Consider the following 55504-nt stretch of genomic DNA (forward strand, 5'->3'; position numbering starts at 1 on the left):
GGGGCGCAAGGTGCTGATCGTCGATGACGACCTGCGCAATATCTTCGCGCTGTCGTCGCTGCTCGAACGCGAGCAGATGCAGGTGTCGTTCGCCGAAAATGGCCGCGACGGCATCGAAGTGCTGGAGCGCGATCCGACGATCGAGATCGTGCTGATGGACATCATGATGCCCGAGATGGATGGCTACGACACGATGCGGGCGATCCGGCGCATCCCGAAGTTCAAGTCGCTGCCGATCATCACGCTGACGGCGAAGGCGATGAAGGGCGACCGCGACAAGTGCATCGCCGCCGGCGCCTCCGACTACATCACCAAGCCGGTCGACGTGGCCCAGCTGCTGTCGCTGATGCGCGTGTGGTTGCACTGATGGTCACCTCGATGGACCGCGCGACGGGTGCCGCGCCCGGCGCACCCGGCGGGCCGGGCGTGGAGCGCCGCCGCGTACCGGATCCGGAAGTGGAAGCACTGGAACTGTCGCTGCTGCTGGAAGCGGTGGCGCAGCGCTTCGGCTTCGAGTTCCGCAACCACGACCGCGCCGCGATCAAGCGCAAGCTGCACGGCCTGATGGCGCGGCGCGGCTGGCGCACCATCTCGCAGCTGCAGGACCGCGTGCTGCACGACCCGGCCGCCTCAAGCGCACTGCTGCGCGCGCTGGGCGTGGCGCCGGCGTCGATGTTCGACGATCCGGACGAAGCGATGCAGCTGCTGGCCATGGCCGAGCACTGCCTGCCCGGTGCGCCGCTGCCGAAGGTATGGCTGGCCGATTGCGCCGGCGCCGAACAGGCGTGGACGGCGGCCGTGCTGCTGGCCGAGCGCCAGTTGCTGTGGCGTACCGAAATCTATGCCACGGTACCCAGCGACGACTTGCTGGAAGAAGCGCTGGGCGCGTCGCTCCCGCTGGACCGGATGAGCGAATACCAGCGCCGCTACGAACGGGCCGGCGGCAGCGGCCGGCTGTCCGAATATTTCCAGCTCGAGGGCGGGCGGCTGGTCCCGGTGCCGCAGCTGAAGAGCCGCATCGTCTGGGCCCAATACAACCTCGTGACTGATGCGTCGTTCAACGAGTTCCAGCTGATCGTATGCCGCCGCGCCCTGCCCGACTTCGGCCCGCTGCTGCGGCGGCGCGTGCTGCACCTGTTCCACGACAGCCTTGCGGTGCTCGGCGTGCTGGGCATCGACCGCGAACTCGATGGCGACGACCGCCAGGCCGGGCATTACAGCCAGCTGATGGCCGGGCAATCCTGGTACAAGCGCATTGCCTAGCCGGCATGCGCGCCGCGGCATCGGCTCGGCCTGCATCGGCATCGCATCGGCTTATTACCGGTAAATACTTCGGCTGAATGCGCCATTCACCTGCGCGGGCAAAAAAAAACCGGCCGCAATCTGAGGAGGGGACCGGTTAAAACGCTTTCTATCGAGAGCGCGGGGATTGAAGCGTGCTTGCCGGGCAAATATCCGGGAAATCCATTTCGGCGAATCAATTCGGATGTATTAACTCCAAAGCGCCGAATCCGATGAATCCCGGCTATTACCACAGCCGCGAAATCGTGCCGGATTGAGGAATCCGGCAACCTGCCGCGCAACAGCGATCGCGCGGTATGGGTACACTTTGCCATCGTTGACAAAAATCAGGCTTAGGACTTCATTAAGGAAACTTCGTCAACCTTTTCATTGCATCCGCACTACGGGTTTTTACGTAGATGTCGGCGCGATACAACGAATGGACGACGACGCAACGGGTTTATTTAAGTTTCCCTGTAGCATGCCGATAGTGACGGAGTTATGGCGTTCCAGTCCGTTGTCTGATTTACATTCGATTGCATTTATTTAAATGAAAAACACTACATTCAATCTTCGCAACTGGAGCGTCGGCTCGCGCATCACGGCGATGACGTTCGGCCTGCTGTCCGTCACGCTCGCGGCCCTGATCACGATCATCAGCGTCAGCACCAGCCGGCTGCTCGAGGAACGCTCCGTTGCCAGCGTGCGGCAGGACCTGACCGGCGTGAAGAATATGGTGGAACTGTTCAATACCGCGGTGACCAGCGAGGTCAATGCATTCGCGAAGGTCCTGGCTGCCGAGTTCGAAGGCGAGTTCTCGCTCGACCCCGCCACCACCATCGATGTCGCCGGCCGCGGCACGCCCGCGCTGAAGATCGGCGAGACCGTGCTGAACAACGACTTCACGATTCCCGACCGCTTCACCGCCGCGAGCGGGGGCGGTGCGACGATTTTCGTGGCCACGGGCGAGGACTTCGTGCGGGTCTCCACCACCACCAAGAAGGAAGACGGCAGCCGCGCGGTCGGCACCATCCTTGACCACAAGCATCCCGGCTATGCGGTACTGCGCTCCGGCCAGCCCTACGTCGGCCTGGCGACGCTGTTCGGCAAGCAGTTCATCACCCGTTATGACCCGATGCGCGATGCCGGCGGCAAGGTCGTCGGCGTGCTGTACGTGGGTGTCGACGTGTCGAAGGAAATGGCGACGCTGAAAGAGCGCATCGCGTCGATCAAGGTCGGCACCACCGGCTATTTCTACGTGCTCGATTCGACGCCGGGCGCCAGCTACGGCAAGCTGGTGGTCCATCCGAAGCGCGAAGGCGACGTGATCGCCGATTCGAAGGATTCCGATGGCCGCCTGTTCATCCGCGAAATCCTGGAAAAGAAGGAAGGCGTGATCACCTATCCGTGGCTGAATCCGGACGAAACCTCGCCGCGCGAAAAGATCGTGGCCTATGCGCCGTTCAAGGCCTGGAACTGGGTCATCGCCGGCGGCGCCTATCGCGAGGAGATCACCGCCGAGGCGACGCGCCTGCGCAACTGGTACATCGTGGCCGGCTTCATCGCGCTGGTCGGTTTCTCGGCGGTGATGTTCTTCGGCGTACGCCGCTATATCACGCGGCCGCTGCGCCAGGTCGAACAGGGTGCCACGCAGATCGCGGCCGGCGACCTGACCGTGCAGCTCGACGTCGACGGCGACGACGAGATCGCACGCCTGACGCGGGCGATGAACGGCATCAGCGCCAGCCTGTCGGCCGTGGTGGGCCAGGTGCGCAGCGGCGCCGACCAGATCGCCATGGCATCGGGCGAGATTGCCAGCGGCAACCAGGACCTGTCGAACCGCACCGAGCAGCAGGCCGGCAACCTGGAAGAAACGGCCAGCTCGATGGAAGAGCTGACGGCCACGGTGCGGCAGAACGCGGAAAACGCGCGCCAGGCCAACCAGCTGGCGCAAAGCGCATCCGACGTGGCGGCACGCGGCGGCGCCGTGGTCTCGCGGGTGGTCGACACGATGGGCTCGATTGACGCGTCGGCGCGCAAGATCGTCGACATCATCGGCGTCATCGACGGCATCGCGTTCCAGACCAATATCCTGGCGCTGAATGCCGCGGTGGAAGCGGCACGCGCCGGCGAACAGGGCCGAGGCTTTGCCGTGGTCGCCGGCGAGGTACGCACGCTGGCCCAGCGCAGCGCAGCGGCCGCGCATGAAATCAAGGGACTGATCGGCAACTCGGTCGGCCAGGTCGAGGCTGGCAGCAAGCTGGTCGAGCAGGCCGGCGCCACGATGCAGGAAGTGGTCGCCAGCGTGCGCCGCGTGACCGACATCATGGCCGAGATCCGCACGGCCAGCGACGAGCAGTCGGCCGGCATCGAGCAGGTGAATACCGCGATCACGCACATGGACCAGGTGACGCAGCAGAATGCTGCGCTGGTCGAACAGGCCGCCGCGGCTGCCTCGGCGATGCAGGAAGAAGCGGCTGGCCTCGCCCGCGTGGTGCGCCAGTTCCAGCTCGATGACCAAATGGCTGGTTCGCAGGCAAAAAAAACCCGCGTCCAGGACGCGGGTGAAGGGATTCAAATCGGGAGAGATTTGAAAGAGCGACGTCATCTTCTCACGTCGAAATGACACAGCAATGACATCGCTTCGCCCAGGAGGCCCGCAAATAAATACGCTGCCCCACTCCTGGCGCGCCGCGGGCGCCACCGCGGCGGCGGCCTGCCTGCTGCTGGCCGCGTGCGCCGCCCCGGAGACGCCGCCGGCCGCGCCTTCGTCGTCGGTTGCCCCGCCGGCCACCGCCCTGCGGGGCGATCCCTTTGCCGCGCTGCTGGCCGGCCGGGCCGCCGGCCCGCTGCTGCGCATCGCCGACGACGCGCTGATCGCCATCACCGTGCGCCGCGGCGGCGCCCTGGCCCGGCTGGGTCACGACCACGTGGTGGCGGCACGCCGTATCGACGGCCGCGTCGACCCGGCGGCCGGCCTGGCCATGCTGCGCTTCCGCCTCGACGAGATGACGGTGGACGAGGCGGCACTGCGCCGCGAAGCGGGGCTGACGACACAGCCTTCGGCCGACGCGGTCGCCGGCACCCGCGTCAACATGCTGACCAGGGTGCTCGATGCGGAACGCCATCCGTTCGTCGAAGTGCGCGCGCAACGCGGCGGCACTCCCGGCATGCTGCAGGCGGACATTACGCTGCATGGCGTGACGCGCCGCTACGCGGTACCGGCGGATATCGAGCGGGACCCGCAAGGCGTGACGGCCCGCGGCACGCTGACGCTCAGGCAGACCGATTTCGGCATCACGCCGTTTTCCGTCATGGGCGGCGCGATGGCCGTGCAGGACACGCTCGAGATCCGTTTCGCATTGCCCGCTCGCCCCTTGGCGCCGGACGCGGTACGATAGCGTCATGAAATGCAACGACAACGGCGTCGACGGCGGTTGCCGGCACGATGTCATGAGGCAAGGCAACTTCGTCAGCGCTACACCTGCCGCAGCCGCCGCGGCCTGCCTGCCGGCCGCGAAACCGGGCACGCGCGCCTGGGTACGCATGCCGTCCGGCAAGCGCCTCGACCTGCTGGACCCCACGCCGTTCGACTGGGAAGACGCCGACCTGGCGCTGGGCCTGGCGCGTACCTACCGCTGGGGCGGGCATTCGGCCTGGCCGCTGCCGCTGTCGGTCGCCCAGCATTCGCTGACGGTGCTGCAATTGCGGCGCAATGCGGCAAACGCCCCGCTCGATGCCGTGACCGAACTGCGCGAACTGCTGCACGATGCCGAAGAAGGCCTGCTGGGCTTCGACTGCATTTCCGTCCTGAAACCGTTTCTTGGCGAAGCCTTCCGCGAACTGACGCGGCGGCTCGAGCACGCCGTCTTCCTGCGCTACGGCTTGCCGGCCTGGACACCGGCGCGCTACCTGGCGCACAAGCGCGCCGACCGGCTCGCCGCCGCCAGCGAAGCCGTCCATGCCGTCGGCTGGTCGCCGGACGAAGTGCGCCGCACGCTGAAGATCCGCGTGCAGCCGCTGGCCGACGATCCGCTGCAACCGTTGTACGGCGGCACGCCCTGGGAACCCTGGCCACCCGGCCTGGCAGCCGAACGTTTCCTGCAAGAATTGCAGAGGTTGAAAGAATGCATCAGTTGAGAAAAGTTTGCTAACGAGCCGTTTTTAAAGCTAATTTTTTACTTATCCACTTCAGTTGTGGATAACGATGTGGACAAGCGGGGCTTGACAAGCCGGAGAGCCAGTAATGGTGCGGGTTTCAACAAAATGCCCGTTCTTCAGGCAAATTTTTCGCCTTGTGAAATCAAGCACTTACAGCTGGGCTCGGCAACGGCGCGCAAGCTTTTTTGGCACACGAAAAAAAATCGCACGCATGGCGCCGGTTCCCATGGCGTTACCGGGAGCGCACGCTTTGACAAAAATACCGCCGAGGAATAGTGTCACCGGGCGTATCCTTATGAATGCCGCAGCGAGTACATCATGCAACTGAATACGGATGAAACCAGCGAAGGCTGGATGATCGAAGACGACATGCCCGAGCCGGAGCCTCAGGTTCCCGCCGCGCCGCCGCCGTGGAAAGTGCTGATCGTCGACGACGATGTCGACGTGCACGTGGTGACCAAGTTTTCTCTCAGTAACGCGCATTTCATGGGGCGGCGCCTGTCCTTCCTGCATGCCTACAGCGGCGAAGAGGCGCTGGCCGTGCTGCGCACCCACGACGACGTCGCGCTGGTGCTGCTTGATGTGATCATGGAAACGGCAGATGCGGGACTGAAGGTCGCCCGGCGCATCCGCGATGAGCTGGGCAATGCGCTGGTTCGCGTGGTGCTGCGCACCGGCCAGCCGGGCCAGGCGCTGGAACACAGCATCATCCTCGATTACGACATCAACGATTTCTGGTGCAAGACCGATCTCACCACGCGCAAGCTGTTCACGACGGTGATCGCCTCGCTGCGCGGCTACCACAGCCTGCAGGAGGCGCAGCAGCGCATTGCCCGGGCCGAGGCAGCATTGCGGGCGGTACACGAACCCGCCCAGGAAGCGCTCGCCGCATTGCGTGCCGGGTTAGGCTGGCAGGGCGAAGTGCGGCTGGGCGAACCGGCCGTGCCGGTGTCGCTCCAGGTGGCGCCCGGCGCCGCGCCGGGGCAGTTCACCGTCGTCGGCCGCCTGCCGGACGACGCCTGAAGGCATGTAGGCCTGACGCCCGACTCCCGCCGCAAGCGGGCTGGACTGTACAGGCATACAGTTCCAGTCTCGCCGGCTTCGTCGTGGCAGGCACCCGCGTCGCGCCGGGTCCACGCTGGGAAAGCGATGCTAAGTACCGGATTCTGAAGCGCTTTTTCAACTATCCACACAGGTTGGGGATAACTTTGTTGATAAGCCGCCCTTGACAACGCAAACAGCCCGTAATGACGCCATTTTCCTTAAACTGCCCGTTCAAAAGGCAGACCGGGCACTCAATGAAATCAAGGACTTGCAAACCCATCGGTGAAACGGCTTCAGACTCTGTAAAAAAGTTCTCACTTGTTCTTTTTGCCAATTTTTGTGCATAACCCTGCAAGTGACCCGCGATTGCCCCGCTGGTCGCGCCAGTGCCGGCTGGATCTCCCTCCTGCCAGTGTTAGCTGCCTAGCAGTCCGCGCGGCCGGGCCGCGTTATGCTGCGGCTTCTTCCAAGGAGACCATCATGAGCGAACCCCTGAATCCCGGCGACGAAGCGGCACCCGGCACTCCCGGCAGCGGCGAGGACGTGTGCCCCGCCTGCCACGGCACCGGCAGGCTGGAGGATGGCAAGTCCTGCCAGAACTGCGGCGGCAGTGGCGTGATCCAGGAAGGCATCGGCGGCGGCTGACGCGCGGCGGACGCGGGCGCCACTGCGCGTGGACACCCGGCAACGGGGCGCGGATAATAGCGCCCCATGACCGATGCCGCTGCCCTTCCCCGCCCCCGCTCCCTGGCCGAACTGTTCATTGCCTTCACCGTGCTGGCCCTGCAGGGCTTCGGCGGCGTGCTGCCGGTGGTGCAGCGCGAGATCGTCGAGCGGCGCCGCTGGATGACGCAGGAGGAGTTCATCGAAGAATGGGCCGTCGCGCAGACGATGCCCGGCCCCAACGTGTGCAACCTGTCGCTCGTCATCGGCAGCCGGTTCTTCGGCCTGCGCGGCGCCGTCACCGCATTGCTCGGCCTGCTGCTGGTGCCGGCCCTGGTGGTGCTGGCCCTGGGCTCGGTCTACTCGCAGTATGCCGACCAGCCGCGCGTGGCCGGCGCGCTGCGCGGCATGGCCGCGGTGGCGGCCGGCATGGTCGTTGCAATGGGCATCAGGCTGGCGGCAACGCTGCGCAAGCATCCGCTGCCGCTGGCCGTCACGCTGCCGCTGGCCGCGCTGGGGATCGTCGGCCTCGCGGTACTGCGCCTGCCGATGCTGGCCGCCCTCCTCGTGCTGGGCGGCACGGGCTGCGTGCTCACCTGGCGAAAACTGAAGCCATGAGCGGGGACATCCATATTGCGCTGGCGTGGCACGACTGGCTCGACCTGTTCGCGCACTACCTGGTGATTTCGCTGATGTCGGTCGGCGGCACGATCGCCACCACCGCGGAAATGCACCGCTACCTGGTGGAACAGCACGGCTGGCTGACGCAGACCCAGTTCAACGATTCGATCGCGATCGCCCAGGCGGCACCCGGGCCGAACGTGCTGTTCGTCGCGCTGATGGGGTGGAAGGTGGGCATGAATGCGGGCAGCTACGCCGCCGCGGTGCTGGGCGTGATCGTGACCATGGTCGGCGCCCTGCTCCCCTCCAGCGTGCTGATGCTGCTGGCGGCAGGCTGGGGCCACCGCCACCGCGAACGACGGCTGGTGCGCGCCTTCAAGCAGGGCATGGCGCCGCTGGTGATCGCCATGCTGGTATCGACCGGCATCATCCTCGGCAGCGCCAACGGGAACTTCGCCACCGACTGGCCGCTGTACGCGGTGTCGGCGGTGGCGGCACTGCTGATCTGGCGCACCCGCATCCATTTGCTGTGGCTGCTGGCCGCGGGCGCGCTGCTCGGTGCGCTCGGCTACCTGTAGGACGCAGGCGACCGGCGTCAGGCGGCCGCCAGCCGGCGGTCGAGCGACCAGCGCCCCGCGCCGGCCAGCGCGATGGTGCCGAACACGATCAGCAGCAGCCAGCCGAACTGGCCCTGCTCGATGCTCCAGTCGGGGTGCACGAGCACCATCGACACGCCGAGCAGGAACAGCACCGGCAGGCAGGCCAGCCGCGTAAACAGCCCGGCGGCGATCAGGAACGGGCACAGCACCTCGGCAAACAGTGCGCACGCCAGCGTGACGCCGCGCCCCAGGTGCAAAGGGTCGTCGATATGCGCCAGTTCGCCCTGCCAATGCAGCAGTTTCGGCAAGCCGTGCACCCACAGCAGCAGCGCGGCGCCCGCCAGGCGGGCGAACAGCAGGCCCGCGTCCGGCGTGGAGGAACCGATGAAGCGTTTCAGCATCTTCGCCTCCATTGCCCTCATTTGTTCTGGTAGCCGCCGAAATGCTTCACCGGGCTCCACTCGGGCAGCACGGCCGGCGCGGACGGCGCGTACTGGCCGAACGCATCGGCGGCATACACCACCTTGCCGTTGACGATGGTCAGCGCCGCCTCCAGGTTGCGGATACCGTCGACCGGCATGGTGAAGTAGTCCTGCGGCAGGATCACGAGATCGGCATACTGCCCGACCGCCAGCGTGCCCTTGACCTTTTCCTCGCCGCTCATCCATGCGCTGCCGCGCGTCATCAGCTGCAAGGCCTCGTGGCGCGACAGGCGGTCCTTGTCCTGCCAGACCTGCAGTCCGCCGGCGGTCTTGCCGGACACGGCCCAGTAGATCGACGGCCACGGCCCGTAGCTGGACACGCGGGTGCCATCCGTGCCCAGGCCGACCGGGATGCCCATCTTCAGCATGGTGCGGATCGGCGGCATCTGGCGGGTCTGCGCGCCGTAGCGCTTCCAGTACGCTTCTCCCTGGAAGTACATGCGGTTCTGCACGGCGACGCCGCCGCCCAGTTTCTTCACGCGCGCCAGCTGCGCATCCGAGATCGTTTCGGCATGGTCGAAGAACCAGCGCAGGCCGTCCAGCGGCAGTTCCTTGTTGACCTTTTCGATGACGGCCAGATCGCGCTCGATCGATTCGCCATAGGTGGCATGGATGCGGAACGGCCAGCGGTTCTTCACCAGCAGCTTGAGGACGGCTTCCAGCTCGCCTTCCATGTGCTCGGGCATGTCCGGCCGCGGCTCCAGGAAGTTCTCGAAGTCGGCCGCGCTCCACACCAGGTTCTCGCCGCCGCCCTCGGTGTTGTAGCCGTTGGCGTAGAACAGGTGGTCGTTCTTGTCCGGCCTGGTCTGGGTCAGCCAGCGCTGGTAGTCCTCCAGCTCCTTGCCGGGCTTCTGCGCGAACAGATAGTAGGAGGTGCGCACCGTCAGCTTGCCATCCTTCGCCAGCTCCAGGCTGACGGCATAGTCGTCCGGATAGGCCTGGCCACCGCCGCCGGCATCGATGGCGCTCGTGATGCCCAGGCGATTCAGCTCGCGGTAGTACTGCAGCGTGGAATTGACCTGCTGGTCGCGCGGCAGCATGCCGGTCTTGGCCAGCGTGGAATACAGGATCAGCGCATTCGGCTTGGCAATCAGCAGCCCGGTAGGCTTGCCATCGGCGCCCAGCTCGACGACGCCTTCCTTGTACTGCGTTTTTTCATCGTAGCCGAGGACCTGGATGGCCTTCTGGTTCAGGAAGCCCAGGCCATACAGGTACAGCAGGAACACCGGCTTGTCCGGCACGGCTTCGTTGATTTCCGCCAGCGTGGGCAGGCGCTTTTCCTCGAACTGGTATTCGTTCCAGCCGCCGACCACCTTGATCCACTGGCCGTCCGGCGTACGCGCCGCCTGCTCCCTGAGCATGTCCAGCGCGCGCTTCAGCGACGTGACGCCGTCCCAGCGCAGCTCGGCGTTGTAGTTCAGCCCTTCGCGGATGATGTGCAGGTGCGAATCGTTCAGGCCCGGAATCACGGTGCGTCCGCCGGCATCGATCACCCGGGTATCGGCGGTCTTTTTCTTCAGCACCTGGGCATTGGTGCCCACGGCCGAGATCTTGCCCTTGTCGATTGCCACCGCCTGGACGAACTGGCCTTCCTTCACCATCGTCGCCACCTTGGCATTGGTGACGATCAGGTCGGTTGCCATGGATGTGTTGGTCCCTGCCGCCGCGATGGCGGCAGCGAGCATCAGTCGCTTCATGCTGTTTCCTTTTATAACACTGCAAAAAATCTGCCGGGCGACCGCTGCCCGCTGGCGCTGCCGCTTATTCCTTGATGGCTTCCACGGCCAGGGTCAGCGTGACTTCATCGCTGACATTGGGTGCGTACTTGCCGGCATTGAACTCGGAGCGCTTGATCGTGGCGGTGGCGTTCGCGCCGCAGGCATCCTTCTTCGCCATCGGGTGCGGCTGGCACTTGAACGACGTGACCTTCAGGTTCACCGGCTTGGTGATGCCCTTGATGGTCAGGTTGCCGTCCACCGACGCCAGGCTGTCGCCGCTGAAGTTGAACTTGGTCGACTTGAACGTGATGGTGGGGAATTTCTCGACGTCGAAGAAATCTGCGCCCTTGATGTGGCCGTTGAAGGTGTCGTTACCCGTGTTGACCGACTTCGTATCGATGGTGATTTCCGTCGAACCGGTCCTGGCGGCGCGGTCGATCGTGATCTTGCCCTTGGTCTTGTCGAAGCGGCTTTCCTGCGTCGAGAAGCCCAGGTGGGAGTACGAGAAGCGCGCGAAGGTGTGCGAATCGTCGATCACATAGGTTTCCGGGGCGGCCAGCGCGGCGGTCGAGAAGCCGGCGGCAAGCGCGAGGGCGATCAGTTTTTTCATGGTTGTACTCTCCGGTGGTTATCAATACAGGTTGTCGATGCGGCATTATGTCCGCGACCGGGGAATAGTGTAAAACGGAAAATTTACCGCTGTGCTATCGAAATTATCGATAGTGCGGTGCCCGCCGGGATACAGGCATCATAGGCGGCGCACGGCCGGCTGCACATCTGCCAAAGGGGAAAGGCCGGCACACCCGGCTTGGGTGATACGCGGCCGGCGCCATGCCGGCGGCGTGCGGCAGGGAAAGCGGTCGCGCCCGCTGTGCGGGCGCGCCATGAAAGCAGGCGGCGTCAACGCGCCAGCAGGCGGTCCAGCAGCTTTTCCTCGAGCGCGGCAAAGGCCGGGTTGCCGCGGCTGCGGGGGCGCGGCAGCCCGACGGCCAGGTCGACGGCGATGCGGCCGTCCTCGATCAGCAGCACGCGGTCGGCCAGCGCCACCGCTTCCTGCACGTCGTGCGTCACCAGCACGGCGGTGAAGCCGCGCTGGCGCCACAGCGATTCGATCAGCCGCTGCATCTCGATCCGCGTCAGCGCATCGAGGGCGCCGAGCGGTTCGTCGAGCAGCAGCAGCGACGGTTCATGCACCAGGGCCCTGGCCAGCGCCACGCGCTGTCGCTGGCCGCCGGACAGTTGCGCCGGCCAGGCATCGGCGCGGTCCGCCAGGCCCACGGCGGCCAGCGCACCGGCCGCCGCGTGCACGCCCGGCTGCCGGCTGCCGTGCAGGCCGAGGGCGACGTTCTCCAGCACCGTCTTCCACGGCAGCAGCCGCGCTTCCTGGAACATCATCCGCAGCGGCACTTCATCCGGATAGATGCCATGGCCGATGGCGACGCGGCCGCTGTCGGCCGCGTCCAGTCCGGCGATGGTGCGCAACAGCGTGCTCTTGCCGCAACCGCTGCGCCCGACGATGGCGACGAATTCGCCGGCCTGCAGTTCCAGGCCGATGCCGTCGAGCACGCGGCGCGCGCCGAACGATTTCGTCAATCCTTCCAGGTGGACGCCGACGCCCTGCCGCTGCAGCGTACGCCGGGCGGGGCGGACGTCCACCGGTTCGGGACGGAAGGCAAACGGTTCGCTATCGAGGGGCAACGTGGCATGCAGCATGGATGTCCTTGAAACGCGTTAGTAGATCAACGTCAGTAGGTTAGCTTTGCACGACGCTCGCATCAGGTTTGGCGAGGCCCTAGCCATAGGCAGGATTCCAGCGGAGCAGGCGGCGTTCCAGCGCGCGGGCGACGAAGTCGGCCAGCTTGCCGAGGATCGCGTACAGCAGGATCCCCACCAGCACCACGTCGGTCTGCAGGAATTCCCGGGCGTTCATCGTCATGTAGCCGATGCCGGCCTGCGCCGAGATGGTTTCCGCCACGATCAGCAGTACCCAGACCAGGCCCAGCGAGAAGCGCACGCCGACCAGGATCGACGGCAGCGCCCCCGGCAGGATCACGTCGCGGTACAGCGGCCAGCCTTTCAGGCCATAGCTTTTCGCCATCTCGACCAGCGCGGCATCGGTGGCGCGGATGCCGTGGAAGGTGTTCAGGTAGACCGGAAAGAACACGCCGACTGCCAGCAGGAACAGCTTGGCCGTTTCATCGATGCCGAACCACAGGATCACCAGCGGGATCAGCGCCAGGGCCGGGATGTTGCGCACCATCTGCAGCGTGGTGTCGAGCAGCGTTTCGGCACGGCGGAAGCTGCCTGTCAGCAGGCCCAGGGCCAGCCCCAGGCCGGCGCCGACGGCAAAGCCGGACAGCGCCCGCCACAGGCTGGTGCGCAGGTGTTCCCACAGCTCGCCGGAAGCGGCCAGCGTCCAGAACGCGGTGGCCACGGCCAGCGGCTCGGGCAGGATGCGGCTCGACAGCCAGCCGGTGCGGGCGGATATCTCCCACGCCAGCAGCAGGCCGATCGGCAGCAGCCACGGCGCCAGCGCCGCGCTCAGGCGCGCCCGTCCGCCGGGCCGCGCCGCCACCGCCGCGGGTACCTGGGCGGCACGCATCTCAGGCGGCCTTCTTCGGCACGATATCGGTGGCCATCACTTCGCCGAACGGCCCGGTGATCGACACCTCGCCCTGCGCCTTCCCCCGCAGTTTGCCATCCTTGAGCAGCGGGAATACCAGTTCGGCGAAACGGTACGATTCTTCCAGGTGCGGATAGCCGGAGAAGATGAACGTCTCGATGCCCAGTTCCTCGTATTCGCGGATGCGCGCGGCCACCGTTTCGGCATCGCCGACCAGCGCCGTGCCGGCGCCGCCGCGCACCAGGCCCACGCCGGCCCACAGGTTCGGCGACACTTCCAGCCTGTCGCGCCGGCCGCCGTGCAGCGCGGCCATGCGGCGCTGCCCTTCCGAATCCATGCGGGCGAACGACGCCTGCGCTTTCGCGATTACGTCGTCGTCCAGGTGCGAGATCAGCCTGTCGGCCGCCTGCCATGCTTCCTCGTTCGTTTCGCGCACGATCACGTGCAGGCGGATGCCGAACTTCACGGTGCGGCCATGTTCCGCGGCGCGGCGGCGGATGTCGGCGATCTTTTCGGCCACCGCGGCCGGCGGCTCGCCCCACGTCAGGTACACATCCATCTGTTCGGCCGCCAGCTCGTGCGCCGCTTCCGACGAACCGCCGAAGTACAGCGGCGGATAGGGTTTCTGCAGCGCCGGGTACAGCGTCTTCGCGCCTTTTACCTGCAGGTGTTTTCCGTCGAAATCGAAGCCCGCATCGCCGCCCTCGCCGGACAGCGCACCGCGCCAGATGCGGATGAATTCGTCCGAGATCTCGTAGCGCGTAGCGTGGTCCGCGGTCAGGCCGTCGGCCGCCAGCTCGGCGGGATCGCCGCCGGTAACCACGTTGATCAGCAGGCGTCCGTTCGACAGCCGGTCGAAGGTTGCTGCCATGCGCACCGCCAGGCCCGGCGTGGACAGCCCCGGCCGGACTGCGACGAGGAACTTCAGGTTCTTCGTCGCGTGGATGAGCGACGACGCGACTACCCAGGCATCCTCGCAAGAGCGCCCGGTGGGCAGCAGCACGCCGTCGTAGCCCAGCGTGTCGGCCGCTACGGCCACCTGCCGGAGGTAGTCGGCATCGACGGCGCGCGCGCCTTTCGACGTGCCCAGGTAACGGCTGTCGCCGTGGGTAGGAATGAACCAGAACAGATTCAACGACATGTCAACACTCCGGAAATGGGATTATTTCGCCGATGCCAGCACGGCATCCCTGATGGCGATGGGTTTCGGGATCAGCTTCAGGCTGGCGAAGGCATCGGCGATCTTCTGCTGTTCGCGCAGCACCTCGTCCGACACCGGCGTGACGCCGTAGCTGTAGCGGGAAGCGGCCAGCGCCACCACGGCCGGATCGAGGCCGGTCTGGGCCGCCAGGATGGCGGTGACTTCGCCGGGATTGGCACGGCCCCAGTCGTCGACCCTGGCGATTTCCTCGAGCAGCACCTGGCGCAGCGCCGGATTGGCGCGCGCCCAGTCGCGCGATGCCAGGTAGAACTGGTGGTTGGCGACCAGGCCCTTGCCGTCGGCGAGCACGCGGGCCCCGAGCTGCTTCTGCGCGGCGGCAAGGAAGGGGTCCCAGATCACCCAGGCGTCCACCGATCCCCGCTCGAACGCGGCCCGTGCATCGGCCGGCGGCAGGTACACCGGCTGGATGTCCTTCCAGGCCACCCCGGCCTGTTCCAGCGCGCGCAGCAGCAGGTAGTGCACGTTGGAGCCCTTGTTCAGCGCCACGCGCCTGCCTTTCAGCTGGGCCACGCTTCTCAGCGTCGAGTCCTTCCGCACCACGATCGCCTCGCTGTGCGGCGATGGCGGTTCGTTGCCAACGTAGACCAGCGCCGCGCCCGCGGCCTGGGCGAAGATCGGCGGTGCTTCGCCGACGGTACCGAAATCGATGCTGCCCACGTTCAGGCCTTCGAGCAGCTGCGGGCCGGCGGGAAACTCGGTCCACTGCACCGTGACGCCCTGCGGCGCCAGGCGTTTTTCCAGCGTGCCGCGCCCTTTCAGCAAGGTGAGCGTGCCGTACTTCTGGTAGCCGATGCGCAGCACCTTGCCGTTCTGCGCGCCCGCCGGCGCCGCGGCGGCCGCGAATGCGGCGGCGACCAGCAATCCCAGGGTGCGGCGGCGCGCCGCGCGTTTCTGCAGTGGCGTCATCATGCGGCCTGCGACACGTAGGGGTGGTCCTGCAGGGAGCGTACCGGGGCCCGGGCCGCCCTGTCGGCCGCCTTGTCGACCGCAGTACGGTAGCCGAGCGCCCGGTCCAGCGTGGCCACGCCGGCGGCCACGCGCACGGCGATCTCCGGCGCCAACAGCACGCCTTCGTGCTCGCTCCACTGCACCTGGTGCGAGGTGGCGTAGATGCTGGCCAGTACCTGGTCCGCTTCCAGCGCATGCAGCACGGGGCGCAGCGCGTAGTCGAGCGCCAGCAGGTGCGACTGGCTGCCGCCGGTCGCCACCGGCAGCACGATCTTGCCGGCCAGGCCGTTTTGCGGCAGCAGGTCGAGGAAGGCCTTCAGCACGCCGGAATATGCCGCCTTGTAGACGGGCGTGGCGACGATCACCGCATGGGCATCGGCCACTTCCGCCAGCGCGGCGCGCACCACGGCGTCGGTGCTGTCCGCGGCCAGCAGTGCCTGGGCAGGCAGGTCGCGCACGTTCAGCCGCGCGGTGCGGTAGCCGAGGGAACCAAGCCTGTCGCCGAGGTGATGCAGCAGCCGGCTGGAGGTGGACGGTACCGCGGGGCTGCCGGAAATCAGGAGGATGCTCATGGAGGTTCGCCTTCGTTGACAGTTGATATGACAATGCAATGCCAGCAAGGCTACGGCAGCGCCACGCGTTGCAGAACGAATGCTTTCGCACTTCGATATGTGATTTTTTCAGCATGATTTCCGCGCATATCGAAGCGTGCTTTTCTTCGTGGACCGCGCCCGGGGGCACCGCGATACTGGCCGGGTCGTCAATTCATTGCCCGCCATGAACGCACCCGAACCAGTCTTGCAGCCTGCCCTCCCGCAAGGGAACACGCCTGCCGATCCGCTTGCCGTCGCGGCATCTCTCGCCGCCGAACTGGCCGTCACGGCCATCGAACGCGATGCAGCCGGCGGCCATGCGCGCCACGAGCGCCAGCTGATCCGCGCCTCCGGGCTGCTGACGCTGTCGATCCCCGCCGACTTCGGCGGCCAGGGCGCCGGCTGGGACACGACCTTGCAGACGGTGCGCATCCTGGCGCGGGCCGACAGCGCGCTGGCCCACGTGTTCGCCTTCCACCACCTGCAACTGGCCGGCGTCCAGCTCTACGGCACCCAGCAGCAGCAGCGGCACCTGCTGCATGCCACCGTCGACGATGGCCTGTTCTGGGGCAACGCGCTGAATCCTCTCGACCGCCGCCTGGTCGCCAGCGAGGCGAAAGGCGGCTTCCTGCTCGACGGTACCAAGAGCTTCGCTTCCGGTTCGGTGGGTTCCGACTGGCTGACGGTGTCCGCCTGGCACGAGGCCACGCAGACGTCGCTGATCGGCGTGCTGCCGACCGGCGCCGATGGCATCGACGTGCGGGCCGACTGGGACGCCTTCGGCCAGAAGCAGACCGACAGCGGCACCGTGCGCTTCCACGGCGCGCTGCTGCCGGTCGGTCTCGTGCTGCAGCAGCCGGGGCAGGCGCCGACGCCGCTGTCCACGGTGCGCTCGCAGGTCGCCCAGCTGATCATGACCAACCTGTACCTGGGCATTGCGGAGGGCGCATTCGCCGCCGCGCGCGACTACACCGCCAATGAAGCGCGGCCTTGGTTCGCCTCCGGCGTGGCCCATGCCGCCGACGACCCGTTCATCCAGCACCGCTATGGCGAGCTGTGGACGCTGCTGCGGCCGGCCGTGGTGCTGGCCGACCATGCCGGCCGCGAACTGGAACGCGTGTTCCGCCTTGGCGGCGGCGTGACAGCCCGCGAGCGGGGCGAACTGGCCATCGCCGGCGCCGAGGCCAAGGTGCTGGCGCACCGCGCCGCCATCGAGATCGGCAGCGCGCTGTTCGAGCTGACCGGAGCGCGCTCCACGTCCGCCCGCTTCGGCCTGGACCGCTACTGGCGCAATGCCCGCGTGCACACGCTGCACGATCCGGTCGACTACAAGTACCGCGACCTGGGGCGTTATGCACTGTCCGGCACGCTGCCGGAACCGGGGCCGTATTCCTGAACCGGCGGGGCGCTGCCCTGGCGGCGCCACCGTTGCGCCACTCTGCGCGACCGTCGTTCATAATCGATGGAAACAGGAGACGCCGATGGCCAATGCAATCAGGGACGACTACACCATCGCGGCGCGCTGCCTCGATCCCACCGAGGCGCACGTGCTGCGCGGCTGCCTGCAGGCGGCCGGCATTGCCGCCGCCGTGGCGGACGACCACCATTCGCAGGTCGACCAGCTGGTCTCGCCCGCGCTGGGCGGTGCCCGCGTGCTCGTGCATGAGCGCGACCTGGCGGCCGCGAAGGAAGTGCTGGCCGCCTACGAACGGGGCGACCTGGCACTGAAGGACGGGGAAGGCCCCGAATAGCGTCAGTCGCTGCGCGTGTGCGCCTGCGACACGTTGCTGTTCGGCGGGACGCTCTGCGTCAGCCACACATTGCCGCCGATCGTCGAGCCGGCGCCGATGGTGATCCGCCCCAGCACGGTGGCACCGGCGTAGATCACCACGTCGTCCTCGACGATCGGGTGGCGCGGCGTGCCCTTGATCAGCATGCCTGAAGCATCCGTCGGGAAGCGCTTTGCACCCAGCGTGACGTGCTGGTACAGCCGCACGCGCTCGCCCAGGATCGCCGTTTCGCCGATGACCACGCCGGTGCCGTGGTCGATGAAGAAGCTGGCGCCGATCCGCGCGCCGGGGTGGATGTCCACGCCGGTCAGCGAATGGCTGATGTCGCAGATCATGCGCGCCAGGAACGGCGAGCCGAGCCGGTGCAACTGGTGCGCCAGCCGGTAGTACAGGATCGCGATGGTGCCCGGATAGCACAGCATGATCTCGGCGATCGACGTGGCCGCCGGGTCGCCCGCATAGGCGGCCTGCACGTCCGACACCAGCAGGCCGCGGATCTGCGGCAGGCTGGCCGCGAAGGCGCGCGTGATGTCGTGCGCCTTCTGCGTCAGCGTGTCCTCGGCCAGGTCGGCATCGTCGGCGAACTGCAGGCCGCGCCGCACCTGCTCGGTGAGGCGGTTCAACGTGGTATTGAGCGTGTCGCCGACGAAATAATCGATGCTCTCGTCCGTCAGGTTGGGCCGCCCGTAGTGGGTCGGGAACAGCGCCGCCGACAGGCCGTTGACGATGGTGGTCAGCGCCTCGCGCGACGGCAGCTCGCGGACGCGGCGCTGGTGGCGGATATTGTGCGTGGCCTCGCGCGATACGCGCAGTGCCGCGACCACGGCATCCAGGTCCCAGTGGGCTGGCTTGACGCCGGTGCCGTCGAAGGTATCGATAGTCATGTTCTTTACTTGCTCATGTGTTGCGCAGGGTCCGCGCACGCGCATTCTACGAAAATTCGCGGCGCCCCGGTTATGCGATAAGTGCATATCGATATGCCCGCACGCTTTGCCGCGATCGCCGCCCGATCCGGCCGCCCGATCCGGCCGTACGATCCGGCCGTGCGGCAAGCCCGGCAGGCGCGATCCGGCTGGCGTACAATACGCGCCCGAAAAACAATAACGATACTCTCTCCATGAATATCCTGCTGACGGTGCTGCTGGCCGGCCTGACGATGGTGGGGCCGCTGGCCATCGATACCTACCTGCCGTCGTTCCCCGCGATCGGCGCCGAGTTCGGCGCCACGCCGATCGCCATCCAGCAGACGCTGTCGCTGTTCCTGTTCTGCTTCGCGTTCATGATGCTGTTCTACGGCACCCTGTCGGACACGCTCGGCCGCCGTCCCGTGATCCTGTGGTCGCTGGTGCTGTACATCATCGCCTCGGCAGGCGGCGCGCTGGCCGGTTCGCTGGGTTTCCTGCTGGCCTGCCGCGTGCTGCAGGGCCTGTCTTCCGGCGCCGGCTCGGTGGTCGGCCGCGCCATCGTGCAGGACCGCTTCGAGGGCGCCGATGCGCAAAAGATCCTCGGCCATATCATGATGGTGTTCGGACTGGCACCGGCGCTGGCACCGATCCTCGGCGGCTGGCTGCAGGTGTCGCTGGGCTGGCGCGCCATCTTCTGGTTCCTGGCCCTGTTCGGCGTGGTGATGTTCGTGGCCGTCTGGCGCTGGCTGCCGGAGAGCCTGCCGGAGGCGAAGCGCCATCCGTTCGAGTTGAAGCTGATCGCGGCGAACTACCTGAAGGTGCTGCGCCACCGCCGCTTCCTGCTGCTGTCGGCGGCGCTGGGGGTGGCGTTCGGCGGCTTCGCGCTGTATATCGGCTCGGCCGCCTACTTCATCATGAATATCCTGCACCTGCCGGAAACCGCGTTCGGCTGGCTGTTCATTCCGCTGGTGGCGGGCATGGTGGTGGGATCGGGGCTGTCCGGCAAGCTGGCGCGCAGCCGCACGCAGGCGCAGCTCGTCTGGATCAGCTATGCCGGCATGGCGGCCGCGGCGCTGGCCAATGTGGCGTACACGTATTTCTTCCCCGCCGAGGTGCCGTGGGCCGTGCTGCCGCTGTTCTTCTACTCGCTGGCACTGGCCCTGGCGATGCCGCCGCTGTCGCTGCTGGCGATGAACCTGTTCCCCGACAACAGCGGACTGGCGGCCTCGCTGCAGTCGTTCATCCAGATGACGCTGTTCGCACTGGTGTCCGGCCTCGTCGCGCCGCTGCTGTTCGACAGCGCGTTCAAGCTGGCATGCGGTGTGCTGGGCTGCCTGGTAGTCAGTCTGCTGTGCTGGATCCCCGCACGGCGAGGCTGATCCGCCCAGCCCGCCGCGGGCGGAGTAAGGGGATAACTGCGGGGCTGCCTGGTAGTCAGTCTGCTGTGCTGGATCCCCGCACGGCGAGGCTGATCCGCCCAGCCCGCCGCGGGCGGAGTAAGGGGAGAACTGCGGGGCTGCCTGTTAGTCAGTCTGCTGTGCTGGATCCCCGCACGGCGAGGCTGATCCGCCCAGCCCGCCGCGGGCGGTGTAAGGGAAAACTGCGGGGCTGCCTTTTGGTCAGCCTGCTGTGCTGGATCCCGGCGCGGCGAGGCTGATTCTGCCCGACGCGCCGGCTGACAGTCATGGCCAGGGAGCCGGTGTCACGTCCAGGTATTGCGGCCCGCCCTGCTCCGGTTCCGGCGCCGCCTGCGGCTCCTGCTTGAGCTTTTGCTCGGGCGGCAGGCCGAGGCCAAGGATTTCCTTGCGGCCCTCGACGAAATCGCTGGTGGTCAGCCGGTGCTCGGTATCGGGCCAGTTGGCAATCGCCCAGTTCTGCACTTCCTCGTAGCGTTTCCAGACTTCCGCCACGAACTTGCGGCGTTCCTCTTCTTCCAGTGGCATGATGATCCTCCGTTGTGTTTTTGCTACTTTACACGACGGGGATGAAATCGGGCGCAGCGTAACGCCGCCCCCCGGAGGTCACACCGGCACGATGCGGTAGGCGCAGCGCCGGTCGCCCGCCAGCTGGTGCTCGGTGCGCTCGACGGCGCAGGCGGGGCCCAGCACGCGCTGGAACACGTCGAGCTCGGAGCGGCAGAAGTTCTGGCAGGTGCGCGCGGCGGCGCAGATGGGACAATGGTTCTCCACCAGCAGCAGGCTGCCGTCCGGCTGCGTTTCCACCTCGGCCATGTAGCCTTCCACGTCGCGTGCGCGCGCCAGTGCCTCCACCCGGTCCGGCAGCGCGGCGGCGGCGCCAATCGTGTCGCGGTAGAACGCTTCGCTGGCGGCTTCGCGCGAGACGATCAGCTTGTCGAGGCCGTCGGCGCCGAACAAGGCCCTGACCTGGTCGATCAGCGCCACGGTGAGGTCGGCATGGCGGTCGGGGAAGCGCGCGTGGCCGGCATCGGTCAGCAGCCATCGGCGCGACGGCCGCCCCACTTTCTCGGCCACGTCCGCGAACGTCACCAGGCCCTTTTCCTCGGCCGCCTCGAGATGGCGCCGCGTACCCATCGATGTCAGCTCCAGCATGTCGGCCAGCTGCTGCGCCGTCTTCGGGCCGCGCGTCTTCAGCAGGAACAGGATGCGGTCGGCGGTATTCATCAGTGGATTCCTTTCAGTACGGGCGACAGTTCGCGGCGCCAGCCATGCAGCCTCCAGCCGGCCCACAGGCTCGCCGCGGCGCCCACCGCCAGCACGAGCCGGGTATCGATCAGCACCAGTACGGAGCCGGCCAGCGCCATCAGGATCGTGGCCAGGCAGAATGTCGTCGACATCAACCCCATCACGGCGCCCTGGCCATGCGCGGCGAACCGATCCGCCGCCCAGGGCTGCACCGTCGCGTTGAAGAACGCGTTGGGGATGCCGAACAGCGCGATGGCGACCAGCCCGGTCCAGAGATTGCCGAAGGCCACGCAGGCGACCGACAGCGCGATGCCCCAGGCGAACCAGCCGGCCTTGCGCAGCGACTCGCCGCCCGAACACTGGCCCATCATGCGCCCGGCCACGACGGAGGCCGCCGTCATGATGCCGCACATCGCCATATTGATCAGCGCGATCCGCGCGGCATCATATTGCCCCTCTTCCACCAGCCACAGGGGATAGAACTCGTAGAAGGCCGCCACGCCGCAGAAACCGGCCAGCTGGATGAAGAACAGCGTGCGCGGCTCGGCATGGCGCAGCAGGTTCAGCGCGTGGCGGTGGCGGGCCACCTGCCATAGCGACGTGGTTTCCTTCGATGCCGGCTCGCGTGGCAGCGCGATCGCCGCCAGCAGGCCGGCCAGCAACAGCGCGGCAATCGCGGCGGCGAACGGCACCACGATGCCGAAGCCCAGCGTCAGCCCGGCCAGCATCGGGCCCACCAGCCAGCCCAGGTGGAATGCGCCGTTCACCAGCGACAGGCCGCGCGTCCGCTCGGCGCCGGTGAATTTCTCGGCGATCAGCGCCCGGCAGATCGAGCCGTTCCCTTCCAGCAAACCGGTGGCGAACCGGGCCAGCACGAACAAGGGGTAGGATTCCTGCACCAGGGCCATGGCCGTCAGTGCGTGGCCGGCCGCCGCGCCAAAGGCGGTGCCCAGCAACAGGGGCCGGCGGCCATAGCGGTCGGACAGCGGCCCCAGCAGCGTGGCGCCGATGAGCAAGCCGAGGGGATTCACGGTCAGGGCGATGCCGAACAGCAGCTTTGGCGGCAAGCCCAGGAATGCATTCAGGCCATTGGTGGCGCCCGAGGCGAACAATGGCGGCAGGATCGGGTATGGCAGCGATGCGCCGACGGTCGACAGCAGCGCCAGCAGGCAAGCCGCGGCGAGCAGCAGCGAATGGTTTAAACGGTTCATGCGCCGACTATACGGCGAGCCCGACAATAAGTAAACAATTTCATTTATTTAACTGCGCGCAATGGCCGGCGCGGCCCGGCGCCGGGGCACTAGAGGTTGCGCTGTACCCAGGCGACGATACTGCCGGTATCCATCGCGCCAGGCTGGCGCGCCACTTCCCGGCCGTTGCGGAACAGCGCCAGCGTGGGAATGCTGCGGATGCCATGGCGCGCGCCGAGCTCCTGGTTGGCCTCGGTATCGACTTTCACCAGGCGCAGGCGCGGCTCCAGCTGCCGGGCCGCCTGGGCATAGAACGGCGCCATCGTGCGGCAGGGTCCGCACCACGGCGCCCAGAAATCGACCAGTACCGGGATGTCGCTGCGTTCGATGTGCTTGCCGAAGCGCGCGGCCGGCAGGTCGACCGGCTGGCCGGTAAACAGGGAGCCCTGGCACTTGCCGCACGTTGGCCCTTCGCCGAGCCGTTCCTGCGGCACGCGGTTGACGGCATCGCAGTGGGGGCAAACGATGTGCAGCGGTGTGGTCATGAATGGTCCCGGGCGTTGCGGTTCTTGACGATGCCACGGACATTCGTGGCGGCAAGGCAGCAGTTTAACGCGATCAGTGCCCAGGCGTCGTCATGCACGCCCCAGGCGATCCACATCGCGTTACTGACCAGGAAAACGATGAAGCCGGACAGGCGCCGGCCGGGCCGCTGCGAGGCGACCAGCCAGGCCGCCAGCAGCGATGCGGCCATTGCCGGCCATTGCAACAAATCGATCCAGTCTCCCATGCAGCCGCTCCTTGCTCATCCGTCGAACGGCAAGTGTAGCGCCCGGCCTCGAAGCGTGTCGCATGGGTGCGGGTGCATCTACAAGGGCTGCTCTTCCTTGCGCTGCGGACCCGCCGCAGCGCGGGTGGCCGCCTGCGCGGCGTGGGCGGCCTGGCTAGCCAGGTCGAGGCCGTTACCCATCGCGGCGCGCGCCTGGCGGGTGGCGCTGTCGACCATGCTGTCCAGCGGGTTGGCCAGCTGGCGCATCGTGTCGTGCTGCTGGCGCAGCGTGCGTTCGGTTTCCTCGGACGTCACGCGGGTGACTTCATCGGTGAATTCGCGCGCCGCGCGGGCCGTTTCGTCGGCGTGCTCGCCGGCCACGCGCACCAGCCTGGTCTGCCCTTCGGCGGCGATCCTCGACAGCTGCTGCTGGTAAGCGCGGAACCGGTCGGCGGCCGGCTGCGCCCGCGCGGCCGTGACGGTAAACACTTCGGTGGGCTTGTCCGCCGTGACCATGGCCTGGCTGGTCGCCGCCATGTCTTCCAGCCAGGTCTGGGCTACCTGGAGGTGTACCTCGTTGAACTGCTGGGCCATCTGGAACAGCGAACGGGAAAAGTCGTTGAAGAACGAAACCTGGGCCTGCACGTGATTCTTCGCGGCAGGCGTGATGCTTTGAGAAAAAGGGAACATGGTTGCCTCTTGTGATGAATGCAGTGTTTCAGGACCGCCGACAGACCGGCGGCGTTCGCACCGCGTGAGTGAAGAAAATCCGGACGAGAAATTTGAACGAAAACTGGATGAACAATGATGGACGAACAATGATGGACGAACAATGATGGACAAAAAATCGCGAGGTAAAAACAGTGCCATCGCATATCGACACCACCGCAGGTGGCGCGAATGACAAGGCTACGTGCGCGGTCGGCCATCAAGCATGATCTCGATCAAATGTGCTCGCCTGGATAAAGCAACGCACGCTATCGTGCGCCGATCCTCTCCGAACGCCGTTATGTTCAGCAGCGGTGCGCCCCATGCCGGCACGCCGCGCGCCGGCCCGCGACAGGCCGCCGCGGCGTGCAGGGCATCACCATGTCAGCCATGACAGTCGGGGCAACGGGGAGTCCCACGATGAATGTCACCCTGCTTACCCAGCTTGCGGGAGCGTTGCGCATCGGCGTGATCCTGGCGATCGCGCTGCATGCGCTCGCGCTCGTGCCGCAATTCCGTGCCCGATATTTCCAGCCGCGTTACGTGAACGTGACCCTGCTAGGCCTGGTACTGGGCGTGGCGCATGGCGCCGTGCTGGCGCTGGCCGGCGTTGAACTGGCCGCGGCCGATACGCCGCGCCGCGCCGATGCCGTGGCCTGGAGCCTGGCGGCCGCCGTGCTGCTGAACCTGGTGGTGGCGGCACAGAACCTGCTGGCGGTGGTGGCGCTGCTGCGGCTGCACCGGGCCAGCGCCGTGCTGGCGCACAGCATCCGCGGCGCCGTGCAGCCGATGGTGTGGAGCAGCGCGATACTGGCCGTGGCCGCCTGGGCGGCCGTCTACGGCTGGCTCTGACGGCCCGCCACCAGGAAGCGTTGCAGGTAGGGTGCCGTGCGGCTCTCCGCCGCCTTGGCCACCACCGCCGGCGGACCGGCGGCAACGATCCGGCCGCCCTCCTCGCCGGCCCCGGGGCCGATGTCGATCACCCAGTCGCTGGCCGCCACCACGCGCATATCGTGTTCGACGGCGATCACGGTGTTGCCGGCATCGACCAGCTTCTGCAGTTGCGCCACCAGCCGTTCCACGTCGGCCGGGTGCAGCCCGGTGGTCGGCTCGTCGAGGATGTACAGCATGCTGCCGCGCGCCGCGCGCTGCAGTTCGGTGGCCAGCTTGATGCGCTGGGCCTCGCCGCCGGACAGTTCGGTGGCGGGCTGGCCCAGCCGCAGGTAGCCCAGGCCGACGTCGCGCAGCACGTCCAGCGCGCGGCGCAGCGGCGCCTCGTCGGCAAAGAATTCCCAGGCCGCGTCGACCGTCATCGCCAGCACCTCGGCCACGTTGCGGTCGCGGTACGTCACTTCCAGCGTCTTCGCGTTGTAGCGCGCGCCGCCGCACACCGGGCAAGGCGCGTAGACGCTGGGCAGGAACAGCAGCTCGACCATCACGAAGCCTTCGCCCTCGCAGTTGCCGCAGCGGCCCTTGGCCACGTTGAACGAGAAGCGCCCGGCATCGTAGCGGCGCGCCTTCGCCGTCTTCGTCGCCGCGAACAGCTTGCGCACGTGGTCGAACAGGCCGGTGTACGTGGCCAGGTTCGAACGCGGCGTGCGGCCGATCGGTTTCTGGTCGACCCGCACCAGCCGCCGGATGCCTTCCAGGCCGGCGACGATTTTTCCTTCCAGCGCGGCGGGCTCCTGCTGCTCCAGCTCGTCGCCCTCTTCCGCTTCCACGGCCGGCTCGTGGCCCAGCGCGCGCGCCACCAGTTCGACCAGCACCTGGCTGACGAGGCTCGACTTGCCGGAGCCTGATACCCCGGTTACCGCCGTCAGCGCGCCGAGCGGGAAGGCACAGGACAGCCGGTGCAGGTTGTTGCGCGTGACGCCGGCCAGCTCCAGCCAGCCTTGCGGCGCACGGGGTTCCCTGGCCGGCGGCGCCTGTTCCGGGAACAGGTAGTGCCTGGTCCGCGACGCCTCGACGGCCTTCAATCCCTGCGGTGCGCCGCTGTACAGCACTTCGCCGCCGCCCTCGCCGGCCGCCGGACCGACGTCGACGAGCCAGTCGGCATGCCGGATCACGTCCAGCGCATGCTCGACGACAAACAGCGAATTGCCGGCCGCCTTCAGGCGGTCCAGCGCGCGCAGCAGCGCCACGGTATCGGCCGGGTGCAGGCCGGCCGACGGCTCGTCCAGCACATAGACCACGCCGAACAGGTTCGAGCGCACCTGCGTGGCCAGCCGCAGCCGCTGCAGTTCGCCCGGCGACAGCGTCGGCGTGCCGCGGTCCAGCGCCAGGTAGCCCAGGCCCAGGTCGAGCAGCACGTCCAGCCGCGCCATCACGTCCTGGGCGATGCGCTGCGTGACGATCAGCTTTTCCGGATGCGCGGCGCGCTGCTTCGCGCCGACCTTCGCCGTGCCGTCCGCATACGGCGCCATGGTGCGGGCCAGCCGCTGTAGCGGCAGCCGCGCCAGCTCGGTGATGTCATACCCGGCGAAGGTGACGGACAATGCCTCCGGCCGCAGCCGCCGGCCGCCGCACGCCGGGCATTCGGTGCTGACCATGTAGCGCGCCACGCGCTTCTTCATCGCCGCGGACTCCGTGGTGGCGAAGGTCTGCAGCACGTACTTGCGCGCGCCGGTAAACGTGCCCTGGTAGCTCGGCGTGTCCTTGCGCTTCAGCGCGCGCCTGGTTTCCTCGGGCGTCAGGCCGGCGTAGACGGGCACGGTCGGCTGCTCGTCGGTGAACAGGATCCAGTCGCGCGTCTTCTTCGGCAGGTCACGCCACGGCGTATCGACGTCATGGCCCAGCGTGACGAGGATGTCGCGCAGGTTCTGGCCATGCCAGGCGGTCGGCCAGGCGGCGACGGCACGCTCGCGGATCGTCAGCGTATCGTCCGGCACCATCGACGCTTCGGTGGCCTCGTACACGCGGCCCAGGCCATGGCATTGCGGACAGGCGCCTTCCGGCGTGTTCGGCGAAAACGATTCGGCGTACAGCAGTTCCTGGCCGGGCGGATAGTCGCCGGCGCGCGAATACAGCATGCGCAGCGAATTCGACAGCGTGGTCACGCTGCCGACCGACGAACGCGTGGTGGGCGTGCCGCGCTGCTGCTGCAGGGCCACCGCGGGCGGCAGGCCATCGATCTCGTCGACCTGCGGCACCGGCATCTGGTGGAACAGCCGGCGCGCATACGGCGACACCGATTCGAGGTAGCGGCGCTGCGCTTCCGCATACAGCGTGCCGAACGCCAGCGAGGACTTGCCGGAACCGGACACGCCGGTAAACACGACGAGCGCATCGCGCGGCACGTCGAGGTCGACGTTCTTCAGGTTGTGTTCGCGCGCGCCGCGCACCGTGACGTAGCCCGCCCTGGCATGACGGCTCATGTTTCCTCCTCCCCGTGCAGCGGCTCGGGCATGGGCTCGGCCAGGGGTTCGATCAGGTGCGCGCCGTCGCGCCCGGCGTAATTGACGTCGGTGCTGACGGGATGCCACGCGAACGCTTCCGGTCCGAGCGCCATCTGCCGCGCCAGCATCTCGGCCTGCTCGCGCGGCAGGTCCGGATCGAGCCAGGTGGCGGCATCGGCGGCGCCCAGCACGACCGGGCGGCGGTCGTGCACGTCGACCATGCCGCCCTCGGCATCGGCCGTCACCAGCACGAAGCCCGACTCGGCCTTGTTTTCCGGGTTATCGTCACGCAGCGGGGCAAAGCTGGCCAGCGCCAGCATGAACAGCGGTTCGCGGTCGGCGCGGTGGATGTGCCAGGGCTGGCGCTTGCCCTTCGCGCCGGTCCATTCGTACCAGCCGTTCGCGGGCACGACGGCGCGGCCGCTCTTCAGCAGCCGGCCCCAGTACCGGTTGGTGATCTTCTCGATGCGCGCGTTGACGCAGACCGGCAGCTTGTCGGCCGCCCAGGAGGCGCGGTAGCCCCAGAACATGTCGTCCACATGCAGCTTGCCGTCGACCATGTGCAGCACCGGGCGATAGGTGCCGGGCGCCGCGTTGAAGGTCGGGCGGGCCGCGCTGTCATAGACCGCGTCGGCCCAGCCGAAGGCGGTCACGTAGCGCCGCGCGATGTCGCTTTGATCGAAACGTCCACACATGTTGCCATGGTAGCAGCATGTCCGCGGCCTTCCGCGCACGGCTGCCGCGCATGGCCGGGCAGCGGGCTTACTCGGTCTGGCCGGTCATCGTGTCCTTCGGCTGCTCGGTCACTTCGCCCCACACGACATAGTCGTCCACCGAGTACAGCTTGCAGGGTTCGCGGCTGGCGGCCTGGCAGGCGGCCAGCGCGCGTTCGTTCGGCATCTCGCCTTCCTCGGCCCAGCCCCACGCGCCGGACGACGACACGGCGAATGCGCGCGGCGTCTGCTTGGTCAGGAAGGCCTTGTACTGCTGGCGTCCGTTCTCGGGCAGGAAGGGCACGGCGGCCACGTCGTCGAGCGCGGCGAAGTCGGTGCGCGGCTGCGGCGCAGGTTCGGCAACGGCGTACACCTGGTCGACCGGCATGCCGACCTGGCGCAGGAAGCGTTCCACTTCCGGCAGCCAAACCTGCTGGCCGTCGCGGCTGCCCAGCATCGTGTGCGCGTCGTGCTTGAATGGGCCGTACGCCACCAGCTGCACCTTGCCGCCGTTGGCGGAAAACGCGTCGTACATGCGGTTCACCAGCGCCGGGTTGAAATAACTGTCGTTGGCGCCGTACATCCACAGCGTTTCGATGCGGTTCCTGCGGCCGAACTCGGCGAACGCGCCCACCAGCGACTGCTGCCAGTCGCAGCTGCCGCCGTGCACCTTCAGGCCGCCGGCGAAGTTCATGATGCCGCGCACGCCCGGCAGTTCCTGCGTCGACAGCGCGATGCTGGCCAGCCCGCCGTACGACTGGCCGGCGATCACGATGCGGTCCGGGTCGATGTAGGCCTGCTCGCGGGCGTAGGCCACCACGTCGGCGATATCGCCGGCCTGCTGGTAGCCGTTGGCCTTCATGTTGCAGCCGAAATCGGAGTACGTGCCGCCGGAGTGCGCGAAGCCGGTACGCATCGGCACCATCACCGCGTAGCCGCGGCGCACGAACTGCGTGGCCATGTAGACGAAGCGGTCGCGCGGCTGCGCGCGCGGGTCGCCCGGCGACTTGCCGTGGTTGATGATCAGCAGCGGGAACGGCCCGGGTCCGGCCGGCTTGTACAACGTGGTCTCGAGCTTCACGTTCATCCGCGGCCCGGCGGGCACCATTACGATCTGCTCGTTGAGCCGGGCGTCGAGCGGCAACCGCAGCGCCGCCGCGGCAGTGCCAGAGAGCACAACGCAGGACAGCACGGCGGTCGACAGGATGGCGGCAAACTGGCGAAGTCGGGACAGGGCGGACACGGCAGACTTTCGGGAAATTGGCGTTAGGCAATAACCCGATTCTGGTGTCAAACCTCATGTATTGCAATCCAAAAAGATTAACGTAAGCAATTTTTAAGCGTCCGGAGCATCATAACTGTTGCTTTTCAGAACGCCCTTGCCGCCACGCACGATCCATGCCGCCGCGCACCCGGCGCCGGCCAGCGCGAGCCCGGCCGACAGCCACATCACGTGGCGGAATCCGGCCACGAACGCCTGCCGGACAATGTCGCGCACCTGCTCGCGCTGCGCGGGGCCAAGGCCGGGCGGCGCCTCGATGGCACCGAGGCGGTCCTTCTGCACCAGCACCTGCTGCGCCACGCCGGCGGGCAAGGCCGCGGCGCGCAGGCGGCGTGCCAGTTCGTCATCGAATGCCCGGCTCATCGCAATGCCCAGCACGGCGATCGCCAGCAGCGCCGCGGCCCGGGAGACGGCATTGTTGATGCCCGACGCCGCCCCGGCCTGCCGCGCCGGCACGGCATTCATGACCGCCGTGGTCAGCGGCGCGACCGCGACCGTCATGCCGATGCCCAGCACCACCACGCCCGGCAGGAACGTGGTCCAGTAAGGTCCGCCCACGCCGGGCCGGCCCAGCAGCGCGAAACCGGCGGCAGCCAGCACCGGACCGAGCACCAGCGGCAGGCGGGCGCCGAAACGGTCGGCCAGCGCGCCGGCATGGCGTGAAAAGGCGAACATGATCAGGGTGAACGGCAGCAGCGCCGCGCCGGCGGCGGTGGCCGACCAGCCCTGCGCCTGGATCAGGTTCAGCGGCAGGAAAAACAGCCCGCCGCCCAGTGCGCCGTACAGGAACAGCGTCAGCAGGTTCGCGCCGGCGAAGTCGCGCGAGCGGAACAGGGCGGGCGGCAGCATCGGCGCGGCGCTGCGCCGCTCGACACGCCAGAACGCCGCCAGCGCCAGCACGCCCGCCGCCAGCGGCCCCCACACGGCAGGGTGATGCCAGCCAGCCTGCGGTGCCGCGATGAAGCCATGTACCAGCAGCCCCAGGCCGCCACTGGCCAGCAGCGCGCCCGGCCAGTCGAGACCCGCCGCGCCGCTGGCGAGCACCGTCTCGTCGCGGCTTTCCGGCACGTGGCGCAGCGCCAGCCACAGCACGGCGCCCGCCAGCGGAACGTTGATGAAAAAAGCGTAACGCCACGACAGGTGTTCGACCAGCCAGCCGCCCAGCACCGGCCCCAGCGCCGCCGTGATCGCGGTCCAGCCAGACCAGGTGCCGATCGCCCTGCCCCGCGCCTTTTCCCCGAACGCCGCGCTGATGATGGCCAGGCTGTTCGGCACCAGCAGTGCCGCCCCGACGCCCTGCACGGCACGCGCCGCGATCAGCTGTCCGATCGTGGCGCTGGCGCCGCAGGCGACGGACGCGATGCCGAACACCAGCACGCCGGCAACGAAGATGCGCCGCCGGCCGAAACGGTCGCCCGCCGCGCCGCCCGCCAGCAGCAGCGCCGCCAGCATCAGCGCGTAAGCCTCGACCACCCATTGCACCTGCGCCATGCCGGCGCCGAAGGCATGCTGCAAGGCGGGCAACGCCACGTTGACGACGGTGCCGTCGATGAACGCCATGCCGGAACCGAGGATGGTGGTGAGCAGCACGAGCCGGCTGCCGCGCGGCGCGGGTGTGGCGGCCATGGCATTTCTCCAACTCGTTGATGGACTGTTACTGTATTCCCATTTTTACGACACCATGGCGCCTGCCGCGCCATGTCGTGCAAGCGTGCGCGGGCCTGCGCGGGCCGTTTTCAGTAAACTGGCTGTTCTTCTGAAGGAACACCGCGTGACAATTTCGGCATTGGGCATCGGCTTGACGGGACTGCAGGCCAATGGCAAGGCACTGGGCGTGGAGGCGCATAACACCGCCAACATGAATACCGGCCACTTCGTCCCGCAAGCGGCAAGCTTCAACGAGGCGCGCCCGGCCGGCACCGGCGTCACGCTGTCGATCGCGGCGCGCGACCTGTCGGCCGCGGAAAACGTCGGCGGCGCGCCGTCCGGCACCGATCCAGCCGCATCGATCGTCAATTCACTGGTCTACAAGGCCGGCTTCGAGCTGTCCGCCAGATTGATCCAGGCCGCCGGCGAGCGGCTCGGCACGCTGATCGACATTCGCGCCTGACACGCTCCCCCATCCGGAAGAGTCCGTTACGCCTGTTCAATTCGTGCCGTTATGGCATGATCGCCCGATCTCTCTCGAACCGGACCGGGCATGACATCGACCGACACTTTTACCCCCGCACCCCCCGCACCTTTCACTCACCTGATTTCCGACTGCGACGGCGTGCTGATCGACAGCGAAGCCGTCGCCCTGCAGGCCCTGGTCGATTACCTGGCCCCATTGCATGCCGACCGTGCCACGCTGGCCGCGCTGATCCGTCCCCGCCTGGGCCTGAAGCTGGAAGCGCTGGTGCTCGGCGTGTGCGCCGAGCTGGGCCTGCCGGAGCCGACCGTGCCGGACCTGGCCGTGATGCGCTCGGTGGTGGAAGGCGAATGCGACCGCAAGGCACAGCCGATCGCCGGCGTGCGCGAAGCCTATGCGGCGATCCCGCTGCCGAAGGCGGTGGCCAGCAACAGCCGCCAGGCGCGGGTGCAGGGCCTGTTGAACCGCACCGGGCTGGCGCAGCTGTTCGACGGCGGCTTCTATACGGCCGACCTCGCCGGGCGACCGAAGCCGGATCCCGCCGTCTACCTGGCGGCCGCGGCGGGCATGGGAGCGGCCCCGGCGAACTGCATCGTGATCGAGGACAGCGTGACCGGCGTGCACGCGGCGGTGGCCGCCGGCGCCACGGTGCTGGGCTTCGGCGGCGGCGAGCACAGCCCGCCGGACCAGGCGCGCCTGCTGCGCGAGGCCGGTGCCGCCCACGTGTTCGGATCGATGGCGGAACTGCCCGAGCTGGTGAACCGGCTGACAAGCGGGGCACCAGGACGCATTATCGGCTGACGTTCCGGCTGACGTTCCGGCTGACGTTCCGGCGGCCGAGCCCGCGACGGCGCGGCTGCGCGCCGCCGGCCGGCATCAGCCCGGGCCGCCCATCGTCGGCTCGCCGACACCCTTCAGCAAGCCCTCGATCGCATGTTCCTGCACGATCGGTTCGAGCCGGTCGACGACGCGGCATGCCAGGTGGCGCCTCACCTTCTCCGGCAAACTGTCCCAGTAGCCGCGCGTGACCTGCAGATCATGCTTGTCGGCGTTGGTGCCGTCCGGCGCATCCACGCCGAGCACGAACACGGGGCGCGACTTGTCCGAACGGTTGGCGGTGCCGCGGTGTATCGTCAGCGCCGAGCGGGCCGAGATGTCGCCCATCTGCGCCAGCTTGCGCTGCGCCCGCGCCTCGTAGCGCGGCCACAGGTCCTGGGCCGGGAACATCGGATTGCCGCCAGCCAGGCTGTCCCATTGCGTGCCGGGGGCGATCTCGAACGGCCCCATGTCTTCGGTAACGTCGACCGTGGTGATGTTGAAGGCCAGCGAGTTGAGCCGGCGGCCCACCAGCGTCGCATCCGGTATCGGAAAGTCACGGTGCCACGGCTGGTGCAGCGCGCCGGGACCGGGCACGTCGAAACCGGCCTCGACCACCTTGTAGTCCGGCCCGAGGATCGCCTCGCACACTGCCGCCACCCACGGATGCGTGACGATGTCGGCAAAGCCGCGCAGCCGTTCCGGATGGATTTCAACGTAGAAGCGGTTCGGCCCGCGGGGCAGCGCGCCGCCGGGCTGGCGCTGCGCTTCGGCGAACAGCGTGTCGATGTCTTCGCGCAGGCGCTGCACCCACTCGCGCGAGAACGCCCCTTTCAGTGCGGTGAAGCCGTCGCCGTACAGCGCGCCCATGATCGCCGCGGTGTCGTAGCCGCCGTTGCCGCCGTTGCCAATATCGTTCATCGTGCCCTCCGTTGCCGCCATTGTAGGCAAAACCGCCGGCGGGCGCGGCACGGCTGGCGGTGCGCGATATGTGCGCGCGCGAACAGCAAGCGCCTGCCCCGCCCCTTACGATGGCCCGCAAACCAACCAATACAGAGGCCCGGGAGGAGCAATCATGACGATCGGACGGCAAAAGGACGATGCCAGCGTACCGACCGAACAGCAGGCCGATGGCCAGGTGATCGGCAAGCTGGCCTGCGGCGAGCTGGAAGGCAATTCGGTGTCCACGCTCGGCAGTCCGGGCGTGCGGCACTGGCAGGCCACTTACCTGGAGCACGCCGACCTGGCCGACCGCGGCAATATCTTCTTTGCCGCCGTCGAGATGACGCGCATGCCGATGCTGATCACCGACCCGAACCAGCCGGACGATCCGATCGTGTTCGTCAACGGCGCCCTGCTCGACCTGACCCTGTACCAGGAAGAACAGCTGCTGGGCCGCAATTGTCGCCTGCTGCAGGGGCCGGACACCGACCCGCGCACCGTGGCGGAAGTGCGCGAGGCGCTTGCCGAACAACGTGCCGTGGCGGTCGACATCCTGAACTACAAGGCCGACGGCACGCCGTTCTGGAATGCGCTGTTCATCGGGCCGATCTTCGACAAGGCCGGCAAGCTGCTGTATTTCTTCGCCTCGCAGATGGACATCACGCAGCGGCGCATCCACGAACAGTCGTACCTGCAGGCGCAGAAGATGGAAGCGGTCGGCCAGCTGACGGCGGGCCTGGCGCATGACTTCAACAACCTGCTGCAGGTCGTCAACGGCAACCTCGAACTGGCCCAGCGCCTGATCGATGCCAAGCCGCAGGCGCTGCAGGCGATCGGCCGCGCCCAGCGCGCCGCCATGAAAGGCGGTGCGCTGACCCAGCAGTTGCTGACCTTCGCCCGCAAGCAGCGGCTGGAGCCGCGCCGCATCAACCTGAACGCGCTGGTGCTGGAGTTTTCCGAAATGCTGGTGCGCACGCTCGGCCAGGAAGTGCAATTGCAGCTGGACCTGCGCCCCGGCCTGCCGCCGTGCGTGCTCGACCCGACCCACCTGGAAATGGCGCTGCTGAACGTGCTGATCAACGCGCGCGACGCGCTGGGCGGCGGCGGTACCGTGACCGTGGGCACTTCCGTGCTGAGCGATGCCCGCAAGCTGGCCATCCACCACCTGGCACCCGGCCAGTATGTGGTGATCTGCGTGGTCGACCAGGGCTGCGGCATGACCCAGGAAGTGATGCGCCGCGCCACCGAACCGTTCTTCACCACCAAGGGACCGGGCACCGGCCTCGGCCTGGCCATGGTGCACGGCTTCGTGCAGCAGTCGCATGGCCGGCTCGACATCGAAAGCAAGCCGGGTGCCGGCACCACGGTACGGATGATCTTCCCCGTTGCCGACCAGGCCGAGGCGGCTAAAACTCCCCCCGCGAACGGCCGCGCCGCCCCGGCCGGCGGCAAGGCCACGATCCTGCTGGTGGAAGACAACGAGGACGTGCGCCAGCTGGGCCGCACGATGCTGGAGACGCACGGCTATGCGGTGGTCACCGCCGCCAGCGGCGAGGAAGCGCTGCGGCTGCTGGCGGAACACGACGGCGGCGCGCAGGACGGCATTGGCCTGCTGTTCTCCGACGTCATCATGCCCGGCGGGATGACGGGGCTGCAGCTGGCCGAGGAAGTGCGCCGGCGCCGGCCCGGCCTGCCGATCCTGCTGGCCACCGGCTACATGGAACAGTTGCCGGACGCGCGCAGTCCGGCATTCCCGGTGCTGCCGAAACCCTACAAGGAAAGCGAACTGCTGGCCCGTATCGCCGATGCGCTGGCCGGCAGGGGCGCGCGGCCGCACCCGGCCAGTGTCTAGGAGGCTGGCGGCTCACCCGCTGCCGCACGGGCGGCGAGCCGGCGGCGATCAGGTGAGCAGCGTGGGACGGATGCCCGGGCAATCGGTATCGACCACCCACATCGGCCGCCCGCCATGCACCGTGCGCGGCGTGCGCAGCACGTAATCGAAGCAGCGGTGCCGGTCCAGCAGCGCGATGGCGGGCGGCAGCAGCGCCAGCACGCGCATCCGTGCGCAGCCGGGAATCGTGCGCAGCGCCCGCGCCAGCTGGAAGCCGTCGAGGTAGCGCAGGTCCAGGCCCAGTACCGCGGCCGTGGGGAAAAAGGCGCGCGCCTTGTCGAGTGCAGCCACGCCGTCGAAGGCGGTGCGCACGGAAAAACCGGCGTTGCCGAAGGTGCGCGCGAGCGCCTCGGCCATTGCATGGTCGGCACTGGCCACCAGCACGCGGTCGCCAGGCTTGAAAGGTGTAATCAGCGATGCGGTCGTCATTCTCTTCCCCTCCTCGTGGAGCCGATTCTGGCACGGGCCGCTACCAGCGCTGTAGGTATACGCCTCGTACCGGCGTCGGATCATGCGCAGGCAAGCGCCTGCGCCCTGCGTGGCGCGCGCCTTGGCCGGAACGCGCTATGCTCGAAGACGCAGCGCACACCACGACACGACCGCCGAGGCCGCACCATGGAATACACGGATGACCCGGATGACCTGGTAAGACTGCCCTTCCGCGATCGTGCCCAGGCCGCCGAGCTGTTGGCCGAGCGCCTGCTGCGCTGGCGCGGCAGCAAGCCGCTGGTGCTGGCGATTCCGCGCGGTGCCGTGCCGATGGGCCGCATCGTCGCCGACCGCGTCGAAGGCGAGCTCGACGTGGTCATGGTGCGCAAGATTCCTTCCGCGATCGATCCCGAACTCGCCGTCGGCGCCGTCGACGAACACGGCACCGTCGAACTGGCGCCTTATTTCCACCGCACCCGTACCGGCATGGAGTGGGTCGACGCCCAGGTGCGCGAACAGGTGGCGCTGATGCGGCGGCGCCGCGCCGCGTACGGCCCGTCCGCGGAGGTGCGCGACCGTATCGTGCTCGTCATCGACGATGGCCTGGCCACCGGCTCGACGATGGCGGCCGCCCTGCGCGTGCTGCGCGCCAGGCAGCCGCGCCGGCTGGTCGCCTGCGCGCCCGTCGCCTCGGGCGACGCCGTGGCACTGATTGCGCCGCTGTGCGACGACGTGGCGGTGCTTGCCACGCCGTTCAACTTCCTCTCCGTCAGCCGGCATTACGAAGTATTCCCGCAAATCGAGGAAGCGGAAGTAATACGCCTGCTGGACCGGGTGGCCTGACCTACCCGATTTTCCTACAACCGCCGACGGTCCGTTCCTATACCGCGCGAGCGGACCTGCCGCCATCATGCGTTGGCCGGCGCACGTGCGCCGTTCGCGACACCACCGACCAATCAGACACCGGGAGAACGACATGGCAACGAAGGAACCTCGCGACCACCTGCTCGACTGGCTGCGCGATGCGCATGCAATGGAACAGCAGGCCGAAACGATGTTGAAGGCGCAGGCCGAACGGCTCGTGCACTACGGCACGCTGAAGGCGCGCGTGCTGCAGCACCTGGAGGAAACGGAATGGCAGAAGGCACAACTGGAAGAATGCATCGCGCGGCTGGGCGGCAGCCCGTCCGTGCTGAAGGATCTGTCGATGAAGATGATGGCCTTCGGCCAGGCCGCGATGGGCATGGCGGTCGAGGATGAAGTGGTGAAGAACTCGCTGCAGAGCTATATCTTCGAGAACATGGAAATCGCCAGCTACACGGTCCTGATTGCCGCCGCCGAGCAAGCCGGCGACATGGCGACGCGCGACGTGTGCCAGCAGATCCTGGCCCAGGAAGTGGCAATGGCGAAGTGGGTGCTCGACCACCTGCCGGGTACGACCAACGCGTTTCTTACCCGCGCGGCAATGCCGGGGCTGGAAGCCAAGGTGTGATCCCCCGCAGGCTTTTCAAACAGGGACGCCGCGCTGGACGCGGCGTTTCCTTTCCAGGCAGGCGGTGCCGCTAGGCCAATGCCGTATCGAGCACCATCATCAGGATGAACCCGGCGACCACCGAACACGAGGCGCTTTTCGCATGGCCATGGCGGTGCGATTCGGGAATCACATCGTGGGCGATCACGAACAGCATCGCGCCAGCCGCCAGCGCCAGGCCCCACGGCAGCATCCAGCGGGCGTATTCGATCAGCACGGCGCCGCCCACGGCGGCCACCGGTTCGATCAGCCCTGAGGCAATGCCGAGCGCGCACGCGAAAAGCCGGCCGTAGCCGACCGTGCGCAGCGCCAGCGCCACCACCAGGCCTTCCGGTACGTCCTGGATCGAGATGCCTGTCGCCAGGCTGTGCGCCTTGGTCACGTCGACGCCGGCATAGGCGACGCCGATCGCCAGCCCTTCCGGCAGGTTGTGGATCGCCACCGCTGCCACGAACAGCCAGGCGCGCTTGAGCGAATCGCTGCGCGCCGCGTCCACGCCTTCGAGGATGTTCTGTTCGCGCACCAGCCGGTCGAGCAGCAATACCAGGCCCATGCCGAGCAGGATGCCGCCGCCGGTGATCGCGCTGGCCTCGAACGCGCCGGACCCTTCGCCCCTGGCCGCCGCGATCGCCGGGATCACCAGCGAAAACGACGTGGCGGCCAGCATCACGCCGGCGCCGAAGCCGAGGAAGGCATCGTAGGTCCGCTGCGAGAAATTCTGCGACAGCAGCACCGGCAAGGTGCCGAGTGCCGTCGCCAGGGCGGCGGTGGCGCCGCCCAGCAATGCGCCATGCACGCTGGCGTCGAACGCCTGCACGCCGCTGACGATTTCATGCAGCAGCGCCAGCGCTCCGCCGAGGCAGATCGCGGCGCCGAGCGCATAGCGCCAGACGGGGAGGACGCGCGCCAGCGGCATGTCAGGACCTCGTCAGGCCGTCGGGACTCGCGTGCGGGACGGAACCGTCCGGCGTCGACGGAATCCTGCCGCCCGCGGCGGACGCCGAGTCGATCGAGCCGGGGTCGGCCGTCATGCCCAGCTCGGCGCCGGTCAGGGGATCGGCACTCGGGTCGGACATCGTGCGGATCGCCATCTGGTTCAGCAGTTCCGCATCGGCGGCATCGAGCGTGACGCTGGCTTCGCCGCCGCCGCCGTCCACGCCCACCTGCTGGTCGCGGTCGGAAACGACCTGCCACTTCTCGCCGCTGTTCCACGGGCCGTTCAGCTCCGGGCCACCCTGCGACATGTTGTAGTACACGCTGGCGAATTCCGGACGGCCGGCGGTTTTCCCCGGCGGGAAGTTCGGCTGGATCGCGTACAGCGCCTTCTCGAACGATTTCTGGTGGGCGATCTCGCGCGTCATCAGGAAGCCCAGCGCTTCGCGCACGCCCGGGTCGGGCGTCAGCGCGATCAGGCGTTCGTAGACGATTTTGGCGCGCGCCTCGGCGGCGATGTTCGAGCGCAGGTCGGCGGTCGGTTCGCTGATCGAGTCGATGTAGGCGGCCGTCCACGGCACGCCGGCCGAATTGGTCAGCGGCGCGCCCGCGCCATACAGCACCTGGGTGATGTGGCTGTCATTGCCGGCGCCGGTGATGCGGCGATACATTTCGCCCTCCTCGTCCACCGCTTCGGACAGCCGGCCCTTGGCGCCCTTGTTCAGCATACAGACGATATTACCGATCACTTCGAGGTGGCTGAGCTCTTCGGTGGCGATATCGAACAGCATGTCCTTGCGGCCTGGATCGTCCTCGGCAACGGCTTGCGTGAAGTAGCGCATCGCCGCGGCGAGTTCGCCCTGCGGGCCGCCGAACTGCTCCAGCATCAGGTTCGCCAGGCCAGGATTCGGTTCGCTGACCCGCACGGTGTATTGCAGACGCTTATTGTGTGCAAACATTACTTTCTCCTAATCGGTTCAATGGACGCCGACGCCCATTACGGTAGAGACCGTGTAACACCGGCATGCACATCATGAACGTTTAGAAAAAGTGCAAGTATAGGAACGCAACGACAGCGCGTGTAGGACATCACCCGCCTGATTTGCAACGTCCGGCCGCGCCTTCGCTCGCAACTTTATCGGTTCGGGCTGGCCGCTTCGGCTGGCAGGAAAGCTTGTTCAATTTACTGCCGCGGTGATCATCACATCGATCACCGCCTGGATCATTGCGTAGATCATTGCGGCGGTCATGGCGCGGGTTCCGCCGTGCTGCCTTCGACAGTCAGCAGGCGCCGCAGCACTTCGCCGTCCCGCTGCGTAGCCGCGGCCTGCTGCAGGTAATCGGCCGCAGTCTGCGCATGGCCCAGGGCCAGCGCGCTTTGCGCCATCTGCCGCAGCAGCTTTTCCTTTTCCGCCAGGGCCCGCACCGCCGACCACATCGATTCCTCGACGGCCACGCTCTGCTGCTGACTCAGGTGGCGTTCGGTGAACGCGTGCCCGGTATGGCAGCGGAAACGCGTCGGCACCTGGCCATGCATTTCCCACAGCGTACCATGACATTCGGGGCAAGTGAACGTCGATGGCGTACCGATCCGTGACAGAGTTTCCATGTCGCTTTCCTCGACGGCGAAACGGTTTTCCAGCCGCACCCATTCGGGCACCTCGCGCGGCCGCCCGCGCGCCGCGGCCAGGCTTTCGTCCAGCATGTGTTCCAGCGCCGCACCGATGTCGGCGACCGGCAGCACGCGGTCCACCTCGACGTTGCGCATGGCGCTCTCCGGCATGTCCGGCGCCTGCGCCTCGTCGGGCGACTGCACGATCGCCCTGCCGCCGCACGCCTTGATGGCCTGCAGGCCGGCGGTGCCGTCATCGAGCATGCCGGTCAGGATCACCCCGATCACGCGTGGCCCGAAGGCTGCGGCGGCCGAGCGGAACAGCGGGTCGATCGCGGGCCGCGCATGGTTCTCGCGCGCGGTGCGCGCCAGCAGCACGCGGGTATGGCCGCTACGGGGGTCCGGATCGCGCGCGACCAGAAGGTGGAAATCGGGCGGCGCGACAAGGATGCGACCGGGTTCGAGCACGTCGCCGTCGCGCGCGTTGCGCACCGGCAGCCGCGCCGAGCGGGCCAGCAGCGACGGCAGGATGCTGTCGTGATTCCCGATGTGCATCACGACCAGCACGGCCGCGGCGAACTGCGGGGGCAATGTGGAGACGAAAGTCTGCAATGCGGCAACGCCTCCGGTGGAGGCGCCGACGACGACCGCGTCATCCGCGGCAAAGATGGGGCGCTGGTTCATCTGTCAAGGGTGCCTGTGCCCTGCCGCGCGGTCAGTGCGGTGGAACACACAGGCTCGCTGGAAGCTACCTGGGGGGCAGCAGGCGCACGACCCGTTCGTTCAGCAATTCCAGCGTGACCGGCTTGGTCATGAAGTCGGAAAAGCCGGCATTGCGCGCGCGCTGCACATCCTGGTCGCGCGCCAGGCCGCTCAGCGCAATGGCGGGCAGCCGCTCGAACGCAGGCTGGGCGCGCACCGCCTGGATGAACTCGAAACCGTCCATGTCCGGCATCGACAGGTCGGAAATCACCAGGTCCACGGTTTGCTCCTTCAGCAGCTCGAGGGCGCGCCGGGCGGTGGTGGCCACATGCACCTCGGCGCCTTCCAGTTCCAGCAGCGCCTGGAAGGTTTCCGCCGTGTCCTCGGTATCGTCGAGAATCAGCACGCGCTGGCCGGCCAGCGCGCCCGCCTCGGCCGACGCACCGGCCGTATCGCTGGCGGGTGCCTCGTTGACCAGCGGCAGCCAGACCGTGAAGCGGCTGCCCCTGCCCGGTCCGTCCGACGCGGCCTCCACCCGGCCGCCATGCAGCTCGACCAGCTGGCGCACCAGGGCCAGGCCGATGCCCAGCCCGGCCTTGCTGCGCACCGTCTGCGCGCTGCCCTGGCGGTACATGCGGAACACGTCCGGCAGGTGTTCGGCCGCGATGCCGGCGCCGGTATCGGTCACGTCCAGCCGGGCCATGCCGTCCTCGCGCACCAGGCGCAAGGTGACCGTGCCGCCGGCCGGCGTGAATTTCACCGCATTGCTGAGCAGGTTCAGCATTACCTGCTCGATGCGCACCGGGTCGGCCGACACCACCAGCGGATCGTCGGGCAGCAGTACGCGCAGCGTCAGCCCTTCCACCACGGGATCGGCCTGCATCACCTCGACCAGGCGCGTTGCGCTGTCGGCCAGGTCGACCTCGCGGCACGCCAGCGCCAGCTTGCCGGTATTGACGCGCGACATGTCCATCAGGTCTTCGATGATCTTGGCCTGGCTGGCCACGGAATTGCGGATGATCGACGCGGCCCGCAGTGCCGGCGGCGATTGCCGCACCGCGGGCAGCCGCGACAGCAGTTCGACATTGATGTAGATGAGGTTCAGCGGGTGGCGCAGCTCGTGCGACATCACGGCGAGGAATTCGTCCTTCAGCGCGCTGTCGGTCTCGGCCTGCGTGCGGCTGGCCTGCTCGGACCACAGCGCGGCTTCGCGGCGCCGTTCCTGCTGGGCGCGCGAGGTCTGGTCGCGGGCGATCTTGGCGAATCCGCGGAACTGGGCGTTGTGCAGCGGCGTGGTGACGCCGGCGCAGAAGAAGCGCGTACCGTCCTTGCGCAGGTGCCAGCGCTCGTCCTCGGCGCGCCCTTCCTCGGCGGCGCGGCGGCGCTCGTCGCCTGGCGCGCCGCCGGCCAGGTCTTCCGGGGTGAAGATCATGTCCAGGCTGCTGCCCAGCGCCTCCTCCTCGGTCCAGCCGAAGGTGCGCTCGGCGCCCTTGTTCCAACTGGTGATCAGGCCTTCGGCATCGGTGGTGACGATCGCATAGTCGTCGGTGCTTTCGGCCACCAGCCGCATCCACATCTCGCCGTTGCGCACCTGCTCTTCCGCCTCGCGGCGCCGCGTGATGTCGAAGAAGGTCATCACGGCACCCTCGATCTTGTCCTCGGTGGTGCGGTACGGCAGCAGGCGCACGATGTAATAGCGCCCCTCGCTGCTGCGTACTTCGCGCTCGACGGGACGCAGCGTTTCAAAGGTGGACGACACGTCGCCGGCCAGCTGGTCGTATTCGAGCCGGTGCGTGATGTCGAGCAGCGAGCGGCCGATGTCGGTGGGGATGATCGAAAAGATGTCGGCCGCGCGCGGCGTGAAGCGCTTGATGCGCATGGCCCGGTCGACGAAGATCGTGGCGATGTCGGTCGAGGCGATCAGGTTGTTCAGGTCGTCGTTGGCCTTGCCGGTTTCCTCCACTTTCACCTTCAGCTCGTAGTTGACGGTGATCAGTTCCTCGTTGACCGACTGCAGCTCTTCCTTGGAGGTTTCCAGTTCCTCGGTGGCCGAGCGCAGTTCCTCGTTGATTGCCTGCAGTTCCTCGTTCGACGCGCGCAGCTCCTCGTTGGAGACTTCGGCATGCTCGATGGTTTCCTGCAGCTTTTCCTTGCTGCGCTGCAGTTCCGCTTCCAGCTGGTCCACCACCAGGTCCTTGTGCAGTGCCACGACCGGTGCGCCGCCGCCGTCGCCTGCCAGCGCTTCGTCGAACATGACCAGCATGAAATCCATGCCGGCCCCGCCGTCGCTGAACGGCCGCACGACGATGCTGACGAAGTAGTCCTGGTCGTCGCGCCGGACCGGCACGCGCTGGCCCTCGACGCTCTGGCCGCTCTGCTGGGCCTGGTACAAGGCCGTGCGCAGCTCCAGCCGCAGTTCCGGCAGGACCAGCGCCAGCGCGTTGCGCGACGGCTCGCCGCCCACGTGGCGCAGGAAGCGCCCGGCGGAATCGGACATGTGGACGATATTGGTCTCGCGGTCCACCACCAGGCTGGGCGGCGCGAACTTGGCCAGTGCGCGCTGGTGCACTTCGGCATAGGAAAACTGGCGGCGCACGCCGGCACCGGCCTGCGACAATTCGGGCACGCGGCTGACTGGCGCGTGCGACAGCACCGGTACGTAGCGCGCCGCGCGGGACAGCGGGCGCGCCCGGTAGATACGGTTTTTCTTGTCGAACGGTACGAAGAACTCGGCCGCCGCGTCAGCCGATTCGGACGAGCCGAGGAACAGGAAACCCTCCGGCTTCAGGGCCGAATGAAACATCTGCAGCACGCGCAGCTGCACGTCGCGGTTCAGGTAGATCAGCAGGTTGCGGCATGAAATCATGTCCAGCTTCGAGAACGGCGGGTCGCGCAGCAGGTTGTGCGAGGCGAACAGGATGCGGTCGCGGATCGTCTTGCGGATGCGGAAGCGGTCGTCCTCCTTGGTGAAGAACTGGCGCATGCGCGAAGGCGGCACATCCATCACGATCGAGGCCGGATAGACGCCGGCGCGCGCGGTGCTGATCGCATGCTCGTCGATGTCGGAGGCGAAGACCTGGATTTCCGGCGGGCGTTCCTTCTGCAGCGCATAGTCGGCCAGCAGCATCGCCACCGAGTAGGCTTCCTGGCCGGTGGCGCAGGCGGCAACCCACACCCGCACCTGTTCGCCGCGCAGCTTGTCGCGGAACAGTTCCGGAATGATTTCACGCTCGAGCGCCTCGAAGGCGTCGCGGTCGCGGAAGAAATTGGTCACGCCGATCAGCATGTCGTTCAGCAGCGCCTTGAATTCGCCCGGCTCGCGGTCGAGCAGCTGGGCATACTCGGGCAAGGTGGCCACGCCCTTCACCTGCAGGCGGCGTTCGATGCGGCGCAGCACGGTGGCACGCTTGTAGTTGCGGAAGTCGTGGCCGGTGTGGGCGCACAGCATGGCGATCACGTTCTGCAGCGCCGCCTCGTCGTCGATCCGTTCTTCCTCCACGGGTGGCGGACCGATCGCCGCGTCGCCGTCGCCGGCCGGCGGCAGCTGGATGTGGCGGGCGTTTTCCCACAGCTCCGCCAGCTTGGCCGGCAGCTCGTCGGCCGGCAGCACGAAGTCGATCATGCCGGTACCGATCGCGGCGACCGGCATGCCGTCGTGCTCCGTATCGGACGGCTCCTGCGCCAGCGCCACGCCGCCCTGTTCCTTGATCCGCTCGATGCCCACGGCGCCATCGGAACCGGTGCCGGACAGCACCACGGCAAAGGCGCGTTCGCGGTGGGCCATCGCCAGCGTGCGGAAGAAGATGTCGATCGCCACGTGATGGCCGGGCGTGCGCGCCAGTTCCGAGACGCCGAGGCTGCCGTCATCCATCGACAGCTGCTGGTTCGGTGCGATCACGTACACGTGCTCGGGCTCGATGGGCAACCGCTCGGTGACCTGGATCACCGGCATGTACGTCGCCCGCTGCAGCACGTTGTCGGCCAGGCTCTCGTGCTTCGGCGACAGGTGCAGGATCACGACAAAGGCCATGCCGTTTCCAGGCTGCACGTTCTCGAAGAAGCGCATCAGCGCCTGCAGGCCGCCGGCCGAGGCACCGAGGCCGACGACGGGAAAACGGAGGTGGCTGCGGCTGACCACGGGATCGGTATCACTGCCCTGCGGCGTGGGGGTCTGCGGCATGGAGAAATGTCGTTGTATTGAAGGCACTGAAGTCTACTCCAATCATGCGCCAAGGTTAAGCACTGCCTGTCGATCGCGCGGGGGAAATACAGCTTTTGACCACAGGATCGGCAAAAGTTTCGGCCTGGCCAGCGCGATGGTTGACAGCACCATGCCCTGGCGGCACACTGCCCGCCCTTGCCACTGCCCCTTCCCGTCTGTTCAGGACAATGAACGCCGCGCCGCCTATCATCATGCAAGCAACGATGCCCCATGCCCTGCCGGACCGCCTGGCCGGCCTCCTCGCGGCGCGCGCGCTGCGGCACCCGCATTCGCCGGCACTGCACGACGGCGTCCGCGACATCGGCTATGGCGAACTGTGGCGGGCGGTACGGGAAACGGCAGCGCAACTGGCGGCGCTCGGCGTGCGGCCCGGCGACCGCGTGGCGGTGATCGGCGAAAACGCGCTGGCGCAGGTCTGCCTGGTATTTGCCGCGGGGCTGTGCGACGCCTGGATCGTCTGCGTGAATGCGCGGCTGTCGGCGCGCGAAGTCGACGGCATCCTCGACCATTGCGGCGCGCGGCTGGCGTTCTACACGGATGGCGTGTCGCCCGATGCCGCGGCGCACGGCGCCAGGCATGGCGCGGCGCACCTGGCGGGGCCGGCGCCGGTCGGCGCCTGGCTGGCCGGGCCGCTGAACCGCGCGGCGCGGCCCGAGCCGGTGCACGCGGACGGCGCCCGCCAGTGCGCCGCGCTGCTGTACACCAGCGGCACAACGGGGCGGCCGAAAGGCGTGATGCTGTCGCACCGCAGCCTGCTGTACGTGGCGGCCGCTTCCGCCACGCTGCGCCGCCTGGCGCCGGACGACCGCGCCTGCGGCGTGCTGCCGCTGTCGCACGTCTACGGCCTGGCCTCGGTGCTGCTCGGCACCCTGCACGCGGGCGCGTGCCTGCACCTGGTGCCGCGTTTTACGCCAGCCGGCCTGCTCGGCATGCTGCGCAGCGCCGGCATCACGATCCTGCAGGGCGTGCCGGCGCTGTATGCGCGCCTGCTCGAGGCGGCGGGCGGGCAGGTGCCCTCCACGCTGCGCTTCATCTACGCCGGCGGCTCGCCGCTGACGCCGGCGCTGAAAGCGCGCATCGAGGCGGCGTTCGGCCTGCCGCTGCACAACGGCTACGGCATGACGGAAACGGCGCCGACGATCAGCCAGACCGACCTGGACGCGCCGCGCGGCGACACCTCGGTGGGCCGGCCGATTCCCGGCCTCGAAACACGCATCGCCGGCGGCGCGGAGGAAGGCGAACTGTGGGTGCGTGGCCCGAATGTGATGCTGGGCTACTACCGCGACGCGGCGCAGACCGCCGCCGTGCTGGCGCCGGACGGCTGGCTGAACACGGGCGACGTGGTGCGCCGCGGCGACGGCGGCGCGCTGTTCATCGTCGGCCGCACCCGGGAACTGATCGTGCGCAGCGGCTTCAAGATCTACCCGCTGGAAGTGGAAACGCTGCTGAACGCGCACCCGCGCGTGGCGCAGGCGGCGGTGGTGGGCCGCCCGGCGGCCGATGGCGACGAGGAAGCGGTCGCTTTCGTCGAAGTGCGCGGCGCGGCCGGCGACGCCTTGCCGGACGAGCTGGCGTCCTGGCTTGCCGGGCAACTGGCGGCGTACAAGGTACCGGCACGCGTGGTGGTGCTGGCCGCGCTGCCCGCCGGCGCCACCGGCAAGGTGCTGAAGGCGGCGCTGCGCGACATGGCGGCCGCACTGGACAGCCCGCCGGTCAGCCGTGCACCAGCTTCGTGATCTCAATCAGCCGGTGCTGGTACTCGCGCGACAGTTCGGCGATCAGCGCGTGCAGCGCCTCGTCCGCCGGCCGGTAGATCAGGTGGCCGTCCGGCGTGCAGGCGCAGAAGTCGCGCGCCGCCAGTTCGCGCACGATGGCGTCGGCCCGGGCGACAGATTGCAGGTAAAGCCGTTGCGCGATGGCTTCGGCGGTCCAGATCTGGCCGGGCGCGCCGTGCAGCAGCAACAGCGCTTCCAGGAACGGGACGGATGGCAGCGTCAGGATGAAGCTGCGCAGTGCGGGACTGATCTCCTTCATTGGCTCTTTACTGGTGTCCGGCGGCGCGGGCGCGCGCCGGGAATGCCCTGCCGGGCCTGCGGGCATAAACCGGCAGGCACGGAGTGCGGCTGACGTAGCAGCCGGCAATGTGCAGTTGAGTAAACCATTCAGGCCTCCCGCGCGTTTCTTCAGTCTGACAGCCGCAAGACAGCTGGGAAGACGGCCGCCGGAACGGGAACTGGATGGACGAAACTCAAATTATATTCCCAAAAATATATTTATGCCACGTAGCAAGGGAGAAGCGCAAGCCATGAGCGGTACCGAGAAACACGACAATACGGCGGCAGCCAGCGCGCCGTCGCCGCACCTGGAGGCGCTGCAGAAGCTGCGCATCGTGATCCGGGCGGCGCAGCGCCACTCGCTGTGGGTCGAAAAACAGTGCGGCGTGAATGGCGCGCAGTTGTGGATCATGCAGGAGCTGGCCGACGCGCCGGGGCTGCGCGTCGGCCAGATCACGGCGCGCCTGGCCATCGCGCAGACCACCACCAGCAACCTGCTCGACGGCCTGGTAAAGAAGGGCTACGTCGTCAAGACGCGCGACTCCGATGACGCGCGTGTGGTAAAACTGGCACTGTCCGCGCCGGGGCAGGCCTTGCTGGAGGCCGCCCCAAAGCCGGCGCGCGGCCTGTTGCCGGAAGCGCTGGCGAAGCTGGACGGAGCCGATCTGGCCAGCCTGAACGCGGGCCTGCAGGGCCTGCTGGAATCGATCGAAGACCTGGACGAAGGGTTCGGCCTGCAGCCATTGCCCTTCACGATGTAAAGGAACAGCATGGAAGACGAGCGCCGGCAGGATCGGCGCGGGGCAGACCGGGAGTTCAGCCGCCGCAAGGAAGATTCGCCACGTTACCTGGATCCCGGCGATTCGGTATTTACATTGTGGGGCCGGGTAATCCGTGCGCGCTACCAGCGGCTGGCCGCGTCGCTGTCGCGGCGCGTGATGCAGCGGCCGCTGCGCATCGGCATCTCGGCCCGCATCTTCCATCCCGAGGAAGGTGCCACCGGGTTGCGCAGCAAGAACCTGCAATACCTGGAAGAGTCGATCGCGCACTGGGTCATGTCGCGCGACGTGCTGGTGTTCATGATCCCCACCGTGAACACCAGCGGGCTGCTGCATCCGTCCAATATCCGGCTGCGCGACTACGCGCGGCACCTCGATGGCCTGGTATTGCAAGGTGGCGCCGACGTCTCGCCGCAGACCTATTCGGAGGCGCCCACGCGCCCCGAATGGAGCGGCGACCGCGCGCGCGACATGTACGAGCTGGAACTGCTGCATGAATTCGTGGAAGCCGGCAAGCCGGTGCTGGGCATCTGCCGCGGCTGCCAGCTGATCAACGTGGCGTTCGGCGGCACGCTGTACCAGGACATCGCCACCGACGTGCCGACCGCCATGCCCCACGTGCACGACGACTACGACCGGCACCGGCACGAGATCAGCTTTCCGCCCGGCTCGTCGCTGGCCAAGCTGTTCAAGGAAACCGCGGGCGGCGTGGTGAATTCGATCCACCACCAGGCCGTGCGAACGCTGGGCCGCGACATGGAGATCGAGGCGCTGTCGGTGCCCGACCAGATGATCGAAGCCATCCGCTACCGCAAGGCGCCATTCGTGATGGGACTGCAGTGGCACCCCGAATTCCACCGCGCCGGCGGCCAGGAACTGCTCGACTGCACGGGCATCCTCGACAATTTCCTGCGCGTCGCCCGCGAGACGCGCTTCTGAAGTAAAAATGTTTCCTTAAGTTGGGCGGTACGGCGCTCAGGCAAAAAATTGGGGACGGACCCTGTTTTCTAGGAAATTTCCTCTAAAACAGGCGGTCCGGCGATCCGGTCCGTCCCTATTTTTTTGTCAGCGCCGGCCGCGGAAGCGCTGCACGGCGGCGTCGACGATCCCTTCCACGCTGCCGCTGGCGGCAAACTGGTCGCGCAGGTATTGCGCGTCGCTGCCGGTGTGCGTCACCTGCATCAGATGGTTCAGCGCGGCGCTGCCGCCCAGCTTCTCGGCATACGGGTCCATGCGCCGCAGCGTGGTGAGGATGTCCTCGCGCAGCGACAGGCTTTCATAGGTCTTCGGGTGCACCACGGTGCCGTCGAGCCCGAAGCGGCAGGCCTGGAAGCGGTTGTAGTTGTAGACCAGGTAATCGTCTTCCGCCGGCGCTTCGTCTTTCCGGTCGAGCAGGTAGGCGCACAGCGCCTGCAGGTATGCGGCCAGCGCGGCGGCGCGCTCCACCGTCAGCGGCGTGTCGCACACGCGCAGCTCGATCGTGCCGTATTCCGGCTTCGGCCGCAGGTCCCAGTAAAAGTCCTTCATGCTCTTGATGACGCCGGTGTGCTCCATCTTCGCGAAGTAGCCGTTGGCGAAATCGTCCCACGACAGCGTGAACGGCGCCCGGCCGCTCATCGGGAAGGCAAACACGGAATTCAGCCGCGCCGAGTTGAACAGCGTGTCGCCGCCCTGCACGAACGGCGAGGAAGCCGACAGCGCGATGAAGTGCGGCAGGTAGCGCGACAGCGAGTGCAGCAGGAACAGCGCGTTGTCGCCGTTGCCGGTGCCGATGTGCACGTGCTGGCCGAACACGGTGAACTGCTTGGCCAGGTAGCCGTACAGCGACGACACTTCCTTGAAGCGGGGCTTCTCGAAGATGCGCCGGTCGACCCATTTCTGGAACGGGTGCGTGCCGCCGCCGCAGATGCCGATGTTCAGGCGCTCAGCCGCATCGACCAGCGTGTCGCGCACCTCGTGCAACTGGGCCAGCAGCTCGTTGTGGCGGGTGTGCACGTCGCTGTTAATTTCGATCATGCTTTCCGTGATCTCCGGCGTCACGTGGCCGGGAAACGGCTTCTGCGCCAGCAGGTGCAGCAGGTCCGGGCTCGACGCGGTCAGGTCGTAGTCGGAAAAACTGACGAGCTGCAGCTCGAGTTCCACGCCCATCGTCAGCGGCGTCGATTCCTTGAACGGTTCCAGTGCCATGGCTTAGCCCTCCTTCGGCGTTTCGCGGGCCCAGATCAGGGCGCGCTGGGTGATGATGGGACCGAGCACTTCCATGAACACGGTCATCGCGGCCACGGCCGCCAGTTCGTCGATGAACACGACGCCGGAGTTCTTGGTCTGCTCCAGCAGCAGCACGACGAACACGGACATCGGCGCCAGCGCCAGGCCGGTGGCCACGCCCTTGCGCCACGGGATGCCGGACAGCTGCGAGAACGCGGCCACGCCGGCCGTCTTCACGGCGAAGCGGGCAATCAGCAGCACGAAGGCCAGCATGCCGCCGTTGACGACGTTGTTCCAGTCCAGCGTGGACACGGCGAACACGAACAGCAGGATCGTCAGCAGCTCGCCGATGGCGCCGAAGTTGCGCTGCGTGCGGGTAAACGCCACGCGGCGGTGGCGCGCGGTCAGGCCGAAGGCCAGCGTGGCCAGCACCGGCGACAGGTCGTAGGCATGCGTGATCGCGACGAGGATCACCACCACCAGCGCGAATGCCAGCGTGCCCTCGCGCGCCAGGTTGCCCAGGTGGCGCAGCACGGCCGGTACCAGCATGCCGCACACCGCGCCCAGCAGGGCCGACATGACCAGTTCGATGGCGCTCAGCGAGATCGCCTGCGTCAGGCTGCCGGACGTGTTGAATACCCAGAAGCCGACGATGACCTTGAACGTCAGCACGGCCAGCACGCAGTTCAGCGCCACCAGGTGCAGCACCCGTTCGGTGACCTGCCCGGAGCTGCGCTGCTCGTTGATGACACGCAGGACGCCGGCCGGCGATGTCGACATCGCCAGTGACGCCAGCAGCAGCGACGGCATGGTGTCCATGCCCCACAGGCTGGCGATCAGGTACACCACGCCGAACGTGGCAAAGGTTTCGGCCAGGCCGCAGATCGCTACCCACGGATTGACGCGCAGCCAGTTCAGGTTGACGCGATACCCCAGTTCGAACAGGATCAGGCCGAACGCGACGTTGGCCATGACGATGACGGGATTGCCCGCTTCCGTGGCGAACAGGTCGGGGAATGCCTGGGCACACAGGAAGCCGACGAGACCGTATACACTGATACGGGGAAGGCGGGTCCAGCGATGTATGAATTCGCCGGCAAGCCAGGCGAGCAGGACAGCGAGCGGCCAGGCGAGATCGGCCGACATTACCAGGAAATCTGGCATAAGGTTCCTCCTGTTGTTGAATACTTGGGCCGGGCAGGATCGGCGGGAACTACATTTGCGCGAATGTAGTTGATTATGACCGGTGATGCAAGGAAAACTCATCCGTTCGATGACTATATAGCAAGATCACGCGCCACGTCGCACACCTCGGACGTGCAGTACAATGCGGACACTTATCGATATGCCAAGAGGATAATCATGCTGGATCTGGTCAGCGAGCACGCATGCCACGGCGGCGTGCAGCGCTTCTACACGCACGAGGCGCAGGCGACCGGCCTGCCGATGCGCTTCTCCGTCTTCATTCCGCCCCATGCCGAAGGGGCCAGGCTGCCGGCGCTGTTCTACCTGGCCGGGCTGACCTGCACCGAGGAGACCTTCGCCATCAAGGCCGGCGCCCAGCGCGTGGCGGCGGAACTGGGCCTGGTGCTGGTGGCGCCGGACACCAGCCCGCGCGGCGCCAATGTACCCGGCGAAACCGATGCCTGGGATTTCGGCGCGGGCGCCGGCTTCTATCTCGACGCAACGCAGGAACCGTGGGCGCGGCATTACCGGATGGAGAGCTATCTGCACGAACTGCACGACCTGGTGGCACGCGAACTGCCGGTCGACGCCGACCGGATCGGCATCTTCGGGCATTCGATGGGCGGCCATGGCGCATTGACGCTGGCGCTGCGCCGGCCGGACCTGTTCAAGTCGGTATCGGCCTTCGCACCGATCGCCGCCCCGAGCCAGTGCCCATGGGGGCGCAAGGCATTCACGGGCTACCTGGGTGCGGACGAATTCGCCTGGGCGGAGCACGATGCCACGGTGCTGATGGCGCACCGCTGCACGCCGTTCCCGCACGGGATCCTCATCGACCAGGGCCTGGCCGACAAGTTCCTGCACGAGCAACTGAAACCCGAACTGTTCGAGACGGCCTGCGCGAAGGCGAGCCAGCCGCTGACGCTGCGCCGGCACGCGGGCTACGACCACGGCTATTACTTCATCGCCACGTTCATCGAAGACCACCTGCGCTGGCACGCGCCGCAACTGGCCGCCTGATGCGGCGGCCGGCGCGGATTCCGGTACGGCGGCAGGGGGTCAAAGCCTGATTTCGGTACCCAGCTTGCGCAGGAACTGGGCGATCCATTGCGGGTGCGCGGGCCAGGCCGGCGCGGTGACGAACTGGCCGTCGGTGACGGCGGCATCGACGGCGATGTCGGCGAATTCGGCGCCGGCCAGTTTCACCTCCGGCGCGCAGGCCGGATAGCAGCTGATCCTGCGCCCGCGGATCACGTCCGCGGCGGCCAGCAGTTGCGCACCGTGGCATACGGCGGCGATCGGCTTGCCGGCGTCGGCGAACTCCTTGACGATGTCGATCACGCGCGGGTCCAGCCGCAGGTATTCCGGCGCGCGGCCGCCGGCGATGGCCAGCGCATCGTAGTTCGCCACGTCGACGTCGTCGAACGCGGCATTCAGCGCGAACTGGTGGCCCGGCTTTTCGGTATAGGTCTGGTCGCCCTCGAAATCGTGGATCGCCGTCTTGATCTTGTCGCCGGCCTTCTTGCCGGGGCAGACCGCGTGCACGGTATGCCCGACGGCCTGCAGCGCCTGGAACGGCACCATGGTTTCGTAGTCCTCGGCGAAATCGCCGGTCAGGAACAGGATGGTTTTTGCTGCCACGCTTGCCTCCCACTTTGGTTACCAGTTAATGGAAAGGCAATCATAGCACCCAAAAAACTGGGGACGTACCCCTGTTTCTCGGCAATTTTTCCGAGAAACAGGGGTACGTCCCCAGTTTGTTTTATGGCGAAGGCTTAAGGCTGGTTCTTGTGCAGCACGCTCTTGATGGTAGTTGCCAGGTCCTCGGCCACGAACTTGGCCACGTAGGCATCGGCGCCCACGCCCTTGACGTGATCCTCGTTGGTCTTGCCGGACAGCGAAGAATGGATCACCACCGGGATTTTCGAGAAGCGCGGGTCCTGCTTGATCTTGCGGGTCAGCGTGAAGCCATCCATTTCCGGCATTTCCAGGTCGGTCAGCACCAGCGCCACGCGCTCGCTGACTTCGATGCCTTCGGCCTTGCAGCCGACCGCGATGCTGTTGAGCTTGTCCCAGGCTTCCTTGCCGGACTTGGTCATCACGAACGGCGCGTGCATTGCCTGCAGGCCCTGCTCGATCAGGTTGCGCGCCACCACGGAATCGTCGGCCGCCAGGATGAAGGCGCCCTGCTTCAGCGCGATGGTGGGAATCGATTCCGGGTCCACTTCCTTGCCCTCGACCGGCACCATGCGGCGCAGGATCGTTTCCACGTCCAGCACCTGCGCCAGGCGCGTGCCGCTGGTGTCGCCATCCAGGCGGGCGATCGACGTCACCATGCCGGTCGCGTTGCTGCCTTCGGCGGTCAACACCTGGCTCCAGTCCAGGCGCACGATCTCGTCCACGGACTCCACGGCGAAGGCTTGCGTGGTGCGGGCGAATTCCGTCACCAGCATGATGTTCAGGCCGGTTTTCGGCTTGACGCCGACGATCGCCGGCAAGTCCATCACGGGGATGATCTGGCCGCGCAGGTTGACCACGCCCAGCATGTGCGGCTGCGCGCCGGCCACCGCGGTTACCGGCGGCATCGCCACGATCTCGCGGATCTTGAACACGTTGATGCCGTACAGCTCGGAACGGTCGCCGTTCTCGTCGCCGCCGAGGCGGAACAGCAGCAGTTCGAACTTGTTCGTGTTGGTGAGATTGGTGCGTTCGTCAATATCCTGCTGTACGCTTTTCATCTGTGATCCCCGGGTCATCAATGGCTGGCCGCCAGGCGGCCCGATGGAACGCAGTATAGGCGAGAAAACCGTGCGCACGGCCGTTCCTGAACATTAAGGCAATGCCCAATAGTGCCGAGAAACAACACTTTTGAAACCGCGGCGCAGGGAGGTGGCCGGCTGCGAACGAGAGCCGTGAAAAGCGGAGCCGTGATCCGCTCCGACATCGACGCCGGAACGTAAAACGGCAGCCCGAAGGCTGCCGTCTTGAATCCTGGAGCGGGAGAAGAGTCTCGAACTCTCGACCTCAACCTTGGCAAGGTTGCGCTCTACCAACTGAGCTACTCCCGCAGAAGAGGCATGATTATGCCAGACCGTTTTGATAATTACCAGAGTCGATTGCATGCTGGCCCCTTGCTGCCAAGTGTGCCACCTTACGCGACCGTCGGCATTTCTTGCACTTGCGCGGCGAAAGCGGCCTCAGCACCGTCAACCCATTGAAATTGCAACATAAATTTCCCTGGTACATTTTCTGCTCTGGAGACAGCAGCCGGTCCGCACCGGTCCACGCCAACCAGCCAACCTCCAGGGGCATAAAAATGAGTCGATCCAGCACAGCGTTACCGTTTCCATTTCCATTGCCATCGCCATTTCGCTTGCTCGCGGTAGCCGCGGCCGCCACGTTCTGCACGCCGTTCGCCAGCGCCGGCACGTTCGCCTCGGCCATCCTCGACATCAACAACTTCAAGATCTCGCACTCCAACGGCACCGTGTACAAGAACACGGACTTCTCCAAGCTCATCGGTGTGAACGATGCGCACGCCACCGCTTCGCTGAACGACGTCATCAAGAGCAAATCGGCGATCGGCCCCACGCCCAACGTGGCGCACCAGTGCGTGGGAGCGCCCTGCCCCGCCTTCGGCGAAAACAACTTCACGCCGTACCACTCGCTGCTGCCGATGAGCGGGAATTTCGGTTACGCGGACCAGTACTTCATGGGCTCCGCCATCTCGGTGAACGGCGCGGCGGCCGGCGCGCGCTCGCAGACGCGGGCCGACGCGGCCACTTCCTACAATATGCAGTTCGCCAACAGCAACTCCTCGGTCGGCAGTTCGAACACGATGGCGTTCCGGCTCGACAAGGAAGGTTCGATGACGTTCTCGTTCGACGCCACGCCGTTTGCGATGGCGTACGCATCGCCGGAAGGCCGCCCCATCACCACCGCGAACGCGCGCATTTCCTGGAGCGTCAACATCATCGACATCGACACCGGCCTGTCCGTTTTCCACTATGCGCCCGCCGAGATCAACGGCATGGCGATCGTCAGCCGCACGCATGGCAACACTGGCACGTCGCTGTACCAGCCCGCCACCGGCACGATTCACCTGAAGAGCATGTCGGATCCGCTGCTCGCCAACCACGACTACCAGATCACGGTGCAGCACAACACGCTGGTCAGTGCGCTGCAGCAGGAAATACCTGAGCCGGCCTCGCTGGCGATCGTCGGTACCGGCCTGTTCGCCATGATGATCGGCCGCCGCCGCCCGGCACGCGCCTGAACGACCTTCCTCCAATTCGCCCGCGGCCCCCTGCCGCGGATTTTTTTTTGGCGCTGTTCGCGTGAAGTCGGTTTTTCCCAGCGGTACGGAACTTTCCATGCCGGTCGCTGTCGCATGCCGTCGGGCAGCACTAGTGGTTAGCGGCCACGGCAGACTGAAGCCAATGCGCGGGCGCCGTCAGGCGGGCGGCGTCGAGCACGCGCTGCCAGCCCGTGTAATTGGCCAGGTAGCGGCTGGCCACGCCATTGAACCGGCGCAGCCAGGTCTTGAAGCGGCTATGCCAGCCATTCACCCCCTGGATGTGGATGGCGCCGCGCGCCCGGATGCCGGCCCGGACGTTGACCGCCTCATGTGTGATGCCGGCCTGCCGCGCAAACGCTTTATAGGCACTGGCCGCGTCGCTCACGAGCATCACGTCCATCG

Annotated in this window: 54 protein-coding genes and 1 tRNA gene (2 of these 55 cut by a window edge); 23 read left to right on the forward strand and 32 right to left on the reverse strand. The window is 67.2% G+C overall.

Going from position 1 to position 55504, the window contains the following annotated elements; genetic code table 11:
* The 9 genes from ACY34H_RS18865 to ACY34H_RS18905 form a co-directional block, all read left to right on the forward strand.
* Window positions 1-367 carry the 3' portion of a HAMP domain-containing protein gene (locus ACY34H_RS18865; protein WP_464978997.1) on the forward strand. 4535 nt of this gene lie to the left of the window's left edge, so only the last 367 of its 4902 coding nucleotides appear in the window; the start codon falls outside the window, past its left edge; the stop codon is at window positions 365-367.
* A complete protein-coding gene (locus ACY34H_RS18870; protein WP_464978998.1) occupies window positions 355-1263 on the forward strand; it encodes a CheR family methyltransferase in 909 nt (302 codons plus the stop codon). Before ACY34H_RS18865 ends, ACY34H_RS18870 begins: the two co-directional genes overlap by 13 nt.
* Window positions 1264-1831: 568 nt before the next feature.
* Entirely contained in the window at window positions 1832-3907 is a 2076-nt protein-coding gene (locus tag ACY34H_RS18875; RefSeq protein WP_464978999.1) for a methyl-accepting chemotaxis protein, read from the forward strand.
* 7 nt (window positions 3908-3914) lie between these two features.
* A complete protein-coding gene (locus tag ACY34H_RS18880; RefSeq protein WP_464979000.1) occupies window positions 3915-4682 on the forward strand; it encodes a YceI family protein in 768 nt (255 codons plus the stop codon).
* A gap of 145 nt (window positions 4683-4827) precedes the next feature.
* Window positions 4828-5421 (forward strand): phosphohydrolase, encoded by a 594-nt coding sequence (locus tag ACY34H_RS18885; RefSeq protein ID WP_464979057.1) that lies wholly within the window; start codon window positions 4828-4830, stop codon window positions 5419-5421.
* A gap of 339 nt (window positions 5422-5760) precedes the next feature.
* On the forward strand, window positions 5761-6465 hold the full coding sequence (locus tag ACY34H_RS18890; protein WP_464979001.1) for a response regulator: 705 nt from the start codon (window positions 5761-5763) through the stop codon (window positions 6463-6465).
* Between the two features lie 501 nt (window positions 6466-6966).
* The gene (locus tag ACY34H_RS18895; RefSeq protein WP_464979002.1) at window positions 6967-7131 is read left to right on the forward strand and encodes a hypothetical protein; all 165 of its coding nucleotides are present in this window, start codon (window positions 6967-6969) and stop codon (window positions 7129-7131) included.
* 66 nt (window positions 7132-7197) lie between these two features.
* Window positions 7198-7767: a chromate transporter gene (locus ACY34H_RS18900; protein ID WP_464979003.1), complete on the forward strand. Its 570-nt coding sequence runs from the start codon at window positions 7198-7200 to the stop codon at window positions 7765-7767.
* A complete protein-coding gene (locus tag ACY34H_RS18905; protein WP_464979004.1) occupies window positions 7764-8348 on the forward strand; it encodes a chromate transporter in 585 nt (194 codons plus the stop codon). The genes ACY34H_RS18900 and ACY34H_RS18905 overlap by 4 nt, the downstream gene beginning before the upstream one ends.
* Window positions 8349-8365: 17 nt before the next feature.
* On the opposite strand, the gene ACY34H_RS18910 is transcribed toward ACY34H_RS18905, so the two are convergent.
* From ACY34H_RS18910 to ssuE, 8 genes are all read right to left on the reverse strand, one after another.
* Entirely contained in the window at window positions 8366-8770 is a 405-nt protein-coding gene (locus ACY34H_RS18910; RefSeq protein ID WP_464979005.1) for a DoxX family protein, read from the reverse strand.
* A 17-nt stretch (window positions 8771-8787) separates the two neighbouring features.
* Window positions 8788-10548 carry an amidohydrolase gene (locus ACY34H_RS18915; RefSeq protein WP_464979006.1) on the reverse strand — a complete coding sequence of 587 codons (1761 nt, stop codon included), beginning with the start codon at window positions 10546-10548 and terminating at the stop codon, window positions 8788-8790.
* A gap of 64 nt (window positions 10549-10612) precedes the next feature.
* Entirely contained in the window at window positions 10613-11179 is a 567-nt protein-coding gene (locus ACY34H_RS18920) for a YceI family protein (RefSeq protein WP_464979007.1), read from the reverse strand.
* Window positions 11180-11469: 290 nt separating this feature from the next.
* Entirely contained in the window at window positions 11470-12282 is an 813-nt protein-coding gene (locus ACY34H_RS18925) for an ATP-binding cassette domain-containing protein (RefSeq protein WP_464979008.1), read from the reverse strand.
* 79 nt (window positions 12283-12361) lie between these two features.
* The gene (gene ssuC, locus ACY34H_RS18930) at window positions 12362-13171 is read right to left on the reverse strand and encodes an aliphatic sulfonate ABC transporter permease SsuC (RefSeq protein WP_464979009.1); all 810 of its coding nucleotides are present in this window, start codon (window positions 13169-13171) and stop codon (window positions 12362-12364) included.
* 1 nt (window position 13172) lies between these two features.
* On the reverse strand, window positions 13173-14327 hold the full coding sequence (ssuD, locus tag ACY34H_RS18935) for an FMNH2-dependent alkanesulfonate monooxygenase (protein ID WP_464979058.1): 1155 nt from the start codon (window positions 14325-14327) through the stop codon (window positions 13173-13175).
* A 27-nt stretch (window positions 14328-14354) separates the two neighbouring features.
* The gene (locus ACY34H_RS18940) at window positions 14355-15323 is read right to left on the reverse strand and encodes a sulfonate ABC transporter substrate-binding protein (protein WP_464979010.1); all 969 of its coding nucleotides are present in this window, start codon (window positions 15321-15323) and stop codon (window positions 14355-14357) included.
* Window positions 15320-15934, reverse strand: a complete 615-nt coding sequence (gene ssuE, locus ACY34H_RS18945) for an NADPH-dependent FMN reductase (RefSeq protein ID WP_464979011.1) — start codon at window positions 15932-15934, stop codon at window positions 15320-15322. The genes ACY34H_RS18940 and ssuE overlap by 4 nt, the downstream gene beginning before the upstream one ends.
* Window positions 15935-16139: 205 nt before the next feature.
* Between ssuE and ACY34H_RS18950 the strand changes: the two genes are divergently transcribed.
* Both ACY34H_RS18950 and ACY34H_RS18955 read left to right on the forward strand, forming a co-directional pair.
* Window positions 16140-17351 carry an acyl-CoA dehydrogenase family protein gene (locus ACY34H_RS18950; RefSeq protein ID WP_464979012.1) on the forward strand — a complete coding sequence of 404 codons (1212 nt, stop codon included), beginning with the start codon at window positions 16140-16142 and terminating at the stop codon, window positions 17349-17351.
* 85 nt (window positions 17352-17436) lie between these two features.
* A complete protein-coding gene (locus tag ACY34H_RS18955) occupies window positions 17437-17706 on the forward strand; it encodes a putative signal transducing protein (protein WP_464979013.1) in 270 nt (89 codons plus the stop codon).
* Between the two features lie 2 nt (window positions 17707-17708).
* Here the strand turns inward: ACY34H_RS18955 and epsC are convergent, their stop codons facing one another.
* Complete coding sequence (gene epsC, locus ACY34H_RS18960; RefSeq protein WP_464979014.1) at window positions 17709-18629, reverse strand: serine O-acetyltransferase EpsC; 921 nt, start codon at window positions 18627-18629, stop codon at window positions 17709-17711.
* A 233-nt stretch (window positions 18630-18862) separates the two neighbouring features.
* Here epsC and ACY34H_RS18965 point away from each other — a divergent pair, with 233 nt between their 5' ends.
* A complete protein-coding gene (locus ACY34H_RS18965) occupies window positions 18863-20029 on the forward strand; it encodes a multidrug effflux MFS transporter (protein WP_464979015.1) in 1167 nt (388 codons plus the stop codon).
* A 303-nt stretch (window positions 20030-20332) separates the two neighbouring features.
* On the opposite strand, the gene ACY34H_RS18970 is transcribed toward ACY34H_RS18965, so the two are convergent.
* The 6 genes from ACY34H_RS18970 to ACY34H_RS18995 all read right to left on the reverse strand — a co-directional run bounded on the left by ACY34H_RS18970 (window position 20333) and on the right by ACY34H_RS18995 (window position 23962).
* Window positions 20333-20593 carry a hypothetical protein gene (locus ACY34H_RS18970; protein WP_464979016.1) on the reverse strand — a complete coding sequence of 87 codons (261 nt, stop codon included), beginning with the start codon at window positions 20591-20593 and terminating at the stop codon, window positions 20333-20335.
* Between the two features lie 78 nt (window positions 20594-20671).
* Window positions 20672-21292 carry a helix-turn-helix transcriptional regulator gene (locus tag ACY34H_RS18975; RefSeq protein WP_464979017.1) on the reverse strand — a complete coding sequence of 207 codons (621 nt, stop codon included), beginning with the start codon at window positions 21290-21292 and terminating at the stop codon, window positions 20672-20674.
* Window positions 21292-22524, reverse strand: coding sequence for an MFS transporter (locus ACY34H_RS18980; protein WP_464979018.1), 1233 nt, complete (start codon window positions 22522-22524; stop codon window positions 21292-21294). Before ACY34H_RS18980 ends, ACY34H_RS18975 begins: the two co-directional genes overlap by 1 nt.
* A gap of 89 nt (window positions 22525-22613) precedes the next feature.
* The gene (gene trxC, locus ACY34H_RS18985) at window positions 22614-23048 is read right to left on the reverse strand and encodes a thioredoxin TrxC (protein ID WP_464979019.1); all 435 of its coding nucleotides are present in this window, start codon (window positions 23046-23048) and stop codon (window positions 22614-22616) included.
* On the reverse strand, window positions 23045-23293 hold the full coding sequence (locus tag ACY34H_RS18990) for a hypothetical protein (RefSeq protein ID WP_464979020.1): 249 nt from the start codon (window positions 23291-23293) through the stop codon (window positions 23045-23047). The genes trxC and ACY34H_RS18990 overlap by 4 nt, the downstream gene beginning before the upstream one ends.
* 78 nt (window positions 23294-23371) lie before the next feature.
* Window positions 23372-23962 carry a phasin family protein gene (locus ACY34H_RS18995; RefSeq protein ID WP_464979021.1) on the reverse strand — a complete coding sequence of 197 codons (591 nt, stop codon included), beginning with the start codon at window positions 23960-23962 and terminating at the stop codon, window positions 23372-23374.
* Window positions 23963-24400: 438 nt separating this feature from the next.
* On the opposite strand from ACY34H_RS18995, the gene ACY34H_RS19000 reads away from it, so the two are divergent.
* A complete protein-coding gene (locus ACY34H_RS19000; protein WP_464979022.1) occupies window positions 24401-24832 on the forward strand; it encodes a hypothetical protein in 432 nt (143 codons plus the stop codon).
* Here the strand turns inward: ACY34H_RS19000 and ACY34H_RS19005 are convergent.
* The 4 genes from ACY34H_RS19005 to ACY34H_RS19020 all read right to left on the reverse strand — a co-directional run bounded on the left by ACY34H_RS19005 (window position 24817) and on the right by ACY34H_RS19020 (window position 30996).
* Window positions 24817-27354, reverse strand: coding sequence for an excinuclease ABC subunit UvrA (locus tag ACY34H_RS19005; RefSeq protein WP_464979023.1), 2538 nt, complete (start codon window positions 27352-27354; stop codon window positions 24817-24819). The two genes, ACY34H_RS19000 and ACY34H_RS19005, sit on opposite strands and share 16 nt — an antisense overlap.
* Window positions 27351-28070 carry an SOS response-associated peptidase gene (locus tag ACY34H_RS19010; RefSeq protein ID WP_464979024.1) on the reverse strand — a complete coding sequence of 240 codons (720 nt, stop codon included), beginning with the start codon at window positions 28068-28070 and terminating at the stop codon, window positions 27351-27353. The genes ACY34H_RS19005 and ACY34H_RS19010 overlap by 4 nt, the downstream gene beginning before the upstream one ends.
* A 67-nt stretch (window positions 28071-28137) precedes the next feature.
* The gene (locus tag ACY34H_RS19015) at window positions 28138-29331 is read right to left on the reverse strand and encodes an alpha/beta hydrolase family protein (RefSeq protein WP_464979025.1); all 1194 of its coding nucleotides are present in this window, start codon (window positions 29329-29331) and stop codon (window positions 28138-28140) included.
* A 93-nt stretch (window positions 29332-29424) separates the two neighbouring features.
* Entirely contained in the window at window positions 29425-30996 is a 1572-nt protein-coding gene (locus ACY34H_RS19020) for an MFS transporter (RefSeq protein ID WP_464979026.1), read from the reverse strand.
* A gap of 145 nt (window positions 30997-31141) precedes the next feature.
* Here ACY34H_RS19020 and ACY34H_RS19025 point away from each other — a divergent pair, with 145 nt between their 5' ends.
* Window positions 31142-31480, forward strand: a complete 339-nt coding sequence (locus tag ACY34H_RS19025; protein WP_464979027.1) for a hypothetical protein — start codon at window positions 31142-31144, stop codon at window positions 31478-31480.
* 90 nt (window positions 31481-31570) lie between these two features.
* The gene (locus ACY34H_RS19030) at window positions 31571-32302 is read left to right on the forward strand and encodes an HAD-IA family hydrolase (protein WP_464979028.1); all 732 of its coding nucleotides are present in this window, start codon (window positions 31571-31573) and stop codon (window positions 32300-32302) included.
* Window positions 32303-32377: 75 nt separating this feature from the next.
* Here the strand turns inward: ACY34H_RS19030 and ACY34H_RS19035 are convergent, their stop codons facing one another.
* On the reverse strand, window positions 32378-33238 hold the full coding sequence (locus ACY34H_RS19035; RefSeq protein WP_464979029.1) for a phytanoyl-CoA dioxygenase family protein: 861 nt from the start codon (window positions 33236-33238) through the stop codon (window positions 32378-32380).
* 154 nt (window positions 33239-33392) lie between these two features.
* On the opposite strand from ACY34H_RS19035, the gene ACY34H_RS19040 reads away from it, so the two are divergent.
* On the forward strand, window positions 33393-35111 hold the full coding sequence (locus ACY34H_RS19040; protein WP_464979030.1) for a histidine kinase famiy protein: 1719 nt from the start codon (window positions 33393-33395) through the stop codon (window positions 35109-35111).
* A gap of 48 nt (window positions 35112-35159) precedes the next feature.
* Here the strand turns inward: ACY34H_RS19040 and ACY34H_RS19045 are convergent, their stop codons facing one another.
* Window positions 35160-35579, reverse strand: coding sequence for a PleD family two-component system response regulator (locus ACY34H_RS19045; RefSeq protein WP_464979031.1), 420 nt, complete (start codon window positions 35577-35579; stop codon window positions 35160-35162).
* Window positions 35580-35765: 186 nt separating this feature from the next.
* On the opposite strand from ACY34H_RS19045, the gene ACY34H_RS19050 reads away from it, so the two are divergent.
* Together ACY34H_RS19050 and ACY34H_RS19055 are read left to right on the forward strand one after the other, a co-directional pair.
* Complete coding sequence (locus ACY34H_RS19050; protein WP_464979032.1) at window positions 35766-36422, forward strand: phosphoribosyltransferase; 657 nt, start codon at window positions 35766-35768, stop codon at window positions 36420-36422.
* 133 nt (window positions 36423-36555) lie between these two features.
* Window positions 36556-37071: a ferritin-like domain-containing protein gene (locus ACY34H_RS19055; RefSeq protein WP_464979033.1), complete on the forward strand. Its 516-nt coding sequence runs from the start codon at window positions 36556-36558 to the stop codon at window positions 37069-37071.
* Between the two features lie 70 nt (window positions 37072-37141).
* Here ACY34H_RS19055 and ACY34H_RS19060 read toward each other — a convergent pair whose 3' ends face one another.
* The 4 genes from ACY34H_RS19060 to ACY34H_RS19075 form a co-directional block, all read right to left on the reverse strand.
* Window positions 37142-38026, reverse strand: coding sequence for a ZIP family metal transporter (locus ACY34H_RS19060; protein ID WP_464979034.1), 885 nt, complete (start codon window positions 38024-38026; stop codon window positions 37142-37144).
* 1 nt (window position 38027) lies between these two features.
* Entirely contained in the window at window positions 38028-39002 is a 975-nt protein-coding gene (locus ACY34H_RS19065) for a manganese catalase family protein (RefSeq protein WP_464979035.1), read from the reverse strand.
* Window positions 39003-39289: 287 nt separating this feature from the next.
* Window positions 39290-40339: a chemotaxis protein CheB gene (locus ACY34H_RS19070; protein ID WP_464979036.1), complete on the reverse strand. Its 1050-nt coding sequence runs from the start codon at window positions 40337-40339 to the stop codon at window positions 39290-39292.
* 64 nt (window positions 40340-40403) lie between these two features.
* Window positions 40404-44537 carry a CheR family methyltransferase gene (locus ACY34H_RS19075; protein ID WP_464979037.1) on the reverse strand — a complete coding sequence of 1378 codons (4134 nt, stop codon included), beginning with the start codon at window positions 44535-44537 and terminating at the stop codon, window positions 40404-40406.
* A 233-nt stretch (window positions 44538-44770) separates the two neighbouring features.
* Here ACY34H_RS19075 and ACY34H_RS19080 point away from each other — a divergent pair, with 233 nt between their 5' ends.
* Entirely contained in the window at window positions 44771-46315 is a 1545-nt protein-coding gene (locus ACY34H_RS19080) for a class I adenylate-forming enzyme family protein (RefSeq protein WP_464979038.1), read from the forward strand.
* Here the strand turns inward: ACY34H_RS19080 and ACY34H_RS19085 are convergent.
* Complete coding sequence (locus tag ACY34H_RS19085) at window positions 46293-46613, reverse strand: hypothetical protein (protein ID WP_464979039.1); 321 nt, start codon at window positions 46611-46613, stop codon at window positions 46293-46295. The two genes, ACY34H_RS19080 and ACY34H_RS19085, sit on opposite strands and share 23 nt — an antisense overlap.
* 271 nt (window positions 46614-46884) lie before the next feature.
* Between ACY34H_RS19085 and ACY34H_RS19090 the strand changes: the two genes are divergently transcribed.
* Together ACY34H_RS19090 and ACY34H_RS19095 are read left to right on the forward strand one after the other, a co-directional pair.
* Complete coding sequence (locus ACY34H_RS19090) at window positions 46885-47394, forward strand: MarR family winged helix-turn-helix transcriptional regulator (protein WP_464979040.1); 510 nt, start codon at window positions 46885-46887, stop codon at window positions 47392-47394.
* A gap of 9 nt (window positions 47395-47403) precedes the next feature.
* A complete protein-coding gene (locus tag ACY34H_RS19095) occupies window positions 47404-48351 on the forward strand; it encodes a gamma-glutamyl-gamma-aminobutyrate hydrolase family protein (protein WP_464979041.1) in 948 nt (315 codons plus the stop codon).
* Window positions 48352-48477: 126 nt separating this feature from the next.
* On the opposite strand, the gene ACY34H_RS19100 is transcribed toward ACY34H_RS19095, so the two are convergent.
* Window positions 48478-49599 carry a YbdK family carboxylate-amine ligase gene (locus tag ACY34H_RS19100; RefSeq protein WP_464979042.1) on the reverse strand — a complete coding sequence of 374 codons (1122 nt, stop codon included), beginning with the start codon at window positions 49597-49599 and terminating at the stop codon, window positions 48478-48480.
* Between the two features lie 3 nt (window positions 49600-49602).
* Window positions 49603-50784, reverse strand: coding sequence for a cation:proton antiporter (locus ACY34H_RS19105; protein ID WP_464979043.1), 1182 nt, complete (start codon window positions 50782-50784; stop codon window positions 49603-49605).
* 198 nt (window positions 50785-50982) lie between these two features.
* On the opposite strand from ACY34H_RS19105, the gene fghA reads away from it, so the two are divergent.
* Window positions 50983-51825 (forward strand): S-formylglutathione hydrolase, encoded by an 843-nt coding sequence (fghA, locus tag ACY34H_RS19110; protein WP_464979044.1) that lies wholly within the window; start codon window positions 50983-50985, stop codon window positions 51823-51825.
* Window positions 51826-51864: 39 nt separating this feature from the next.
* Here the strand turns inward: fghA and ACY34H_RS19115 are convergent, their stop codons facing one another.
* From ACY34H_RS19115 to ACY34H_RS19125, 3 genes are all read right to left on the reverse strand, one after another.
* Window positions 51865-52446, reverse strand: a complete 582-nt coding sequence (locus ACY34H_RS19115; RefSeq protein ID WP_464979045.1) for a DJ-1/PfpI family protein — start codon at window positions 52444-52446, stop codon at window positions 51865-51867.
* Window positions 52447-52580: 134 nt separating this feature from the next.
* Window positions 52581-53543, reverse strand: a complete 963-nt coding sequence (locus ACY34H_RS19120) for a chemotaxis protein (RefSeq protein WP_464979046.1) — start codon at window positions 53541-53543, stop codon at window positions 52581-52583.
* Window positions 53544-53797: 254 nt separating this feature from the next.
* Window positions 53798-53873, reverse strand: a tRNA-Gly gene (locus ACY34H_RS19125).
* A 305-nt stretch (window positions 53874-54178) separates the two neighbouring features.
* Between ACY34H_RS19125 and ACY34H_RS19130 the strand changes: the two genes are divergently transcribed.
* Window positions 54179-55081 (forward strand): EDSAP-1 family PEP-CTERM protein, encoded by a 903-nt coding sequence (locus ACY34H_RS19130; protein ID WP_464979047.1) that lies wholly within the window; start codon window positions 54179-54181, stop codon window positions 55079-55081.
* A gap of 130 nt (window positions 55082-55211) precedes the next feature.
* Here ACY34H_RS19130 and ACY34H_RS19135 read toward each other — a convergent pair whose 3' ends face one another.
* A protein-coding gene (locus tag ACY34H_RS19135) for an IS1595 family transposase (RefSeq protein ID WP_464979059.1) crosses the window boundary here: on the reverse strand, window positions 55212-55504 show its 3' end. It continues 637 nt past the right edge of the window; only the last 293 of its 930 coding nucleotides appear in the window; its start codon lies beyond the right edge, outside the window; its stop codon occupies window positions 55212-55214.

Source organism: Pseudoduganella sp. jia 9 (assembly GCF_055502615.1).

Bases quoted from the DNA above. Each gene is read 5' to 3' on its own strand.
- ACY34H_RS18875 (WP_464978999.1), top strand. From the start codon at position 1,832: ATGAAAAACACTACATTCAATCTTCGCAACTGGAGCGTCGGCTCGCGC.
- ACY34H_RS18880 (WP_464979000.1), top strand. From the start codon at position 3,915: ATGACATCGCTTCGCCCAGGAGGCCCGCAAATAAATACGCTGCCCCAC.
- ACY34H_RS18885 (WP_464979057.1), top strand. From the start codon at position 4,828: ATGCCGTCCGGCAAGCGCCTCGACCTGCTGGACCCCACGCCGTTCGAC.
- ACY34H_RS18890 (WP_464979001.1), top strand. From the start codon at position 5,761: ATGCAACTGAATACGGATGAAACCAGCGAAGGCTGGATGATCGAAGAC.
- ACY34H_RS18895 (WP_464979002.1), top strand. From the start codon at position 6,967: ATGAGCGAACCCCTGAATCCCGGCGACGAAGCGGCACCCGGCACTCCC.
- ACY34H_RS18900 (WP_464979003.1), top strand. From the start codon at position 7,198: ATGACCGATGCCGCTGCCCTTCCCCGCCCCCGCTCCCTGGCCGAACTG.
- ACY34H_RS18905 (WP_464979004.1), top strand. From the start codon at position 7,764: ATGAGCGGGGACATCCATATTGCGCTGGCGTGGCACGACTGGCTCGAC.
- ACY34H_RS18910 (WP_464979005.1), bottom strand. From the start codon at position 8,770: ATGCTGAAACGCTTCATCGGTTCCTCCACGCCGGACGCGGGCCTGCTG.
- ACY34H_RS18915 (WP_464979006.1), bottom strand. From the start codon at position 10,548: ATGAAGCGACTGATGCTCGCTGCCGCCATCGCGGCGGCAGGGACCAAC.
- ACY34H_RS18920 (WP_464979007.1), bottom strand. From the start codon at position 11,179: ATGAAAAAACTGATCGCCCTCGCGCTTGCCGCCGGCTTCTCGACCGCC.
- ACY34H_RS18925 (WP_464979008.1), bottom strand. From the start codon at position 12,282: ATGCTGCATGCCACGTTGCCCCTCGATAGCGAACCGTTTGCCTTCCGT.
- ssuC (WP_464979009.1), bottom strand. From the start codon at position 13,171: ATGCGTGCCGCCCAGGTACCCGCGGCGGTGGCGGCGCGGCCCGGCGGA.
- ACY34H_RS18940 (WP_464979010.1), bottom strand. From the start codon at position 15,323: ATGATGACGCCACTGCAGAAACGCGCGGCGCGCCGCCGCACCCTGGGA.
- ssuE (WP_464979011.1), bottom strand. From the start codon at position 15,934: ATGAGCATCCTCCTGATTTCCGGCAGCCCCGCGGTACCGTCCACCTCC.
- ACY34H_RS18950 (WP_464979012.1), top strand. From the start codon at position 16,140: ATGAACGCACCCGAACCAGTCTTGCAGCCTGCCCTCCCGCAAGGGAAC.
- ACY34H_RS18955 (WP_464979013.1), top strand. From the start codon at position 17,437: ATGGCCAATGCAATCAGGGACGACTACACCATCGCGGCGCGCTGCCTC.
- epsC (WP_464979014.1), bottom strand. From the start codon at position 18,629: ATGACTATCGATACCTTCGACGGCACCGGCGTCAAGCCAGCCCACTGG.
- ACY34H_RS18965 (WP_464979015.1), top strand. From the start codon at position 18,863: ATGAATATCCTGCTGACGGTGCTGCTGGCCGGCCTGACGATGGTGGGG.
- ACY34H_RS18970 (WP_464979016.1), bottom strand. From the start codon at position 20,593: ATGCCACTGGAAGAAGAGGAACGCCGCAAGTTCGTGGCGGAAGTCTGG.
- ACY34H_RS18975 (WP_464979017.1), bottom strand. From the start codon at position 21,292: ATGAATACCGCCGACCGCATCCTGTTCCTGCTGAAGACGCGCGGCCCG.
- ACY34H_RS18980 (WP_464979018.1), bottom strand. From the start codon at position 22,524: ATGAACCGTTTAAACCATTCGCTGCTGCTCGCCGCGGCTTGCCTGCTG.
- trxC (WP_464979019.1), bottom strand. From the start codon at position 23,048: ATGACCACACCGCTGCACATCGTTTGCCCCCACTGCGATGCCGTCAAC.
- ACY34H_RS18990 (WP_464979020.1), bottom strand. From the start codon at position 23,293: ATGGGAGACTGGATCGATTTGTTGCAATGGCCGGCAATGGCCGCATCG.
- ACY34H_RS18995 (WP_464979021.1), bottom strand. From the start codon at position 23,962: ATGTTCCCTTTTTCTCAAAGCATCACGCCTGCCGCGAAGAATCACGTG.
- ACY34H_RS19000 (WP_464979022.1), top strand. From the start codon at position 24,401: ATGAATGTCACCCTGCTTACCCAGCTTGCGGGAGCGTTGCGCATCGGC.
- ACY34H_RS19005 (WP_464979023.1), bottom strand. From the start codon at position 27,354: ATGAGCCGTCATGCCAGGGCGGGCTACGTCACGGTGCGCGGCGCGCGC.
- ACY34H_RS19010 (WP_464979024.1), bottom strand. From the start codon at position 28,070: ATGTGTGGACGTTTCGATCAAAGCGACATCGCGCGGCGCTACGTGACC.
- ACY34H_RS19020 (WP_464979026.1), bottom strand. From the start codon at position 30,996: ATGGCCGCCACACCCGCGCCGCGCGGCAGCCGGCTCGTGCTGCTCACC.
- ACY34H_RS19030 (WP_464979028.1), top strand. From the start codon at position 31,571: ATGACATCGACCGACACTTTTACCCCCGCACCCCCCGCACCTTTCACT.
- ACY34H_RS19035 (WP_464979029.1), bottom strand. From the start codon at position 33,238: ATGAACGATATTGGCAACGGCGGCAACGGCGGCTACGACACCGCGGCG.
- ACY34H_RS19040 (WP_464979030.1), top strand. From the start codon at position 33,393: ATGACGATCGGACGGCAAAAGGACGATGCCAGCGTACCGACCGAACAG.
- ACY34H_RS19045 (WP_464979031.1), bottom strand. From the start codon at position 35,579: ATGACGACCGCATCGCTGATTACACCTTTCAAGCCTGGCGACCGCGTG.
- ACY34H_RS19050 (WP_464979032.1), top strand. From the start codon at position 35,766: ATGGAATACACGGATGACCCGGATGACCTGGTAAGACTGCCCTTCCGC.
- ACY34H_RS19055 (WP_464979033.1), top strand. From the start codon at position 36,556: ATGGCAACGAAGGAACCTCGCGACCACCTGCTCGACTGGCTGCGCGAT.
- ACY34H_RS19060 (WP_464979034.1), bottom strand. From the start codon at position 38,026: ATGCCGCTGGCGCGCGTCCTCCCCGTCTGGCGCTATGCGCTCGGCGCC.
- ACY34H_RS19065 (WP_464979035.1), bottom strand. From the start codon at position 39,002: ATGTTTGCACACAATAAGCGTCTGCAATACACCGTGCGGGTCAGCGAA.
- ACY34H_RS19070 (WP_464979036.1), bottom strand. From the start codon at position 40,339: ATGAACCAGCGCCCCATCTTTGCCGCGGATGACGCGGTCGTCGTCGGC.
- ACY34H_RS19075 (WP_464979037.1), bottom strand. From the start codon at position 44,537: ATGCCGCAGACCCCCACGCCGCAGGGCAGTGATACCGATCCCGTGGTC.
- ACY34H_RS19080 (WP_464979038.1), top strand. From the start codon at position 44,771: ATGCAAGCAACGATGCCCCATGCCCTGCCGGACCGCCTGGCCGGCCTC.
- ACY34H_RS19085 (WP_464979039.1), bottom strand. From the start codon at position 46,613: ATGAAGGAGATCAGTCCCGCACTGCGCAGCTTCATCCTGACGCTGCCA.
- ACY34H_RS19090 (WP_464979040.1), top strand. From the start codon at position 46,885: ATGAGCGGTACCGAGAAACACGACAATACGGCGGCAGCCAGCGCGCCG.
- ACY34H_RS19095 (WP_464979041.1), top strand. From the start codon at position 47,404: ATGGAAGACGAGCGCCGGCAGGATCGGCGCGGGGCAGACCGGGAGTTC.
- ACY34H_RS19100 (WP_464979042.1), bottom strand. From the start codon at position 49,599: ATGGCACTGGAACCGTTCAAGGAATCGACGCCGCTGACGATGGGCGTG.
- ACY34H_RS19105 (WP_464979043.1), bottom strand. From the start codon at position 50,784: ATGCCAGATTTCCTGGTAATGTCGGCCGATCTCGCCTGGCCGCTCGCT.
- fghA (WP_464979044.1), top strand. From the start codon at position 50,983: ATGCTGGATCTGGTCAGCGAGCACGCATGCCACGGCGGCGTGCAGCGC.
- ACY34H_RS19120 (WP_464979046.1), bottom strand. From the start codon at position 53,543: ATGAAAAGCGTACAGCAGGATATTGACGAACGCACCAATCTCACCAAC.